This window comes from Stenotrophomonas sp. CS3K5 (assembly GCF_059515225.1).
On record NZ_JCAKRX010000010.1, the window covers coordinates 114,464 to 171,895 of the forward strand.

The following is a 57,432-nucleotide window of genomic DNA, read 5'->3' on the forward strand; positions in this document are numbered from 1 at the left end:
GTTCACCGCATCGTTGGCCTGGGTACCGGCCGCGACGCGGGTGATCTGCCGCTCGGCACCGGCACTGCCCACCGATACGGTGTTGGCACGGTCGGCCACCGAGGACGCGCCCAGCGCGGTGCTGCCGGCGGCGCTGGCAGTGGCGCCGAAACCGACCGCCGTGGCACCGGCCGCCGTCGCCTTGGCGCTGTAACCGACCGCCGTGCCCAGGCGGCCGCTGGCTTCGGTGTAGCCGCCCAGCGCGGCGGCACCATCGGCCGTGGCGCTGGCACGGAAACCGTTTGCCTGCGACTGCGTGCCACTGGCGACGGCCTGCGAACCGCTGGCGGTGCTGTAGGCACCGCTGGCCTGTGCACCGGCGCCGGTGGCACTGGCGCCAAGTTCACTGGCCACCGCGCCACTGCCCAGCGCCAGGCTGTCCACACCACTGGCCTGCGCCGCGTTGCCCAGTGCAGCGCCGTTGGCCCCCGTGGCCAGCGCATTGAAGCCCACCGCCGTGGCGTTGGCCGCGACGGCAGTGGCGCCACTGCCCAGCGCCGTGGCGCCGTTGCCGATGGCGTTGGCCGCTTCACCGGCAGCCAGCGCGCTGTCCCCTTCCACATAGGCGCCGGCATCGCTGTCGGCGCTGCCACTGGCCTGGAAGTAGCGGCTGGTCTTGTCCGCCGTGGCGGCCACCGCGTCGAGCTGGTTCTTGTTCACCGCGTCGGTGCCTTCGGTACCGGCGGCGACATGGGTGACCTGGCGCTCGCTGCCAGCACTGCCAACGGCCACGCTGTTGTCACGCTCGGCCTTGGAGCCGGCGCCGAGTGCGACGCTGTTGAGGCCAGTGGCAGTAGCGCTGGCGCCCAGGGCGGTCGAATCGGCGCCATCGGCCCACGAATTCCAGCCGATTGCCGTGGCGTAATCCTCGGTGGCCCACGCACCGGCACCGAACGCCGCAGCACCGGTGCCACTGGCGCGCGACGGAATCAGGCCGAAGAAGGTGCTGCCGCCGATGGCGACACTCTCCGCACCACTGGCTTCGCTGGACTGGCCGACGGCCACCGCACCGGTCCCCGCAGCGGCGGCACCGAAGCCGACGGCGGTGGTGTTGGCGCCGGTCGCCGCCGAGCCGTAGCCCAGTGCGGTGCCGAGGCGGCCGCTGGCTTCGCTGTAACCGCCCACGGCCGTGGTGCCGTCAGCCGACGCCGCCGCGCGGAAGCCGCTGGCCAGCGACTGCGCACCGCTGGCGATGGACTCTGCACCGTTGGCCGTGCTGTACACGCCACTGGCCTGCGCCGCAGCGCCGGTGGCCGTGGCACTGATGCCGCTGGCCGCGGCACCGCTGCCCAGTGCGGCACTGTCATCGCCGCTGGCCTGCGCGTTGTTGCCTACGGCCGCTGCGTTGGTGCCGGTGGCCAGGCTGTTGAAGCCGATTGCGGTGGCGTTGGCTGCAACAGCGGTGGCACCACCACCCAGCGCCGTGGCGCCGTTGCCGATGGCGTTGGCCGCTTCACCGGCAGCCAGCGCGCTGTCACCTTCCACATAGGCACCGGCATCGCTGTCGGCGCTGCCACTGGCCTGGAAGTACTTGCGGGTGGTTGCGCCCTCGGCGGCGACCGCGTCCAGCTGGTCCTTGTTCACCGCATCGGTGCCCTGGGTGCCCGCGGCCACGTTGGTGACCTGACGGGTGTTGCCGCCGCCGCCCACCGAGACCGTGTTGTCGCGGTCGGCAATCGAGTCGGCGCCCAACGCCACGCTGTTGGCACCGCGCGATTCGGCCGCATTGCCCAGCGCGGTGCTGTTGATGCCGGGCGCATAGGCACCACCACCCACGGCAGTGGAGTAGTCGCCGGATGCTTCAGTGGCCAGCAGCCCAAACAGCGAACCACCCACGGCCACCGCATTGGTGCCCGACGCCAGGCTGCCCTGGCCGGTGGCGGTGCTGTAGGCGCCGGATGCTTCCGAATCGCCGCCAAGCGCCACGCTGTTGGAACCGGACGCGTTGGCGAAGTTGCCGAAGGCGGTTGCGTTGAATGCCGAAGCCTGCGCATAGCCGCCGATGGCAGTGCTGTAACCGCCGGTGGCTTCGGCGCCGATACCGAACGCCGCCGAGGCCGTGCCGCTGGCCACGCTTTCGCTGCCCACGGCGGTCGCCGCTTCGCCACTGGCGTTGCTGAAGTAGCCCACCGCGACGGCTTCCTCGCCACTGGCTTCAGACAGCACGCCGGTCGCGGTGCTGCCGGCACCGCTGGCCACCGCGGCCGCACCAAAGGCTGCGCTCTGTTCACCGCTGGCTTCGCTCTCGGCACCGTGGGCGGTGGCGTACTCGCCCGTGGCCTGTGCGTTGGCGCCGATGGCGCTGGCATTGGCGGCCGTGGCCAGTGCATTGAAGCCGATGGCCTGCGCATTGCTGGCCAGCGCGTTGGCGCCGCTGCCGAGCGCGGTCGCACCATTGCCGATGGCCGTGGCCGCTTCACCCGCGGCCAGCGCGTTGTCACCTTCCACGTGGGCACCGGCGTCGCTGTCGTCGCTGCCGCTGGCCTGGAAGTACTTGCTGGTGTTGGCCGCACTGGCAGCTACCGCATCGAGCTGCGACTTGTTCACCGCATCGGTGGCCTGGGTACCGGCGGCCACGCTGGTGATCTGTCGCTCGTTGCCTGCGCTGCCCACCGCCACGCTGCGGTCACGGCTGGCCACGGAGCCGGCGCCCAGTGCGACCGCGTTGTTGCCGCTGGCGTTGCTGCCGGCACCGACCGCGATGGCACTCTCTCCGCCGGCCACCGTGTTGGTGCCGATGGCAATGCTGTTGATGCTGTTGCCAAGCGCCTGGAAGCCCAGCGCGACACTGTTGTCGCCATAGCCGAACGCACCACGGCCGACAGCGGTGGCACTGCTGCCGTTGGCCCAGCTGTTGTAGCCGATCGAGGTGGCGCCGTTGCCACTGGCCCAGGCCGCGTTGCCGAACGCGGATGCGTTGGTGGCCGTGGCCCACGCACCGGCACCGAACGCGCTGGCGCCACTGGCCGTGGCCCAGCTGTAGCCGCCTACGGCGGTGCTGTCATCGCTGCTGGCGAACGCGCTGTCGCCGAGCGCGACGGCGTAGCTGCCGGTGGCGCGTGATTTGCCGCCGGCCGCCAGGCTGTTGTCGCCGCTGGCCTTGGCGGCGCTGCCGAACGCATTGCTGGTTGCGCCGGTGGCCTGTGCGGCGTTGCCCACCGCCGTAGCATCGGCGGCAGCCGTGGTGCCCACGCGCACCGGGTTGCCCTGGTCATCGAGCAGCGGCTGGTTGAACGCGTCGTAGGCCTGGCCAAGGCCACCAATGGCCACCCCGCCAGCGCCGGTAGCACTGGTATTGCGGCCCAGGGCCACGCTGTCATCGCCCAGCGCCGAGGCGCCGGCGCCCTGTGCCACCGCGCCGGCACCGATGGCGTTGCTGGCCGAACCGGCCGCCACCGCACCCTCGCCTTCGGCAAAGGCCCCGGCATCGCTGCCGGTTTCCGGCTGGGCCTGGAAGAAGCGCGCGGTGCTGTCGGCGGTCGCGGCCACCGCATCCAGCTGCGCCTTGTTCACCGCATCGGTGGCTTCACTGCCAGCGGCCACGCTGGTGATCTGCCGTTCGTTGCCCGCGCTGCCCACGGCCACGCTGTTGGCGCGCACGGCTTCGGAATTGGCACCCAGTGCGACACTGTTGGCGCCGCGTGCCGTGGCGTAGTAGCCCACCGCGGTACTCTGCGCGCCACTGGCCCAGGTCTGTGCACCGAGCGCGCTGGAGTTTTCGCCGGGCGCATAGGCGAAGTAGCCCACGGCCACCGACTCGGCACCGGACGCTTCGGTCAGGCTGCCGTTGGCCACGGCGTAGTTGCCACTGGCGATGGCACCGGCGCCGACCGCCGTGGCGGCTTCGCCACTGGCCTGGGTCTGCACGAAGAAGCCCAGGCCCGGAATCAGATCGGCCGGGCCGCCAATGGCCACACTGCTGGTGCCAGTGGCATTGCTCTGCGTACCCAGCGCGGTGGAGTAATCACCGATGGCATTGGCCACCGCACCGAACGCGGAGGCCTGCGCGCCGGCGGCGTAGGCGCCGACACCGTATGAGGAGGCAGCAAACCCACCGGCCTCGGCACTGGCACCCACTGCGGTGCCGCCGACCCCGGCACTGGTCGCCCCGGTTTCCACCGGCACGCCGCCGCTGGTGATCAGCGGGTTGCCGTTGGCATCCACCGCAGCGCCGCCCACCGCGACGCTGCCCGGACCGTTGGCCTGTGCGTTGTTGCCGAACGCGGCACTGTTCTGGCCCGACGCCAGTGCGTTGGTGCCCACCGCCGTGGCGTTCTGCGCAACCGCCGTTGCACCGGCACCCACGGCGGTAGCGCCGTTGCCGATGGCGTTGGCGGCTTCGCCGGCCGCGAGCGCGTCATCGCCTTCAGCCAGCGCGCCGGCATCACTGTTGCTGCTGCCGGTCGCCTGGAAACGCTTGGCGGTCGCGTCAGCCACTGCAGCGACATCCTTCAACTGACCAACGTTGACCGCGTCGGTGTCTTCGGTACCGGCAGCGACGCTGGTGATCTGCCGGGTCAGGCCGTAATCGACAGCGCCGACCGAGACGGTATCGACGCGATCGGCCAGCGAGCCGGCGCCCAGCGCCACGCTGCCGGTGGCCACCGCCGCCGAATTGGAACCCAGCGCGGTGCTGTATTCGCCCACAGCCGTGCTGAACGCGCCGACCGCAATCGAGGCTTCGTTGGCGGCCGTGGCGCCACGACCCAGTGCCGTGCTGCCCGGGCCCATGGCCACGGCACCGCCACCGACGGCGGTTGCGCCATCGGCGGTCGCCTCGGACAACGCGCCCAGCGCGGTGGCTGCGCCATTCTCGCTGGCGGCGGTGGCACTGGCACCCACCGCGGTGTCACCCAGACCGAACGCGGCCGCGCTCTGCCCCACCACCACGCTGGCATCACCCAGCGCCAATGCGCCCTGGCCGAATGCGCTGGCGCCAATGCCGGCGGCAATGGCCTGGGTGCCGATGGCGGTGGTGGCATTGGCCAGCGACTGCGCGCCGGCGCCCGCGGCCAGGGCGCCCTGCCCTTCGATCTTCGCCGCGTCGCTGTCATCACCGGCGCCATCGGCCTTGAAATAGCGGTTGCCATCGGCGGCGACATCGGCCAGCGCGGCCTGGGTGGCCCGCGCCTGCGCGTCCAGCTGCGCCTTGTTCACGGCGTCGGTGGCCTGCGTGCCTGCCGCGACGTGGGTGACCTGCCGTTCCTTGCCTGCATCGCCGACGGACACGGTGTTGGCACGGGTGGCCTTGGAGCCGGCGCCCAACGCCACGCTGTTGGCCGCGCTGGCGCTGGTACCGGCGCCGATGGCCACCGCGTTGCTGCCCTTGGCGCTGGCGCTGCCCTCGATCAGGCACTTTTCCAGCAGCTTGCCGCTGAACGCCACGCAGGTGGCACTGCCACCGATCTGCACCGACTGCGCCGCCGCAGTGCCGGCCATGCCCACTCCCAGTACGAGGCCCAGGGCAACGGCCAGCAGGGCAGGTGTTGCCTGCGTCGTCGCGGCGCGTTGGTCGACAACACCTCCGCTGCTGTCGGAGGAGGCCAATTCCGAGGCCACCACCAACTGACCCAATGCTTTGTTCCAGACCTTGCGATAAATCCGATTCATCGGTACGGCTCCTGAGTGGACTGGTTTTGGGCAAAGCAACGCCACCGCCGGGCCTTCTGGCCCAACGTCCCCTGGGGGCGTTTATTCGCGTGATTTACTACGGGGTATTGCCGAACGGCGCGCAGCGAAAGAAACCGAGCGCGTGCGCCAGACGGTTACTGCGGAATGAATGGTTCTGAAACGGGGTTCAAGTGTTAACGGCAACTTCGAAAAACGTCAAGACTTTGACATGGCAAATCCTATTGCCGTGAAGTAGTTCACTGTTTCACCTGTTTATAAAAGTATTTTGTTAGGCGTACGTGATGATTATCCGACGCATGAAAACGCATGTAACTGATGGCCGCGTCAGCATTTTCCTGATGGCAAAGAAAAACCCGCCGGAAGTCCGGCGGGTTTCCCATACGCACAGGCATTGTCGGTTGCGCGATCAGCCGCACCAGACCCGTGCGTTGCGGAACATGCGCATCCACGGCGAATCGCCCTGCCACTCGGCCGGTGCCCAGCTCAGGTTGAGCGCGCGCGGGGTGCGTTCCGGGTGCGGCATCATGATGGTGACGCGGCCGTCGGTGCTGGTCAGGCCGGTGATGCCGTCCGGTGAACCGTTCGGGTTCAGCGGGTACTGGCTGGCCACGTTGCCGTGGCCATCGATGTAGCGCAGCGCGACACGCGCCGTGGCCTGGTCGACCGCGTTGTCGAACACGGCCTGGCCTTCGCCATGCGCCACCGCCACCGGCAGGCGCGAACCGGCCATGCCACGCAGCAGGATCGAGGGCGATTCCACCACTTCCAGCAGTGCGGTACGCGCTTCGAACTGCTCGCTGGCGTTGCGACGGAACTGCGGCCAGTGCTCGGCACCGGGGATGATGCCCTTGAGCTGGCTCATCATCTGGCAGCCGTTGCACACGCCCAGCGCGAAGCTGTCCTCACGCGCAAAGAACGCGGCGAAGGCGTCACGCAGCGTGCTGCGTTCCAGGATCGAGGTGGCCCAGCCGCGGCCGGCACCCAGCACATCGCCGTAGCTGAAGCCACCGCAGGCAACCAGGCCGGTGAAGTCCTGCAGGGCCACGCGGCCTTCGATCAGGTCGCTCATGTGCACGTCGAAGGCGCGGAAGCCGGCACGTTCGAAGATGTTGGCCATTTCGATCTGGCCGTTGACGCCCTGCTCGCGCAGCACCGCCACACGCGGGCGCGCACCGGTGCTGATGAACGGCGCGGCGACATCTTCATTGATATCGAAGCTGAGCTTGGGCTTCAGGCCGGGCGCATTGAAGGCGCGCGCGACCTCGCGTTCGGCATCGGCGTTTTCCGGGTTGTCGCGGCGCTTCTGCATGGCGTGGGTGACCGACCACCAGGCATCGAACAGCGCGTCCCAGCGCCACTCGGCCAGGTTCTCGCCGGCCAGCGACACGCGCACCACCGGTGCAGTGGTCGGCCTGGCAATGCGCTGTGCGCATTCGGTCAGTGCATGGCGCTCGACCAGGTCGGCGAAGGCGGCACGGTCTTCGCGTGCGATCTGCACCACTGCACCCAGCTCTTCATTGAACAGGCTGCGGAACGGATCATCGCCCCAGGCATCGAGGGTGATGTCCAGGCCCATGCGCGAGGTGAAGGCCATCTCGCACAGCGCGGCGAAGGCACCGCCATCGCTGCGGTCGTGGTAGGCCAGCAGCAGGCCGGACTGGCGCGCATCGCGGATCAGTTCGAAGAAGGCACGCAGGCGCTGCGGATCGTCCAGGTCCGGCGCGGCACCGGCGAACGCCGGCAGGTCACCGTGATCGGCATGCACCTGGGCCAGGATCGAACCGCCCAGGCGCTGCTTGCCGGCGCCGAGGCCGATCAGCCACAGCTCGCTGTCCACGTCACGGTCGAGCAGCGGGGTCAGCTGCTGGCGCACGTCGAGCACCGGCGCGAACGCCGAGATCACCAGCGACACCGGCGACACGCTCTTGTGCGCCTCGCCCTGGTCGTGCCACTGCGCCTGCATCGACAGCGAGTCCTTGCCCACCGGGATGCTGATGTCCAGCTGCGGGCACAGCTCCATGCCCACCGCCTTCACCGCGTCGTACAGCAGCGCGTCTTCGCCCGGGTGGCCGGCCGCGGCCATCCAGTTCGCCGACAACTTGATCTCATCCAACGCATCCACCGGCGCCGCGCACAGGTTGGTCAGTGCTTCGCCCACCGCCATGCGCGCCGATGCAGCGGCATCGAGCAGGGCCAGCGGGGTGCGCTCGCCGATCGACATGGCTTCGCCGGCCACGCCGTCGAAGTCGGCCACGGTGATTGCCACGTCGGCTACCGGCAGCTGCCACGGGCCGACCATCTGTTCGCGTGCGGTCAAGCCGCCGACGCTGCGGTCACCGATGGTGACCAGGAAGTTCTTCGAGGCCACCGTCGGGTGCGCCAGCACACGCAGGCCCGCTTCGTGCAGATCCAGGCCGCCGGTCTTCAGCGCCGGCCAGCGCGGGGCCGGCGGGTGCGCGGTGTCGCGGTGCATCTTCGGCGGCTTGCCGAACAGCACGTCCATCGGCAGGTCGATCGGCGCGTCGGCCGGGGTGTGGCCGGGCACGGCGCCGTAGGCAACCACCAGGTGTTCCTCGGCGGTGGCCACGCCGACCGCAGCGAACGGGCAGCGCTCGCGCGCGCACAGCGCGGCGAACTCGGCCAGGCGTTCCTGGGCCACGCCCAGCACGTAGCGTTCCTGCGATTCGTTGCACCACAGCTGCATCGGCGACAGCGACGGATCATCGGTGGGAACCTTGCCCAGGTCGATGACACCGCCCACGCTCGAATCGTGCAGCAGTTCGGGGATGGCGTTGGACAGGCCACCGGCGCCGACGTCGTGGAAGAACTTGATCGGGTTGTTGGCCCCCATCGCCACGCAGCGGTCGATGACCTCCTGGCAGCGACGTTCCATCTCCGGGTTGTCGCGCTGCACGCTGGCGAAGTCCAGGTCCTCGGCGCTTTCGCCGGAGGCCACCGAACTGGCGGCACCGCCGCCGAGGCCGATCAGCATGGCCGGGCCACCGAGCACGATGACCGCATCACCGGCCTGCAGCTGGATCTTGTCGACCTGGATGCGATCGATGGCGCCGAGGCCACCGGCCAGCATGATCGGCTTGTCGTAGGCGCGGACCAGATCGGCGCCTTCGGGCAGCTCGAAGCTGCGGAAGTAGCCGAGCAGGTTCGGGCGGCCGAACTCGTTGTTGAACGCGGCGCCGCCGAGCGGGCCGTCGGTCATGATTTCCAGCGCCGGCGCCATGCGCGGGTTCAGCGCACGCGGCGCTTCCCACGGCTGCGGCAGTTCGGGAATGCGCAGGTGCGAGACCGAGAAGCCGGTCAGGCCGGCCTTGGGCTTGCCACCGCGGCCAGTCGCGCCTTCGTCGCGGATCTCGCCACCGGCACCGGTCGAGGCGCCCGGGAACGGCGCGATCGCGGTCGGGTGGTTGTGCGTTTCCACCTTGATCTGGAACGCGCTGGGCACCTGCGGCTCGCGGCGGTATTCGCCACTGGCCGGGTCCGGGCGATAGCGCGAGGCCGGATGGCCTTCGATCACCGCCGCATTGTCGCTGTACGCGCTGAGCGTGTGCTGCGGTGTCTGCTGGTGGGTGTTCTTGATCATCCGGAACAGCGAACGGTCCTGTTCCTGGCCGTCGATGGTCCAGCTGGCGTTGAAGATCTTGTGCCGGCAGTGCTCGGAGTTGGCCTGCGCGAACATCATCAGTTCCACATCCGACGGTGAGCGACCCAGCGCGGTGAAGCGTTCGCGCAGGTAGTCGATCTCGTCCTGGGCCATGGCCAGGCCGAGGCGCTGGTTGGCGGCCTCCAGCTGGTCCACCGGCACGCGTTCCAGCTCACCCCGCGCCGGCGCCGAGAACAGCGCCTGGCCCTGTTCGACCGTTTCCAGCACCGACTGCGTCATCGGATCGTGCAGCGCCTTGACCAGCGCCTGCTGGGCGGCGGCATCGGCTGGCCAGCCCTGCACGTCGATGCGCAGGCCACGCTCGACCCGGCTGACCGGCTGGCCGGCACCGCGGACCAGTTCGGTGGCCTTGCTCGACCACGGCGACAGCGTGCCCAGGCGCGGCACCACGATGCGGCTGACCGCACCGTCGGCCACGGCCTGCGCCTGCGGCGCAGCCTCGAGGATGCGGCACAGGGTGGTCAGGTCGGGGGCGGCGGCACCTTCGGTCTGCACGAAGTAGACGTGCCAGGCACCGCTGATGCGCAGGGAGGGCGCGATGGACTGCAGGCGGGATTCAAGACGTTCGCGGCGGAACGGCGACAGGGCGGGCGCGCCCTCGAGGACCATCATGTCCGGGGAACCGTAGTTGGGAAACGGGCCCGACATTGTACCGGAAGCGAGGGAAGGGCTTTGGCCGGGCGGCGCCCGGCACCCGCCGAAGCCAGGGCAACGACAACAGCAACGGCCCAGGCAAAAGCTGGGTTCCCGTGGGATGGCGGGGTGGTGGGGGCCACACGCCGTAAACCCGTCCATGGGGGCTCGATGGCGCCATCCATGGCGCCAACGGTCCTGCTGGCCCCCACCACCCCGCCCCGACAGATTTCCGCGATCTGCCGCCACGCGTGGATGCTCCCCGGTAGTGCCGGCCGCTGGCCGGCAACCAGGAAATTTCAGAAGTCAGGCATTGAAGAGCGCAGCGACCGGCTTTTGCTTTTGATTTTCTGTTCTGTCCTCCGTGGCCGGCCGCGCAGGAACCTGTCCGTGGTCGGGTGGGTGGGCTGCGAAGGGGCGTAAGCGCCATGGATGGCGCGCCCGAGCCTACAGGGACGTATTCACGGCGTCCCCTGCGCCGCCCACCCACCCGGCCAACCTCCAGAAACCCGCTGTTCGCGGAAAGCCCCAGCCACGAGGGGCTCCGCCGATGGCCGCCGACCGCGCGCAGCGCCGCTTTCCGCCTGAATCCTCGAACCATGCGCTTGCTCACGGATTGACCACACAATTGATGACAACGTTGTCCCCACCTGGCGCCGGACTCTCTCCCCGGCCTCCCAGGTACCCCGTCCGCCCCCTCCGTCGCCTTCCCGGGCGACGCCCGGACCTGCGTCACGCGCGGCGCCATCGGGGCCCGCGCGCCCTTTGATCGGAGACTTACCCATGTACGACCCGATTGTGCGCAGTGCCGAACGTGCGACCCGAAACTGTCGTCCCCGCCGCCTGGCCTGGCTGCTTGCCGTGGCCGCCGGTGCCGCGGCCCTGCCCGGACTGGCGCAGGCCGCCAGCTGTGCCGGCGTGGCCCAGTGGGACCAGGCCAAGATCTACCGGGCCGGCGATACCCTGCAGAAAGGAGGCGTCCTCTATCGGGCGAACCAGGACATCTGGAACGCGCCACCGGACCATCCGGCCGGTGCGCCCTACTACACCAACCTCGGCGCCTGTGATGGCGGCGGCACCAACCAGCCGCCGGTGGTCAGCCTGACCTCGCCGGCCAACGGCGCCACCTTCAGCGCCGGCAGCACGGTCAACGTGACCGCCAACGCCAGCGATCCCGACGGCAGCGTCGCCAAGGTCGAGTTCTTCCGCGACGGCAGCACGCTGGGCGTGGCCACCAGTGCGCCGTACGCGGCCAGCTGGACCAATGCCAGCGCCGGCAGCCACACCCTGCGCGCGGTGGCCACCGACAACGACAACGCCACCAGCAGCACCGCGACCATCACCATCACCGTCAACGCCGCCGGTGGCGATACCACCGCGCCCAGCGTGCCGGGTGGGCTGGCGGTGGGAACGCGGACCGCCAACAGCATCGCGCTCAGCTGGAGCCCGTCCACCGACAACACCGGCGGCAGCGGCGTGGCCGGCTATGACGTGTACCGCAACGGCAGCCTGGTCGGCTCGCCCTCCAGTGCCAGCTACGTCGATGGCGGGCTGACCGCATCGACCACCTACCGCTACCGCGTGCGCGCCCGCGACAACGCCGGCAATGCGTCGGCCCAGGGCACCGAGATCAGCGCCACCACGCTGGCCGGCGACGGTGGCACCACCGGCAAGCGGGTCATCGGCTACTTCACCCAGTGGGGCATCTACGGCCGCAACTACCGGGTCAAGAACATCGACAGCAGCGGTTCGGCCGCACGCCTGACCCACATCAACTACGCCTTCGGCAACGTGCGCAACAACCGCTGCGAAGTGGGCATCACCCAGCCGTCGGATCCGAACAGCGGTGCCGGTGGCGATGCCTTCGCCGACTACACCAAGGCGTTCAGCGCCGCCGAGAGCGTCAGCGGCAGCGCCGATACCTGGGACCAGCCGCTGCGCGGCAACTGGAACCAGCTCAAGCAGCTCAAGGCCAAGTACCCGGGCATGAAGGTGCTGATCTCGCTGGGTGGCTGGACCTGGTCGCGCGGCTTCTCCAGCGCGGCGCGCCCGGAAAACCGCCAGGCCTTCGTTGCCTCGTGCATCGATGCCTACATCAAGGGCAACCTGCCGGTGACCGACGGTGCCGGTGGTGCCGGTGCGGCGCTGGGCGTGTTCGACGGCATCGACATCGACTGGGAATACCCGGTGGCCTGCGGCATCGAATGCGGCAAGCCGGAAGACAACGCCAACTTCACCGCGCTGATGGCCGAGTTCCGCCGCCAGCTCGATGCGGTGCGTCCGGGCCTGTTGCTGACGGTGGCGGTGGGTGCCGGCATCGACAAGATCCGCGTCACCGATCCGGCCGCGTACCACCCGTACCTGGACTACATCAACGTGATGACCTACGACTTCCACGGCGCGTGGGATGCGAAGACCAATCACCAGTCGGCACTGTTCGATTCGCCGAATGATCCGTCCACCGGCGACCAGAAGCTGTACAACAGCAACGACGCCATCGAGGCCTTCATCAGCCGTGGCGTGCCCGCCGCCAAGCTCAACCTGGGCATCGGCTACTACGGGCGTGGCTGGACCGGCGTGGCCAACGCCAACAATGGCCTGTACCAGACCGCCAGCGGCGCCGCGCCGGGCACGTATGAGGCCGGCATCGAAGACTGGAAGGTGCTGAAGAACCTGGCGTGGCCGGGCTACACCGACAACACCGCCGGTGCCACCTGGATCTACAACGGCAGCACGCTGTGGAGCTTCGACACCCCGGCCAACATCACCCGCAAGATGGGCTATGTGAAGACCCAGGGCCTGGGCGGCGCGTTCGTCTGGGAGTTCAGTGGTGACGATGCGCAGGGCACGCTGACCAAGGCGGTCAGTGATGGCCTGAAGTAAGGAAAAAAGCCGGGGATGCGACACGCATCCCCGGCTTCCCGCCTGGAGCGCCGAGCCCATGCTCGGCTGATGTTCCCGCAGCCGAGCATGGGCTCGGCGCTACAGAAAAAGATCGGCGACGGTCAGCGCTTGGCCGACAGCTTTTCCAGCGCAGCGCGCAGCTGTGCCGGCGGCAGGTAGCCACCCAGCTGGGTGCCATCGGGCGCGAAGATCGCCGGCGTGCCGTTCACGCCCAGCTGCTGGCCCAGTGCGTACTGCATCGCCACCGGGTTGGTGCAGTTCCTGGCCGGCACGCTGCCACCGCGCTTGGCGTTGGTCAGCGCCTGGCGGCGGTCGGCGGCGCACCAGACCGAAATCATGTCGGTGTAGTCCTTGCTGCCCAGGCCCATGCGCGGGAACGCCAGGTATTCAACGGTGATGCCGCTGCGGTTGAGTTCGGCGATGTCCTGGTGCAGCTTGCGGCAATAGCCGCATTCGATATCGGTGAACACGCTGATGGTGTACTTGGCGTTCGGCGCGGCGAACACGATGCGATCACCGTGGTTGGCCTTGGCCAGCAGGCTGCGGCGATAGCCCAGCAGGCCCTCGCTGTTGGCCGGGCCCTTGGCACGGGTGTCGTAGGGCTGCGACTGGAACAGGTAGCGGCCATCATCGGATACGTACAGCAGCTGGCCGGAGACCACCACCTCGCGGAAACCGGGGAACGGCGCGGCACCGATGTAGTCCACTTCGAAGCCGGGGTTGAGCGCGGTCAGCGCGGCACGCACGGCCTGGTCGGCCGAACCGTTGGCGGCCGGGCTGGCCTTGGCCGGTGCGGCGGTGGGTGCCTTGGCGGCCGGCGGGGCCGGCTGGGCACAGGCAGTCAGGCTGAGCGCACCGAACACGGCGGCGATGGCAAATCGAAGCATGGAACGGTCCGCGACAGAAGAAGACCCCGGATTCTGACACAGCCACCGCAGTCGGGCCGCGACGCCGGGCACGGCGCAAGGCAGGGTTCAGGCCCTCGCTCAGCCGCGCGGATGATGGCGGGCGTGCAGCTTCTGCAGATGCTCGCGCGCCACCAGGGTGTAGATCTGGGTGGTGGACAGCGAACTGTGGCCCAGCAGCATCTGCAGCGCGCGCAGGTCGGCGCCCCGATTGAGCAGGTGGGTGGCGAAACTGTGGCGCAGGCCATGCGGGCTGATCCGCACCGGGTCGATACCGGCAATCTGCGCGTATCGCTTGACCAGATGCCAGAACGCCTGCCGCGTCAGCGCATGCAACGTCGCTTCGACAAACAGCGGGGTCTGCCCATCCGCCAAGGCCTGTACCTTGCCCTTGCCGACCAGCTGCGGTCGAGACTGCTGCAGGTAACGCTCCAGCCAATGCTGTGATTCCTCGCCCAGCGGCACCAACCGTTCCTTGCTGCCCTTGCCGGTGACCCGCAGCACGCCCTGGCGCAGGTTGACGGCGGTGGCCGGCAGCAGCACCAGTTCGCTCACGCGCAGGCCGGCGGCGTACATCAGTTCCAGCATGGCGCGGTCACGCAGGCCCAGCGGATCGTCGATGTCCGGCGCGGCCAGCAATGCGTCGATCTGGCTTTCGGCCAGCGCCTTGGGCAACAGCCGCGGCAGCTTCGGCGGATCGAGCAGTGCGCTGGGGTCTTCGCTGCGCTCGCCACGACGCACGCCGTCGGCGAAGAACGCGCGCAGTGCCGACAGCAGGCGCGCGTTGCTGCGCGGCGACCAGCCATGACGGGTACGCCAGGCCAGGTAGTCGAACAGGCCGGGACGTTCGATGCCGGCCAGCCCGCCATCGCGCCCATCCATCCAGCGCGCCAGGCCCTCCAGGTCGCGCCGGTAGCTGTCGAGGGTGGCGCGGGCCAGGCCGTTCTCGGCCCAGATCGCATCGAGGAATCGCTGGATGCGCGTGCTGTCGTCGGCGCGCAGTTCCGGCAGCTGCTGCACCAGCTGGCGGCGTTCGGCGGGGGTGGAAACAAGAGCCATGCGTGCAGGATACGAGCGCGACTGCGGATGCGGCCAGCATTGCGTATGCTCGGCGCATGTCCCGCCCTGCCCCCGAGGCCGCCGCTGCGGCCACCACCGAGATGCCCCGCCCACGTGCGTTGCTGCTGTGGCGCATGCTGGCGATGGTCTATGACGCGTTGCCGGTGCTGGCCCTGTGGATGCTGGCCGGCACGCTGTTCACCCTGGGCTACACCTTCAGCGGCCATGCCCAGCGCGAGAACATCGCACCGTTCAGCGCCTGGCAATGGCTGCTGTGGGCAGTGTGCTGGGCCGTGACCGGGTGGTACGCCACGGCCAGCTGGCGCCGTGGCGGGCAGACGCTGGGCATGCGTCCCTGGCGCCTGAAGCTGGAATCAAGCGATGGCACGCCCTTGAAGCGCGCGCAGCTGTGGCTGCGTTTCGCGGTGGGCACGTTGTCGCTGCTGCTGGGCGGGCTGGGATTCTGGTGGGCGTGGCTTGATCGCCAGCACCTGACCTGGCACGACCGCGCCAGCGGTACCCGCCTGGTGCGCACGCCGAAGCGGTGATGCACGATCTGTGGAGTCCGAGCCATGCTCGACTGCGTTTCGCTCACAGCGCATCAGCCGAGCATGGGCTCGGCTCTACAACAACCTGGATCAGCCCGATTTGCGCCGGAACAGCAACCCGGACACCGCCAGCATCACGATCGGCGGCAGCGCATAGGCAATGCGGTAATCGAATTTCAACGCGCCGGCCATGCGGCCGAAGAACAGCTGCAGCAACCAGAAGCCCAGCGCGAACAGGATGCCCAGGAACAGGCGCTTGCCCATGCCGCCACTGCGCAGCGATCCGAACGCGAACGGCACGGCGGCCAGGCACAGCGCCAGCACGTTTACCGGGTAGAACCAGCGGCTCCAGTACACGTCCTCGAAATCGCGCGCGTCCAGCCCGTTGCGCTGCCGGTAGGCGATGCTGGTGCTGAGCTCGGACACGCTGAGGTTGCGCGGCTTGGCGATGCCGGTCGCCAGCGCGGCCGGGTCCAGCTTCGAGTTCCACGGTTCACGTGCCACTTCCTGGCGGGTGGCCGAGCGTTCGCCGAACGTATCGCGGCGCACCCCGGTCAGCACCCAGCCATCCTTGTCGTGCTCAACCGTGGCGGCGTGGGTCAACGAGGCGATCTGGCCGTCCTCGGCGACGCGGTACAGGCGCACGTCGCGCAGGATCAACCGCGTTCCCTTGTCACCGACCAGCTGCTCCTCGCCGCTCTGCGCATTGAGGAAGGTATCGCCTTCGCGTGCCCACAGCCCGGAATAGCGGGTGGTCGAGATATCCAGCCCCCACTTGGCGCTGGTCTTCAGCGCATCGGCGCGGTCCTGGCCCCACGGCCCCAGCGTCTCGGCGCTTAGCACCATCACGGCGGTCAGCAGCGACAGGGCGATCGCCACCGATACGCTCAGGCGCTTGCGCGACAGGCCCAGCGCGCGCAGCGCGGTCAGCTCCGAGGTCGCCGCCAGCTGGCCCAGGCCCATCAGTGAGCCGATCACCGCAGCGGTCGGGAAGAAGGTGTAGGCACGGCGCGGCACGGTGTACAGCACCCAGGCCGCAGCGTGGCCCAGCGTGTAGCCGTTCTTGCCGATGTCCTTGAATTCGCCGGAGAAGGCCATCACCACGTCCAGGCCCACCAGCACCGCCCAGGTCAGCAGCACGGTGGTGAACACCGAACGCCCCAGGTACAGGTCGAAACGCATCGGGCGCAGCCTCATGCGCGGGCTCCCTTCGGGCGGCCCAGGCGGCCATCACGTGCATACATCCAGATTGCCAGCGCCAGCAGCGGCAGGGTCAGCCACCACAGGCCGAGCGCGGCCGGGATCTTGCCGTTGGCGATCCAGCCGCTGCCGATGAACATCAGGTTGGTGCCCACCATGTAGGCCATCAGGGCCAGCATCATGCGTCCATAGCGCTGCTGGCGCGGCGAGCTGCGGCCCAGCGGCACGGTCAGCAGGGCAAACGCCAGCGCGATCAACGGCGGCGCCAGGCGGCGGTGCAGCTGTGCCTGCGCCTGCGGCCGCGCATCTCCGATCAACTGCAGGGTCGGCATCAGTTCGGGATCATCCTCGGTGCGGGCCTGTGCGCCATCGGGCAGGGCCACGTCGTTGCGGGCGAAGGTCGCCAGCCGGTAGTCCAGCCCACCGGCCGCGGGCCCTTCCACCTGGTGGCCGTCATCCAGCTCCAGGAAGCGCTGGCGGGTGCCCTCGAAATACATGCGGCCGCCGTTGGCCGACACCACTTCCAGGCGGTCATCCTTCTGCCGCTGCAGGAACACCTTGCCCAGCTGGGTGCCATCGGGCGAGATCGAGGACAGGTAGACCACCCCGCCATTGGGCAGCGGGGTGAAGCGGCCCGGCTCCAGCCCGGCCATCAGCACGCTGCGGTTGGCCTCGATGATCATCTGCTCGGCCACCCGCCCGGCCCAGGGCCCCAGCCACAGCGAGCAGGCGCCGACCAGCAGCACCACCGGCACCACCAGCATCAGCAGCGGCCGCAGCAGGCGCTTGGGGCCCACGCCAATGGCGGTGATGACCGCCATTTCCGAGTCGCGGTACAGCCGGGCGATGGCCAGCAGCAGGCCCAGCATCAGCGCCAGCGGCAGGATCAGCGGCAGGTAGGCGATGAACTGCAGGCCAAGCTGCGAGAACAGCAGCTTGGCCGGCAGGCGTCCGTCGGCGATGTTGCCGAGGATGTCCACCAGCACGCCGCCCACGCTGACCACCAGCAGGACGATCAGGGTAGCCAGGAAACTCTGGACGAAATCGCCCAGCAGGTATCGGTCGAGCTTCAGCATGGGGCGGTGGTTTAAACTCTGGGGTTCGTTCGCGGTGCCGCCCAGTCTACTGTCTGGGCGTAAACGGCCTGCGATTGTACGGACTCGCCAATGGAATCTGCTCAATGGCCCTCGAATTCACCCTGAACCACGTTGCTCCGGCCGCCGCCACCGTTGATTGCCTGGTGGTTGGCGCCTATGCCGACCATACCCTGACCCCGGCCGCACAGGCCCTGGACGCCGCCAGCGGTGGCCGCCTGGCCGCCCTGGCCCAGCGTGGCGACCTGTCCGGCAAGACCGGCGCCACCACCCTGCTGCACGACCTGCCGGGCGTGAGCGCCGCGCGCGTGCTGGTGGTCGGCCTGGGCGACGCCGCCCGCTTCGGCGTGCCGCAGTACCTGAAGGCCGTGGGCGACGCCGTGCGCGCGCTGAAGGCCGGCGCCACCCGCAGCGCGCTGTTCACCCTGTCCGAGGTGGCGATCAAGGACCGCGACGCGGCCTGGGCCATCCGCCAGGCGGTGATCGCCGCCGATCACGCCGCCTACCGCTACACCGCCACCCTGGGCAAGAAGAAGGCCGACGACGCCGGTCTGACCCAGCTGGCCATCGCCGGTGACGACGCGCAGGCGCTGGCCCAGGGCCAGGCCATCGCCGCCGGTGTCGAGTTCGCCCGCGAGCTGGGCAACCTGCCGCCGAACTACTGCACCCCGGCCTACCTGGCCGAAGTGGGCGTGAAGTTCGCCGGCGAGCACGACGGCGCCGAAGCCGAGATCCTCGACGAGCACCAGATGGAAGCGCTGGGCATGGGCTCGCTGCTGGCCGTGGCCCGTGGTTCGGCCAACCGCCCGCGCCTGGTGGTGCTGAAGTGGACCGGTGCAGGCGACGCCAAGCCCTATGTGCTGGTCGGCAAGGGCATCACCTTCGATACCGGTGGCGTCAACCTGAAGACCCAGGGCGGCATCGAAGAGATGAAATACGACATGTGCGGTGGCGCCAACGTCATCGGCACCTTCGTCGCTGCGGTCAAGGCCAAGCTGCCGCTGAACCTGGTGGTGGTGGTGCCGGCGGTGGAAAACGCCATCGATGGCAACGCCTATCGTCCGTCCGACGTGATCACCTCGATGTCGGGCAAGACCATCGAAGTGGGCAACACCGACGCCGAAGGCCGCCTGATCCTGTGCGACGCGCTGACCTACGCGCAGCGCTTCGAGCCGCAGGCCCTGGTCGACGTGGCCACCCTGACCGGTGCCTGCATGGTCGCCCTCGGCCACCAGACCGCCGGCCTGATGAGCAAGCACGACGACCTGGCCAACGAGCTGCTGGCCGCCGGCGAGCACGTGTTCGACCGCGCCTGGCGCCTGCCGCTGTGGGACGAGTACCAGCCGATGCTGGATTCGAGCTTCGCCGACGTCTACAACATCGGCGGCCGCTGGGCTGGTGCGATCACCGCCGGCTGCTTCCTGTCGCGCTTTGCCGAAGGCCAGCGCTGGGCCCACCTGGACATTGCCGGCGTGGCCAGCGATGAAGGCAAGCGTGGCATGGCCACCGGCCGCCCGGTCGGCCTGCTGAGCCAGTGGCTGCTGGACCAGGCCGCCCGCGCCTGATGCCGTACCCGACCCTGGCCGGCAACCGCCGGCCAGGGCCTCGCCCGGCACGACCGGGCCCCTGCCTGACCCGGACCCTGCCATGCCCCGCGCCGACTTCTACCTGATCGCCAAGCCCCGCTTCCTGACCGAGCCGTTGCGCCTGGTCTGCGAGCTGGCGCGCAAGGCCAACGACGCCGGGTTGTTCACCCTGGTGCTGGCCCGCGACCAGGCCCAGGCTGAGGAACTGGACGAGCTGCTGTGGGCGTTCGACAACGATGCCTACATCCCGCACCAGATCGCCGGCGAAGACATGGACGAGGAAGAGGCGCTGGTGCTGATCGCCGTGCCCGGCACCGATGCGCCGGCGCGCCCGCTGGTGATCAACCTGCGCGATGAGCCCTGGCTGGGCCAGTGCGAGCGCGTGCTGGAAGTGGTCCCGGCCGATCCGGAAGCGCGCGAACCGCTGCGCGAGCGCTGGCGCCAGTACAAGGCCGCCGGCTACGACCTGAACAAGCACGACATGTAAGCCCCGCGAGGACCCCCTTGATGCGCCTGCTGATCGCCCTGATCCTTCCCTGGCTGTCCTTCTTCACCATCGGCCGACCGCTGGCCGGGATCGTCTGCCTGATCCTGCAGATCACCCTGATCGGCTGGCTGCCCGCCGCCATCTGGGCCGCCTATGCGGTCAGCCAGTACCACACCGACCAGAAGATCCGGCGCGCCCTCGGGTCGCGCTGATCTCCCTTCCGCCTTGATTACCGGTTCCCCCGCATGACCCAACTCGCCTCCAGCTACGACCCGAAGTCCTTCGAGACCGACCTCTACGAGGCCTGGGAGAAGGCCGGCCACTTCAAGCCGTCCGGCACGGGCGAGCCGTACACCATCCTGCTGCCGCCGCCGAACGTGACCGGCACCCTGCACATGGGCCATGCCTTCCAGCAGACCCTGATGGATGCGCTGGTGCGCTACCACCGCATGCGTGGCTACGACACGCTGTGGCAGGTCGGTACCGACCACGCCGGCATCGCCACCGAAATGGTGGTCAGCCGCAACCTGGCGCTGGAAGGCAAGGGCGAGACCCGCGATTCGCTGGGCCGCGAAGGCTTCATCGGCAAGGTCTGGGAGTGGAAGCAGCAGTCCGGCGACACCATCGAGCGCCAGATGCGCCGCCTCGGCACCTCCGCCGACTGGTCGCGCAGCACCTTCACCATGGACCCGCAGCCGTCGGCCGCGGTGAACGAAGCCTTCGTGCGCTGGTACGAGCAGGGCCTGATCTACCGTGGCCAGCGCCTGGTCAACTGGGACCCGGTGCTGAAGACCGCCATTTCCGACCTGGAAGTGGAGAGCGCCGAGGAAGACGGCTTCCTGTGGTCGATCGCCTACACGCTCGATGACGGCCTGAGCTACGAGCACGTCGAGCGCGATGCCGACGGCGTGGAAACCCTGCGCGAGACCCGCCACTACCTGGTGGTGGCCACCACCCGCCCGGAAACCCTGCTGGGTGATACGGCGGTGATGGTGCATCCGGAAGACGAGCGCTATGTGCACCTGATCGGCAAGCAGGTGGTGCTGCCGTTGACCGGCCGCCGCGTGCCGGTGATCGCCGACGACTACGTGGACCGTGCCTTCGGCACCGGCGTGGTCAAGGTCACCCCGGCGCACGACTTCAACGACTATGAAGTCGGCGTGCGCCACAGCCTGCCGATGATCAACCTGTTCACCCCGGTGGCGGCGCTGAATGAAAACGCGCCCGAACGCTTCCAGGGACTGGACCGCTACGCCGCGCGCAAGGCGGTGCTGGCCGAGCTGGAAGACCTTGGCATTCTGGTCGAGACCCGCGCGCACAAGCTGCAGGTGCCGCGCGGCGACCGTACCGGCCAGGTGATCGAGCCGTACCTGACCGACCAGTGGTTCGTGAAGATGGACGACCTGGCCAAGCGCGGTCTGGAACTGGTCGAAGACGGAACCATCGCCTTCGTGCCGCCGAACTGGATCAACACCTACCGCCACTGGATGAACAACATCCAGGATTGGTGCATCAGCCGCCAGCTGTGGTGGGGCCACCGCATTCCGGCGTGGTTCGACGCCGCCACCGGCAGCTGCTACGTCGGTCGCAGCGAAGCGGAAGTACGCGCCAAGCACAACCTCGGCAGCGACGTGGTGCTGAACCAGGAAAGCGACGTGCTGGAGACCTGGTTCTCCTCGCAGCTGTGGCCGTTCTCCACCCTGGGCTGGCCGAACGAACAGGCCATGGCCGAGCGCGGCTTCGACCGTTACCTGCCGTCGTCGGTGCTGATCACCGGCTTCGACATCATCTTCTTCTGGGTGGCGCGCATGATCATGGCCACCGACAACCTGGTCGGGAAGATCCCGTTCAAGCACGTCTACTTCACCGGCCTGATCCGCGACGGCCAGGGCCAGAAGATGTCCAAGAGCAAGGGCAACGTGCTCGACCCGCTGGACATCATCGACGGCATCAGCATCGACGACCTGGTCGCCAAGCGTACCGGCGGCCTGATGCAGCCGAAGATGGTGGAGAAGATCGAGAAGGCCACCCGCAAGGAATTCCCGGACGGCATCGCTGCCCACGGTGCCGATGCGTTGCGCTTCACCATCGCCGCGCTGGCCACCCACGGCCGCGACATCAAGTTCGACATGAACCGCGCCGAGGGCTACAAGAACTTCTGCAACAAGCTGTGGAATGCCAGCCGCTTCGCCCTGATGAACACCGAGGGCGCCGCATTCACTGGCGTGCCGACGCCGCGCACCGACGCCGAGCGCTGGATCCTGGCGCGCCTGGCGGCGGTGTCGGCCGAAGCGCAGGGCCACTACGCCAACTACCGCTTCGACCTGCTGGCGCAGTGCCTGTACGAGTTCGCCTGGAACGAGTTCTGCGACTGGTTCCTGGAACTGAGCAAGCCGGCATTGAACGGTGCCGACGCCGCCGACGCCGAAAGCACCCGCCACACCCTGCTCTACGTGCTCGAAGCGCTGCTGCGCCTGCTGCATCCGCTGACCCCGTTCATCACCGAACAGCTGTGGCAGCAGCTGGCGCCGCGTCTGGGCCTGGCCGCGACCACGCTGTCGCTGCGCCCGTACCCGACCGCCGACGAATTCGCCGGCGACTTCGCCCAGGCCGAGGCCGACGTGGAGTGGCTGAAGGCGGCCATCAGTGCCGTGCGCCGCGTGCGCAGTGAACTCAATGTCGCCCCGTCCAAGCTGGTGCCGCTGCGCCTGCAGGCGGGCCTCGAGCTGGACCGCGTGCGCATCGAACGCTTCAGTGCCTCGCTGTCGTTCCTGCTGAAGCTGGACAGCATCCAGTGGCTGGCCGAGGGTGAAAGCGCACCGCCGGCCGCTGCGGCGATCGTCGGCGAGCTGAAGCTGCTGGTGCCGCTGGAAGGTCTGGTCGATCTCGATGCCGAGCGTGCGCGCCTGGACAAGGAAATCGCCCGCGTCGAAGCAGAGAAGGAGAAGAGCGAGACCAAGCTGGCCAGGTTCACCGACAAGGTGCCGCCGGCCGTGGTCGAGCAGGAGCGTGTGCGCCTGGCCGACTGGAACACCCAGCTGGCCGGCCTGCGCGAGCAGCGCGCGAAGCTGTAACGCCACGCTCTGGTGCGCGCCAACCAAGGTTGGCACCTACCACCGCGGAATCGGAAACGCCGGGCGATGCCCGGCGTTTCCATTTCCCCCGCATGGCATCATCGCCCGATGCCTCTTTCGATCTTCCTGCTGGTTCTCGCCGCGGCGGCACTGCATGCCAGCTGGAATGCGATCGTCAAGCGCGGGCCGGACAAGTTCCTCGGCACCGTGCTGGTTACCGGCAGCGCTGCGCTGCTGTCGGCCGCCGCCCTGCCCTTCCTGCCGTTTCCCGCCGCGCACAGCTGGCCCTGGCTGGGCGCATCGGTGCTGCTGCAGGTGACCTACTACGGCCTGGTCGCACGCTGCTATCAGCAGGTCGACATGAGCCTGGCCTATCCGCTGATGCGTGGCAGTGCGCCGATCCTGGTCGCGCTGGCGGGCACCCTGCTCGGCGAACGGCTGCCACCGGCGGCCTGGCTGGGCGTGCTGCTGGTCAGTACCGGCATCCTGTGCATGGCACTGGGTGCACGGGGCGGTCAACTGCGCCTGCCGCTGTTGACCGCCGCGATGATTGCCACCTACACCCTGGTCGATGCGCAGGGCGCACGCCAGTCCGGCAACGCGCTCAGCTACACGTTGTGGCTGTTCCTGCTGTCGGGCATTCCGCTGCCGCTGTGGGCGTTGTACACGCGCGGCGGCGCGGTGCTGGACTATGCGCGGCAGCATTGGCCGCTGGGACTGGCCGGTGGCGTCGGCACCACGGCCTCCTATGCGATGGCCTTGTGGGCCATGACCCAGGCACCGGTGGCCATGGTCTCGGCGCTGCGCGAATCCTCGATCCTGTTCGCGCTGCTGATCTCGGTGTTCCTGCTGCGCGAACGCATTCCGCGCGCGCGCTGGCTGGCAGCGTCGCTCATCGTGAGCGGCGTATTGGCGTTGCGGTTGGCGTAACGGTAGCGCCGGGCCGTGCCCGGCGAGCGCAGTAGTGCCGCCCCCGGGCCGGCACCCCTTCCCCGTTACAGCGGCGGCATCGCCTGCAGGTCGTCGCCGACCAGTTCGATGGCCATCACCACCGCGTCCTCCCGCCCCTGTGCGGCCGGGTAATAGCGCGGCCGGCGGCCGATCTCGTTGAAGCCTTCGCTGTGGTACAGCGCCAATGCCGGCGTGTTCGACGGGCGCACCTCAAGGAACACCCGCTGCGCGCCCCGATCACGGGCCAGCTGGACCAGCGCGCGCAGCAGCTGGCGACCCAGGCCACGCGATTGCGCCAGCGGATCGATGCAGATGTTCAGCACGTGCGCCTCATCGGCGGCGAGGCTGAGCACGCCGTAGCCGATCAGCTGACCGTCGCGCTCCATCGCCAGGCCGGGATAGCCGGCGCGCAGGCAGTCGATGAAGATGCCGCGGGTCCAAGGAAACGGATAACCACGCAGCTCGATCGCCATCACCGCATTGAGATCGCTCTCGCGCAGCGCGCGCAGGCGCACCGGCCCCGGCTGGCTGACCGCACTCATGCTGCCCCCCGCTTGCGCAGGGCACGCAGCTGCGGCCACAGCGCACGCTTGGCGGCCGGATCGTGGCGCAGCTGGTCCAGCGGCCAGCTGTCCATCAGCGCCTGGGTGGCCGGGTCGTTCGGGTTGCAGCCCGACGCACGCAGCAAGGCGATCTGCAGCCGGTCCGGCAGGCGCACCACCGGTTGCCGGGCGTTGCCGCTGGGCAACGGACGTGCCGTGGCCGCTGCGGTATCCGGCGCGGTGACCGGAGGCTCGCGACGCGGCGGTGCCGGGCGTTCCGGGCGCGCCGCAGGTGCGGCGCCGCCATGGCGCTCATGGGCCGCATCGTCCACGTGGGCGGGTCCGGCCGACGGCGCAGCGCGGGCTTCGGCGTTGGCCACGCTCAGCTGCAGCGCGGCATCCAGCTCGGCAGCCAGCTGGCCGTCGTGGTAGACGGTGTAGCCCATGGCCTGCAGCCAGGCCTGCTGGGCCGGCGACCACAGCACGGGCAGATCCTGGCTCACGCGGCCTCGGACTTCTTGCGCAGGCGTTGTACGGCCCACATCACCGGGCCGGACAGGGCGTACAGGATGCCGACCGCGAACAGCACGCGCGGCAGGTCGATCACCGCGATGGCGATGGCCACCGGCACCAGCGCCAGCACCAGGAACGGCACGCGCTCAGCACGACCGTCCTTGGCGGCACCGCCCTTGAAGCTCCAGAAGCGGATACGGCTGACCATCAGCAGCGCGGCGACCAGGGTCACCGCCAGCGCGACGTAGCGCAGCTGATTGCCATCCCAACCCAGATTGCCGTCGGCGAAAGCCCAGACAAAGGACATCATCAGGCCGGCCGCGGCCGGGCTGGCCAGGCCGACGAACCAGCGCTTGTCGACCACCGCCACCTGGGTGTTGAACCGGGCCAGGCGCAGGGCCGCGCACGCGGCATACAGGAATGCCACCGCCCAGCCGACGCGGCCCAGCAACGGGTCATCGAACTTCAGCCACGACAGCGACCAGTGGTACATCACCAGCGCCGGCGCCATGCCGAAGCTGACCAGGTCGGCCAGCGAGTCGTACTGCACGCCGAACTCGCTGCTGGTACCGGTCAGGCGCGCCACACGCCCGTCCAGCCCATCCATCACTGCGGCCACGAACACCGCAATGCTGGCGTTGACGAAATCGCCGTTGGCGGCAGCGATGATCGCGTAGAAGCCCGCGAACAGGCCGGCCGTGGTGAACAGGTTGGGCAGCAGGTAAATCGTGCGCGAGCGCGGCGGCGGTGTGATCGGGTCCATGGAATCCAGTTTAATCGACTTGCCAGCCGTCGGCGCCAATGCTGCAATCGGCGTTCTACGCCCATTCTGCGGAGTTTGCCATGCGTGCCCTGTCCAGCCTTGGATGCCTGCTGCTGTTGGCCAGTGCCAACGCCGTGGCCGGCCCGGTGTACAAGTGGAAGGACGCCAATGGCGTTACGCAGTACTCGGAGACCCCTCCGGCGGGCAGGAAGTATGAGATCCGTGAGCAGGCCCGCAGCCCCCAGGCCGCGGCCAGCGCCGAGGCTCCGGCCGCGCCGGTGCCCGAGCCGTGCAGTACCGCCCGCGCCAACCTGGCCCTGCTGGAAGGCACCGGCCAGGTGATGCACGACACCGATGGCGACGGCAAGCCCGATACCGCGTTGACCCCGGAACAGCGCAGCGCGCAGAAGGGGTTGGCGGAAGCGGCCATCAAGGCGTACTGCCCGGCGGAGTGAGGGTATCGGCAGGGCTTGCAGCCCTGCACCTGCTTCAAGCAACGGCAACGGCAACAGCCGGCTATGGGCTTTCTGTGGGTTTGGCGGGGCGGTGTGGGCTGGCAGGACACGCCGTAAACCCTTCCATGGGGGCTCGATGGCGCCATCCATGGCGCCAACGGTCCTGCCAGCCCACACCACCCCACCTCCGACAGGTTCCTGGTGGCGGTGGTAGATCCACGCCATGCGTGGATGAATCTCCATGGAAATCGAATATTTCGAGAATTGATCGAAAAGCCGAGCATGGCTCGGCTCTACAAAAGGGCGACAGATCGCGGAAAACCGTCGAAGGCGGGGTGGGTCCGGTTGCGGGGGCGTGAGCGCCATGGATGGCGCGACCGAGCCTACAGGGACGTATTTACGGCGTCCCCCGCAACCGGACCCACCCCGGCAGCCACCAGTAAACCCGCCTTTGCCGTTGCTTCGGCAGTTGCAGTTGACGTTGCTTGAGGCGGGTGCAGGGTGCAGCCCTGCCAGTACCCCCCACCCCGGCCGGGCTGGCAGAATAGGCGTCTCTGCCGTTATCCGAAGCCGACGATGCGCCTCTCCCAGTTCCACCTGCACACCACCAAGGAAACCCCCAGCGACGCCGAGCTGACCAGCCACCGGCTGATGCTGCGCGCGGGGATGATCCGCAAGCTCGCCTCCGGCCTGTACACCTGGTCGCCGCTGGGCCTGCGCGTGCTGCGCAAGGTCGAACGCATCGTGCGCGAGGAAATGGACCGTGCCGGCGCGGTGGAATTCCAGATCCCCACCATCCAGCCGAAGGAACTGTGGGAGCAGACCGGGCGCTGGCAGAAGTTCGGCCCGCAGCTGCTGAAGATCAAGGACCGCAAGGACCAGGTGTTCTGCTACAGCCCGACCGCCGAGGAAGCCGCCTGCGACTTCGCGCGCAGCGAGCTGTCCAGCTACAAGCAGCTGCCGGTGAATTTCTACCAGGTGCAGACCAAGTTCCGCGACGAGATCCGCCCGCGCTTCGGCGTGATGCGTTCGCGCGAGTTCCTGATGAAGGACGCCTATTCGTTCCACCTGCACGATGAATGCCTGGTGCGCGAATACGAAAACATGAAGTCGGCCTACAGCCGCATCTTCACCCGCCTGGGCCTGGACTTCCGCATGGTGCAGGCCGATTCCGGTGCGATCGGCGGCGATGCCTCGCAGGAATTCCACGTGATCGCCGATTCCGGCGAAGACGCACTGGTGTTCTCCACCGGCTCGGATTACGCGGCCAACATGGAAGCGGCGATCGCGGCCGATCCGGCGCCGCGTGCGGCCGCCACCGAAGCCATGCGCAAGGTCGACACGCCCACCCAGAAGACCTGCGAGGACGTCGCCGCCCTGCTCGGCATCGACCTGCAGCGCACCGTGAAGTCGGTGGCGCTGGTCGCCGGCGAAGGCCAGGCGCAGCAGTTCGTGCTGGTGCTGGTGCGCGGCGACCATGAGGTCAACGAGATCAAGCTGGCCAAGGTGGCCGGTCTGGACGAACAGCGCTTCGCCAGCGAAGCGGAGATCGCCGAGTACCTGGGCAGCGTGCCCGGCTTCCTCGGCCCGGTCGCCCCGGCCAAGGTCATCCGCGTGGTCGCCGATCGCGAAGTGGCGGCGATGTCCGACTTCGTCGTCGGCGCCAACGAAGCTGGCTTCCACCTGGCCGGCGTCAACTGGGGCCGCGATCTGCCGGAACCGGAAGTGGCCGACATCCGCAACGTGCGTGCCGGTGACCGGGCGCTGGACGGTGGCGAACTGAAGATCGCCCGCGGCATCGAAGTCGGCCACGTGTTCCAGCTCGGCCGCAAGTACGCCGAAGCACTCGATGCCACCGTGCTGGACGAGAACGGCAAGGCCGCGGTGATGGCGATGGGGTGCTATGGCATCGGCATCTCGCGCGTGGTGGCTGCCGCAATTGAACAGAACCATGACGATGCCGGCATCATCTGGCCGGACGCGATGGCGCCGTGGCAGGTGGTGGTGTGCGTGATCAACCCGAAGGGTGACGCTGCGGTGGCCGAAGCGGCGGCCAGCCTGCTGCAGGAACTGCGCGACGCCGGCCTGGATGCGGCGCTCGATGACCGTGGCCTGCGCCCGGGCGCGATGTTCGCCGACATGGAACTGATCGGTATTCCGCACCGCGTGGTGGTCAGCGAACGAGGCCTGGCTGCAGGTACCTACGAGTACCGTTCGCGCCGCGCCAGCGAAGCCGAGAGCCTGGACAAGGCCTCCCTGCTGCAGCGCCTGCAGGGCTGATCGGCACACTGGACCGGGGCATGCCCCGGTCTTTTTTTGCCGGTGACCGGCCCGCCGGAATATGGCAGCAGACATAATCCGGTCAAAATGCCCGCGTTGCAGCCGGCAGGTCGCCAAGACCTGTCCCGGCAGTATTTGTGCTTGGAATAATTCATCTCTATTCTGTCCCGCGACGCCATGGACTGGCTCGTCCCGTCCACACATTAGTTTCTGGAGTAACCGTAAATGAGCATTGACCTGACCGGCCTGTCGGCACGCGAGCTGGGCGCCCTGATCCGCACCGCGAAGAAGCAGCAGACCATCGTTGCCAAGCGCCGGCCGATCACCAAGGTTCGCGCCCAGCTGACCAAGCTGGCCAAGACCGAGGGTTACACGATCGAGGAACTGTTCGGCGACGCCCCGGCACCGCGCGCGCGCAAGGTGGCCAAGGCCGCCAAGGCGCCGTCCAAGACCGCCGGCCGCAAGCTGGGCAAGGTGGCGCCGAAGTACCGCAACCCGGCCAACCCGAAGGAAACCTGGACCGGCCGTGGCAAGCAGCCGCGCTGGATGGCCGAGCTGACCGCCAAGGGCAACAAGAAGCCGGAAGATTTCCTGATCAAGAAGGCCTGAGGCCGGATCGGAAAGCAGTGGGAAAACGCCGGCGAAAGCCGGCGTTTTTCATTCTTCGGCGTGTGGACCAACGGTCCACACCCACCGACATCATCACAGGGTTTTGCGGGCCGGCATCAGCAGGTTGCCGAACAGCAGGCCGGCCACCAGCGCCATCACCACGTTGAGCACGGTGAGGAACACGCTTTGCCCGGCACCCACGTCCTGCTGCTGGACCAGGGTCAGCACGCCGCGCAGGCTGGTGCTGCCGGGCACCATCATGATGATGCCTGGCAGGCGGATGATCGCGCCCGGGCGGCCGACCAGGCGGCCGAACAGGTTGCCGCCGGCGGTCAGCAGCATCGCCGACAGGAAGATGCCCGCCGGTGCACCCCAGGCGTGGCCACCGAACTTGGAGATGGCATAGCCGGCCACCGACGCGGCGATCACCCATGGATAGTCGCGACGGTTGGCCTTGAACAGCATCGCAAAGGCGAATGCCGCGGTCAGCAGCGAGCCCCACTCCACCCACGGCCCCTGCGGCCGCGCGGCGCGGATCACCGGGTCCAGGCCGAGCACATCGGCCAGGGTCACCGCGATCATCGCGCCGACACTGAGCTTCATGATGGTGGTCAGCGCGCCGGCGAAGCGCGCCGTGCCCGATACCCAATGCTGGCTGGCCAGTTCGTTGACCGCGTTGGTCAGCGACATGCCGGGCAGCAGCACCACCAGCGAGGCGATGATCACGGTGTTGAGGTTGAGCGCACCGATGAAGGAGGCCACCAGCGTGGCGACCATGCCGGCCAGCAGCGCGGCCAGCGCCTCGGCCGCCTCGCGGGTGGCCGGGCGACGGTCGGTGACCATGCCGAGCAGGCCGATCATCAGGCCGATGACACCGGCGGTGGCGATGTCCAGCCACGGCAGTTTCCACATGCCGGCCACGCCGGCCGCGCCCAGGCTGAAGGACAGGATGGTGCGCAGCTTGCCGCGCCGTCCCGGATCCTTGTCCAGCTGGCGCAGCGCCGTGTGGCCCTGGGCGATGCTCATCCGGCCGTTGGACACTTCCTCGGCGATGCGGTCGGCCACGCTGAGCTTGTGCAGGTCGTTCTCGCCGGGAGCCAGGCGGATCACCCGGGTGATGTCGCTGGAACCGATCGCCTGTGCCGGGTCACTGAAGCTGAGGATGATACCGGTGGGATTCGACCACGGTTCACAATCCAGATCGAGCTGGCGTGCCAGTGCCACCACCGCCGTTTCCAGGCGCTGGGCCGTGGTGCCATAGCTGTGCAGGCGTCCGGCGATCTCGGAAACGAAGGCCACGCGCTGTGCGTAGGTGGCCTGGGGCGTGGGGATCGTGTGAGCGTCTGCGGACATGCGCCGTAGTATTACCTACGCCGGGCCCTGCCGGATAAATTCAGCCGGGTTCGACCCGACGCCCGCTACAGAACGGTTATGCTGCGATCCGAATGGCCCACGTGACCCCGAACCACGCCCCCCAGCTCGAGCAGGACGCCCATGATCCGGGCCTGATCCACCTGTCCGGCACCTGGACCTTGAAGACCGCGCTGGCCGCGGCCGAGGTCCTGCGTGGCGTTCCCGACAAGCTGACCGGCATCGATGCCACCGGCATCGAACAGCTGGACTCGGCCGGCGTACTGCAGGTACTGCGTGTGGCCCATCGCGCCGACCTGGGCGAAGAGGCCCTGCAGTTCCGTCCGGATCATCAGGCGCTGGTGTGCACCATCGAGGAAGTGGCCGACGACCGGCCCAAACCCAAGCGCGATTTCGGCGTGCTGGCCGCGCTGGAGCGCCTCGGTGTCAGCGTGCATGCCACCGGCCACAACATCAAGGCGCTGTGCAGCTTCCTCGGCGAGAACCTGGTCAAAGCCGCACGCCTGGTCAAGGAACCGCGCCGGTTCCGGCTCACCGCCACCGTGCACCAGATGGAACAGGTGGGCCTGGATGCGGTGCCACTGGTGGCGCTGCTGTCCTACCTGGTCGGCGCGGTCATCGCCTTCCTCGGCTCCACCATCCTGCGTGACTTCGGCGCGGAGATCTATGTGGTGGAGCTGGTGAACATCGCCTTCCTGCGCGAGTTCGCCGTGCTGCTGACCGCGATCGTGCTGGCCGGCCGCACCGCCAGTGCGTTCACCGCGCAGATCGGTGCGATGAAGGCACGCGAGGAGATCGATGCGATGCGTACGCTGGGGCTGGACCCGGTCGATCTGCTGGTGCTGCCGCGCCTGCTGGCACTGCTGGTCACGCTGCCGCTGCTGACCTTCATCGCGATGATCGCCGGCCTGGCCGGCGGCATCACCGTGGGTGCGTTCGACCTGGATATTCCGCCACAGATGTACATCGCGCGCATGCACGAGACGATGGAAGTGCGGCACATGCTGGTCGGCCTGTCCAAGGCACCGGTGTTCGCGCTGGTGATCGGCCTGATCGGCTGCCTGGAAGGGCTGAAGGTGGAAGGCACCGCGCAGTCGGTGGGTGAACGCACCACCTCCAGCGTGGTGCAGACCATCTCGCTGGTGATCATCATCGACGCCTTCGCGGCGTTGTGGTTCATGCACATGGACTGGTGAGATGACCACATCGCCTGCCACCGAAACCCTCGACATGCGCGATGGCGACAGCCACGAGCTGGCCATCCGCGTGCGCGGGCTGGTCAACCGCTTCGGCAGCCAGACCGTGCACGAAGACCTGGACCTGGACGTGCGCCGTGGCGAAATCCTCGGCGTGGTCGGGGGTTCGGGTACCGGCAAGTCGGTGTTGATGCGCTCCATCCTCGGCCTGCGTACGCCCGATGCGGGGCAGATCGAAGTGCTCGGCCGCAACGCGCGTGCCGACGATGCCGAAAGCCGCCTGCACATCGAGCGCAACACCGGCGTGCTGTTCCAGGATGGCGCCCTGTTCTCCTCGCTGACCGTGGGCGAGAACGTGCAGGTGCCGCTGAAGGAGCACCACCGCGAGCTGCCCGAGCGCTGGCACTACGAACTGGCGCTGTTGAAGGTGAAGCTGGCCGGCCTGCCGGCCGATGCGATCAACAAGCTGCCCTCGCAGCTGTCCGGCGGCATGCGCAAGCGCGCCGGGCTGGCCCGTGCGCTGGCACTGGATCCACCGCTGCTGTTCCTGGATGAGCCCACCGCCGGCCTGGATCCGATTGGTGCGGCGGCATTCGACCGCCTGATCAAGACCCTGCAGGAAGCACTGGGGCTGACCGTGTTCCTGATCACCCATGACCTGGACACGCTGTACGCCATCTGCGACCGCGTCGCCGTGCTGGCCGACCGCAAGGTGGTCGCCAACGCACCGCTGCCTGACATCGAGAAACTGGATCATCCGTGGATCCAGGAATACTTCCACGGACCGCGTGCGCGTGCCGCGCGCGGCGAACAGATCGAGAGTGCCTGAGCCATGGAAACCAAAGCCAACTACGTGCTGATCGGCGCGTTCACCCTGATCACCGGCCTGGCCCTGCTGGCCTTCGGCCTGTGGGCGGCCAAGTACTCATCCGACCGCACCTGGCAGGAATACCGCGTGGTGTTCCGCGAGGCGGTGACCGGCCTGTCGGTCGGCAGCCCGGTGCAGTACAACGGCATCGCGGTCGGCTCGATCACCGAGCTGAACCTGGTTCCCGATGACCCGCGCCAGGTGGTCGCGCGCATCCGCCTCAATTCGACCACGCCGGTCAAGACCGATACCCGCGCCAAGCTGGCGATCACCAGCCTGACCGGGCCGTCGATCATCCAGCTCAGTGGCGGCACGCCGCAGTCGCCGGCGCTGACCACGGTCAACAAGGACCCGGCACCGATCATCCCGACCACGCCCTCGGCGCTGCAGAACATCACCGATGTGGCCAACCGCATCGTCGAGCGCATGGATCAGATTCTCAGCGACCGCAACGTGGCCTCGATCAACGCCACCCTGGCCAACCTGGAAACCATCAGTGGGGGCCTGGCCGACCGCGACCAGGGCACCCAGGCGCTGCTGCTCAGCGCGCGTGATGCCGCGCGTAGCCTGGATACCACGCTGAAGACCACCAACGGCACCATCGAGCGCCTGGACAAGAACCTGGTGCAGCAGCTGCCGGGCATCATCGACAAGCTCGACGCGACCCTGGCCAAGCTCGATTCGGCGGCCGGCAACGCCGATTCGATCCTGGGCGAGAACCGCGCGGCCATCAACAGCTTCGCCAACGATGGCCTGGGCCAGCTGGGCCCGACCCTGACCGAACTGCGCGGCCTGATCCGCGACCTGCGCCGGGTCAGCGACCGCCTCGAGAACAACCCCGCGCGCTACCTGCTGGGCCGCGACGCACCGAAGGAGTTCGAACCCAAATGAACCCGATGCCGCTTCCGCGCCTGCTGCTGGCCGCTTCGATGGTCACCCTGCTGGGTGGCTGTTCCATCCTGGGCAGCAGCGAGAAAACGGCGGTGACGCTGTACTCGCCGGCCGTGCAGGTCAAGGCCGATCCATCGTGGCCGCAGGCCAGCTGGCAGCTGGTGCTGGCCAAGCCCAGCGCCGCACGCATGGTCGACAGCCCGCGCATCAATGTGCGGCCGACGCCTTCGCAGCTGGAGATCTACAAGGGTGCCAGCTGGGCGCAGCCGGCCACCGACATGATCGAAGACACCCTTCTGCGCGGCTTCGAGGACTCCGGCCGCATCGGTGGGGTGGCCCGCAGCGCTGCCGGCATCCGTGCCGACTACAAGCTGTCCACCGACGTGCGCCGCTTCGAATCGGACTATCAGGGGCAGGCCACGCCGACGGTGGTGATCGAGCTCAACGCCAAGCTGATCCACGTGGCCGACCAGCGTGTGGTCGCCGACCGCACGTTCCGCCAGGCACAACCGGTCGGCAGCACGGACGTGCCGGCGGTGACCGCCGCCTTCGAACGCGGCCTGCAGCAGCTGGCGCAGGACGTGGTCGGCTGGACCCTCACCAGCGGCCAGGCGGACGCCGGCAGCAAGCGCTGAAGCGTAGCGGGGTCGGATCCCTTCCGCAGCGCGAAAGGGCTCTGACCCCATCTGCGCTGACCCCGCCCTCACCCGCGCGGCGTGATCCAGCGGAACGTCAGGTTGATGCGCTCGCCCTGCACCCGCGCCATCTTCGGCAGCGCATGCTGGTAATAGCGCTGGGTCGGCCCGGCCATCACCAGCAGGTCGCCGTGGCCCAGCACGAATTCGGCCTTGCGCGCCGGATCATCGCGCCGGCGCAGCAGGAAGCGCCGTGCTGCACCGAGGGTCAGCGAGGCGATCACCGGTGCCGGCCCCAGCTCCGGTTCGTCGTCGCTGTGCCAGCCCATGTAATCGCCGCCACTGCGGTAGCGGTTCAGCAGCACGCTGTTGAAGCGACCGACACCTTCGGCCTGCAGCTGCTCACGCAGAGCCTGCAGCGCAGGCGGCCAAGGCTGCGGCACGAAGTCAGCGCCGGAGTAGCGATAGCGGGCCTGTGGGTCGCCGATCCAGCAGCTCAGCCGTGGCGAGTCCACCCAGTGGCCGAACATGCGGATGCGATGCACCTCCCAGGGCACGTTGGCCTGCAGCCCGGCCATCAGGGTATCGGCCCGGGCAGCGGCCAGCCAGCCCGGCAGGTGCTGGACATCGGCATCGGGCAGGTGGTGAGGGAAGAGCATGGCCACACGCTAGCATGCCGGTGTTTGCCGTCACGGCCGCCAGCGCTGAAAATGCCCGCATGACCGTTGCCCCGATGCCGATCCCCGTGTTCCGCCTGCCGTCCTGGTGCCACCCCCGATGAGCCTGCGCCAGACACTGTACCCGCTGCTGCGGGCCGCGTTCCGGGCGCTGCCGCTGCCACAGGCACAGCGCGACCGGTTGCGCGCGCGGCTGCTGGCGCGGCATGCCGATTGGGTGCCGCCGCCGCCGCGGGGCCAGCGCGATGCCGAGCGTGCGCCGGCCAACGCGCAACTGCGCTGGCGCGCCGACGAGGCGGCCATCGGTTACCGCCCGCAGCTGTCGCAGGCGCTGCCTTCCACGCTGCCGGCCACCCTGGTCGCCTTCTACCTGCCGCAGTTCCATACCTTCCCCGAGAATGACGCGTGGTGGGGCAAGGGCTTCACCGAATGGCGCAACGTCACGCGTGCACTGCCGCAGTTTGAAGGGCACGTGCAACCACGCCTGCCGGCGGACCTGGGCTTCTACGATCTGCGCAACCGGCAGGTAATGCGTGACCAGGCGCAACTAGCGGCCGAGCACGGCATCGGCGCGTTCTGCTTCTATTTCTACTGGTTCAGCGGCCGAACCCTGATGGAAGATCCGGTGCGCCAGTGGCTGGCCGATGACAGCATCGAACTGCCGTTCTGCCTGTGCTGGGCCAACGAAAACTGGGCACGCCGCTGGGATGGTCGCGACGAAGACATCCTGATCGGCCAGCAGCACAGCGCCGAAGACGATCTGGCCTTCATCGCCCACGTGGCGCCGTACCTGCGCGACCGCCGCGCCCTGAAGGTCGATGGCCGGCCGATGCTGCTGGTCTACCGCCCCAATCTGCTGCCCGACGCGCGGGCCACCGGCGAGCGCTGGCGCCGCTGGTGCCGCGACAACGGCATCGGCGAGATCCATCTGGCCTACGTGCAGGGGTTCGAACGTCCGGATCCGCGCGACATCGGCTTCGACGCGGCCATCGAGTTCCCGCCGAACATGAGCAATCCCGGCTCGTTGTCGGCACAGCAGTGGCTGCTCAACCCGGAGTTCCATGGCGATGTGCGCGACTGGCGCGAACTGGCGGCCGACATCGCTGCGCGCCCGCTGCCGGACTATCCGCTCTATCCCGGTGTGAACCCCGGCTGGGACAACGAGGCGCGCCGCTCCGGGCGTGGCCGCGTCTACCTGCACGCCTCGCCGCGCGGCTACCGTGACTGGCTGCGCAGTACCGTGCATGAGCGCCTGTCGACGGCAGCGCAGAACCAGCGCCTGGTCTTCATCAACGCCTGGAACGAATGGGCCGAAGGCGCCGTACTGGAACCCGACGCACGGCTCGGCCACGCCTGGTTGCAGGCAACGCGCGAAGCGCTGTCACCGGCACCGGCCGGGAATCGGCAACCGGCGGTACACATCCATGCCTGGTATCTGGAAACGCTGCCGGAGGTGCTGGGCGCGCTGCGCGAGGCGTCGCTGCCATGGCGGATCATCGTGACCACGCCGGCGCATCAGGTCGAGGCGGTCCAGCAGGCGCTGTCGGCACAGGGGCTGCAGGGTGAGGTCAGCGCGGTGGAAAACCGGGGACGCGACATCCTGCCCTTCCTCGAAGTGGCCGAGCGGCTGCTCCAGGATCACCACGATGTGGTGCTGAAGCTGCATACCAAGCGTTCAACCCACCGCGCCGACGGCGATCAATGGCGGCAGGAACTGCTGCAACGGCTGGTACAGGGCGGACGCGCCGCACGCCTCCACGCCGCCTTCCAGGCCGACCCTGCATTGGGCATGGTGGCCGCTGAGGGCCACCTGCTGCCGGTGAGCGGTTTTGTGGGCGGCAACGGCCCCGCGCTGGCGCGCCTGCAGGCCCGGCTGGGCCTGCGGCAACCGCTGCAGGCCAGCCGCTTTGCGGCCGGCAGCATGGGGTGGTGGCGGCTGCGGGCGCTGCGCCCGTTGCTGGACGCACACCTGTATCGCAGTGACTTCGAGGCTGAACACGGCCAGATCGATGGCACCCTCGCCCATGCCATCGAACGTGCACTGGGCGCCTGTTGCGAGCAGGCCGGGCTGCGCATGGTCAGCGCTGCGGCGTGCCTGGGCGAGCCCGACATCGACGACGGCGACTACGCCTACGCACGGCGCAGCTGAAAGCAGGGGCCCGCATGGGCCCCTGCCGGTACGGGTCAGGCGCGCTGGAAAGCGACGCCGGTCTTTTCCTTCAGCTCGTCATCGTCGACACCCGGCGCGGCTTCCACCAGCCGCAATCCGTCATCGGTGACATCGAACACCGCCAGATCGGTGATGATGCGGTCGACCACGCCCACGCCGGTCAGCGGCAGCGTGCATTCGGCCAGGATCTTGTGTTCGCCGTTCTTGGCAGTGTGCTCCATCAGCACCACCACGCGCTGTACGCCGGCCACCAGGTCCATCGCACCGCCCATGCCCTTGACCATCTTGCCGGGCACCATCCAGTTGGCCAGGTCGCCCTTGTCGGTCACCTGCATGGCGCCGAGGATGGCCAGGTTGACGTGGCCACCGCGGATCATCGCGAAGCTGTCGTGGCTGCCGAAATAGCTGGCGCCGGCGCGGGCGGTGACGGTCTGCTTGCCGGCATTGATCAGGTCGGCGTCGACTTCGGCTTCGGTCGGGAACGGGCCGATGCCGAGCAGGCCATTCTCCGACTGCAGCCACACATCCACGCCCTCGGGGATATGGTTGGCGACCAGGGTCGGCAGGCCGATGCCCAGGTTCACGTAGGCACCGTCGGTCAGTTCCTGGGCAGCGCGCGCCGCCATCTCGTCACGGGACCACGCCATGTCAGTTGCCCTCCGCGCGGATGGTGCGCTGTTCGATGCGTTTTTCAGGGTGCGCGTTGTGCACGATGCGGTGCACGTAGATGCCCGGCAGATGCACCTGGTCCGGATCGATGGCGCCCACCGGCACCACCTCCTCCACTTCCACGATGCAGACCTTGCCGGCCATCGCACAGGCCGGGTTGAAGTTGCGCGCGGTCTTGCGGAACACCAGGTTGCCGGCTTCGTCGGCCTTCCACGCCTTGACCAGCGCCACGTCGGCGCGCAGCGCGGTTTCCATCACGTAGTGCTTGCCGTCGAACTCGCGTGTTTCCTTGCCTTCGGCCACCACCGTGCCGTAGCCGGTGGCGGTGAAGAATGCCGGGATGCCCGCGCCGCCGGCACGCAGGCGTTCGGCCAGGGTGCCCTGCGGATTGAACTCCAGCTCCAGCTCACCGGCCAGGAACTGCCGCTCGAATTCCTTGTTCTCGCCCACGTAGGACGAAATCATCTTGCTGATCTGCCGCGTTTCCAGCAGCTGACCCAGGCCGAAGCCATCGACGCCGGCATTGTTGGAGATCACGGTCAGGCCCTTGGCGCCGCTGTCACGCAGTGCAGCGATCAGCGCCTCGGGAATGCCACACAGGCCGAAGCCGCCCACCGCCAGGGTCTGGCCATCGGCGACCACGCCCTCCAGCGCCTGGGCCGCGCTGGCAAAGCGCTTGCTGCGCCTGCCGCCGGTCGTTGCCGGGTTGCTCATCTACGCCCTCACCTCGTTGATGTAATGCGCCCATTCTAGGCCAGCCGCTGCACCGGTCACGTGGCGTTGCGGCATGGAAACGCTTCCCATACAGCGCAGGCACTACAATCGGGGGCTGAGCTCACCAAGGATCCGATCGATGCCCCTGCCCGCCTTCAAGGCCTACGACATCCGCGGCCGCGTGCCGGAAGAACTGAACGAAGATCTGGCACGCCGCATCGGCGTGGCCCTGGCCGCGCAGCTCGCGCCGGGCCCGGTGGTCCTCGGCCACGACGTGCGCCTGACCAGCCCGGCACTGCAGGACGCGCTGGCGGCCGGTCTGCGCGGCACCGGCCGCGAGGTGATCGACATCGGCCTGTGCGGCACCGAAGAGGTCTATTTCCAGACTGATCATCTGGGTGCCGCCGGCGGCGTGATGGTCACCGCCAGCCACAACCCGATGGATTACAACGGCATGAAGCTGGTCAAGGAAAACGCACGGCCGATCAGCTCCGATACCGGCCTGTTCGCGATCTCCGATGCGGTGGCCGCCGATACCTCTGCGGCCGAGCCCGCGCGCGCCGGCCAGGTCGCCCAGCACGACAAGAGCGCCTACATCGACCACCTGCTGAGCTACGTCGATGCCGGCAAGCTCAAGCCGCTGAAGCTGGTGGTCAATGCCGGCAACGGGGGCGCCGGTGCCATCGTCGACCTGCTCGCCCCGCACCTGCCGTTCGAGTTCATCCGCATCTGCCACGAACCCGATGGCAGCTTCCCCAACGGCATCCCCAATCCGCTGCTGCCGGAAAACCGCGCCGCCACCGCCGACGCGGTGCGCGAGCACGGCGCCGATTTCGGCATTGCCTGGGATGGTGACTTCGACCGTTGCTTCTTCTTCGACCACAGCGGCCGCTTCATCGAGGGTTACTACCTGGTCGGCCTGCTGGCCAAGGCGATCCTGGCGCGCCATCCCGGCGGCAAGATCGTGCATGACCCGCGCCTGGTCTGGAACACCGTGGACATGGTCGAGCAGGCCGGCGGCGTGCCGGTGCAGTGCAAGAGCGGGCACGCCTTCATCAAGGAGAAGATGCGCGCCGAGGACGCGGTGTACGGCGGCGAGATGAGCGCCCACCACTACTTCCGCGAGTTTGCCTACGCCGACTCCGGCATGATCCCGTGGCTGCTGATCGCACAGCTGGTTTCCGAAAGTGGCCGCTCGCTGGCCGACTGGGTGGAGGACCGCATGGCCGCCTATCCGTGCAGCGGCGAGATCAATTTCAAGGTGGCCGATGCCAAGGCCGCCGTGGCGCGCGTGATGGAGCATTTCGCCGCGCAGTCGCCGGCGCTGGACCACACCGATGGCATCAGCGCCGACTTTGGCGACTGGCGCTTCAACCTGCGCAGTTCCAACACCGAGCCGCTGCTGCGCCTGAACGTCGAGTCGCGCGGCGATGCCGCGCTGATGCAGGCGCGCACCGATGAGCTCTCCCGCCTCATCCAGCAGTAACCGGGGAAGACCATGAGCAGCCTCCAGCCTGTCATCCTGTCCGGCGGATCCGGCACCCGCCTTTGGCCGCTTTCGCGCGAGGCCTACCCGAAGCAGTTCCTGCCGCTGGCCGGCGAACTGACGATGCTGCAGGCCACCTGGCAGCGCGTGGCGCCGCTCGCCGCGCGTGGGCCGCTGGTCATCGCCAACGAAGAGCACCGCTTCGTCGCCGCCGAGCAGCTGCAGCAGGTGGGCGCCGAACCGGCCGCGATCATCCTCGAACCGGTCGGCCGCAACACCGCGCCGGCGATCGCCGTGGCCGCGCTGGAAGCCACCCGCGACGGCGCCGATGCGCTGCTGCTGGTGCTGCCCTCCGACCACGTGATCACCGACGAGGCGGCGTTCCGCGCGGCGGTCCAGGCCGCCGCCGGTGCCGCCGAAGCCGGCAAGCTGGTCACCTTCGGCATCGTGCCGACCGGCCCGGAAACCGGCTACGGCTACATCAAGGCGGCCGATGGCCAGGGCGTGCGTGCAGTCGAGCGCTTTGTCGAAAAGCCCGACCTGGAGACCGCCAGCGGCTATGTCAGCAGCGGCCAGTACTACTGGAACAGCGGCATGTTCCTGTTCAAGGCCTCGCGCTACCTGCAGGAACTGGAACGCTTCCAGCCGGCGATGCTGGCCGGCAGCCGCAGTGCCTGGCAGCAGGCCCGCCGCGATGCCGACTTCACCCGCCTGGACAAGGATGCCTTCAGCGCGGTGCCGTCCGATTCAATCGACTACGCGGTGATGGAAAAGACCGCCGATGCGGTGGTGATCCCGCTGGATGCAGGCTGGAATGACGTCGGCTCGTGGACGGCGCTGCGCGATGTCTCACAGCAGGACGGCGACGGCAACGCCCACCACGGCGATGTGATCGCCATCGATTGCCGCAACACCTACGCCTACGCGCAGCGCCTTGTGGCGCTGGTGGGGCTGGACGATGTGGTGGTGGTGGAAACCGATGACGCGGTGCTGGTCGGCAAGGCCGACCGCATGCAGGACGTCAAGGCGGTGGTGGCGCAGCTGAAGGACGAAGGCCGCAGCGAGGCCACTTGGCACCGCAAGGTCTATCGTCCGTGGGGTGCCTACGATTCGATCGACAACGGCGAGCGTTTCCAGGTCAAGCGGATCACGGTCAAGCCGGGCGGTACGTTGAGCCTGCAGATGCACCACCACCGCGCCGAACACTGGATCGTGGTCAGCGGCACGGCCGAGGTAACCCGCGGCGACGAGGTGATCCTGCTCAGCGAGAACCAGAGCACCTACATCCCGCTGGGCGTGACCCATCGCCTGCGCAACCCGGGCAAGCTGCCGCTGGAACTGATCGAAGTGCAGTCGGGCAGCTATCTCGGCGAAGACGACATCGTGCGCTTCGAGGACACCTACGGACGCAGTTGATCCGGCGCCCGTTGGTGGGGGTGGTGCCGACCGTTGGTCGGCACACGGTGCAGGCTCAGTCGAGCAAGCTCGACGCTACGCGGCGGCCACCTCGGCCATCACCCGCTTCAGGCCGTCCTGCCAGGCCGGCAGCACGATGCCGAAATCCTGCTGCAGCTTGCGGTTGTCCAGCACCGACCAGGCCGGACGCTGGGCCGGGGTCGGGTACTCGGAACTGGCAATCGCTTCCACCGCCGGCACTTTGGCCAGCACGCCGGTCGCCAATGCCTGCGCGAAGATCGCCTCGGCGAAGCCATGCCAGCTGGTCTGGCCACTGGCAGTCAGATGCCAGGTGCCCGACAGCTGGCCCGGATGCTGCAGTGCCTGCGCGGTGACATCGGCAATCAGCGCGGCCGGCGTCGGCGTACCGATCTGGTCAGCCACCACCCGCAGCTGGTCACGCTCGGCCCCCACGCGCAGCATGGTGCGCATGAAGTTCGCGCCGTGCGAGGCATACACCCACGCCGTGCGGAAGATCAGATGGCGTCCGCCTGCGGCACGCACGGCATCCTCGCCGTCGCGCTTGCTGGTGCCGTACACGCCCAGCGGTGCGGTTGGCTCGTCTTCGCGATACGGCGCAGTGCCCTGGCCGTCGAACACGTAGTCGGTCGAGTAGTGCACGAACGGCACGTTGTGGGCCGCACACCAGCGCGCGATCACGCCCGGCGCCTGCGCGTTGGCCGCGAACGCGGCCTCAGCGTCCTGTTCGGCACGATCCACCGCCGTGTAGGCGGCGGCATTCACCACCACCGACGGCTGCAGGCGATCCAGCAGCGCCGGCAGGCTGTCAGGCTGGCCGAAGTCGGCCGCTTCACAGGCACTGCCATCGGGCAGCTGGCCGCTGCGCGTGGTGGCGACCACTGCACCCAGCGGCGCCAGCGCGCGCAGTAGCTCCTGGCCGACCTGGCCATTGCCGCCGAACACCAGCACCGTCATGGGGTGTAGACCGGCAGGCGGTCCTCAGCGATGTCCTTCAGGAACGGCGCGTTCTCGTCCTTGGCCGACAACGTCGGCGCACTGATCGGCCAATCCACGGCGATATCGGCATCGTTCCAGCGCACGCCGGCATCGAAGTCCTTCAGGTAGACCTCGGTGCACAGATAGCTGAACACCGCACGCTCGGACAGCACGGCAAAGCCGTGGGCGAAGCCTTCCGGAATCCAGAACTGCTTCTTGTTCTCCGCACTCAGCACCACCGCTTCCCACTGGCCGAAGGTCGGCGAACCGCGACGGATGTCGACGGCCACGTCATAGACCTCGCCTTCCAGCACGCTGACCAGCTTGCCCTGCGGGCGCGGCCACTGGTAATGCAGGCCACGCAGCACGCCCTGCGCCGAAGTGGAAACATTGCTCTGCACGAAGCGATCCGGCAGGCCCAGCGCAGCGAAGCGCTCGGCATTCCAGGTCTCGAAGAAATAGCCGCGCGCATCACCGAACACGGCCGGTTCGATCACCACGCAGCCGGGCAACTTGGTTTCAATCACTTTCACGGAACAACTCCACGCAATGCCAGCTTGTGCAGGTACTGGCCGTAGCCATTCTTGATCAGCGGCGCCGCCAGCGCTTCCAGCTGTTCGGCGTTGATCCAGCCCTGGCCGAAGGCGATTTCCTCCGGGCAGCAGACCTGCAGGCCCTGCCGGGTCTGGATGGTTTCGATGAAGTTGGACGCTTCCAGCAGCGACTGGTGGGTGCCGGTATCGAGCCAGGCATAACCGCGGCCCAGCGCTTCCAGGTGCAGGTTGCCCTCGGCCAGGTAGCGCTTGTTGAGATCGGTGATCTCCAGTTCGCCACGCGGCGACGGCTTCAGTTCGGCTGCGTGCGCGCTGGCATTGCCGTCATAGAAGTACAGGCCGGTCACCGCATAGTTGGAACGCGGGTTCTCCGGCTTCTCGACCAGGTCGATGACCTTGCCGGTCTTGTCGAACTCGGCCACGCCGTAGCGTTCCGGGTCGTTCACCCAGTAGCCGAACACGGTGGCACCGTCGGTGCGCTCATCGGCGCGCTTGAGCACCTCGCGCAGGCCGTGGCCGTGGAAGATGTTGTCGCCCAGCACCAGGCAGCTCGGTTTGCCGGCCACGAAGTCGCGGCCGATCAGGTAGGCCTGGGCCAGGCCATCGGGGCTGGGCTGCACGGCGTACTGGATGTCCATGCCCCACTGCGAGCCGTCGCCCAGCAGCTGCTGGAACAGCGCCTGCTCGTGCGGGGTGTTGATGATCAGCACCTCGCGGATGCCCGCCAGCATCAGCACGCTGAGCGGGTAATAGATCATCGGCTTGTCATACACCGGCAGCAGCTGCTTGCTGACGCCCTTGGTGATCGGATACAGCCGGGTGCCGGAACCGCCGGCCAGGATGATGCCTTTGCGTTGGGTCATGTCGTCTCCTGGGTTCAGGCCGCGGTGCCGATGCGCTGCAGGCGGTAGCTGCCGTCCAGCACGCCGTTGACCCATTCCTGGTTGTCCAGGTACCAGTCGACGGTGAAGGTGATGCCCTGCTCGAAGGTGTAGGCCGGTTCCCAGCCCAGGTCGTTCTTCAGCTTGGAGGCATCGATCGCATAGCGGCGGTCATGGCCGGGGCGGTCGGTGACATAGGTGATCTGGCTGCTGCGCGGCTGGCCGTCCGCACGCGGGCGGCGCTGGTCCAGCAGTGCGCAGATGGCCTGCACCACTTCGATGTTCTGCTTTTCCGAATTGCCGCCCACGTTGTAGGTCTCGCCCACCTGGCCCTTGGCCAGCACGGTGCGGATCGCCTCGCAGTGGTCGGACACGAACAGCCAGTCGCGCACCTGCTTGCCATCGCCGTACACCGGCAGCGGCTCGCCGGCCAGCGCCTTGGCGATCACCAGCGGAATGAGCTTTTCCGGGAAGTGGTACGGGCCGTAGTTGTTGGAGCAGTTGGTGGTCAGCACCGGCAACCCGTAGGTGTGGTGGAACGCACGCACCAGGTGGTCCGAAGCGGCCTTGGACGCCGAGTACGGCGAATTGGGCGCATACGGGGTGGTTTCGCTGAACTTGCCGGTCTCACCCAGGGTGCCGTACACCTCGTCGGTGGACACGTGCAGGAAGCGGAACGCTGCGCCCTGCTCGGCCGGCAGCGCCTTCCAATGGTCGCGCACGGCTTCCAGCAGGCCCAGGGTGCCCACCACGTTGGTCTGGATGAAAGCACCCGGGCCGTCGATGGAACGATCGACGTGGCTTTCGGCGGCGAAGTTCAGCACCGCCTCCGGCTGGTGCTCGGCCAGCAGGCGGGCGACCAGCTCACGATCGCCGATGTCGCCCTGCACGAACACGTGGTTGGGGTTGCCCTCCAGGCTGGACAGGGTCTTCAGGTTGCCGGCGTAGGTCAGCACGTCAAGGTTGACGACCTTGATGCCGCGAGCGACGGCTTCGAGAACGAAATTACCGCCAATGAATCCGGCGCCGCCGGTGACAAGCCATGTGGGCACTACCTGTTCTCCTGATCGAAATGTCATCCATGGGGCGCACGTGGGCGCTCCCGCACAGCGGCACAGCATACATGCCCCCCGTCTTCACGACTGCCAGTGTGGCGTGAATGGCGCTCCTGGCAGGCCCGTATCATGCCGCGATGCAGCATCACCATACGCATTCGCATGGTGGCCCCAAGCCAGCTAGAATCGGGATCCCACCCCCGAACCGGTTGCTGTTGCAGGACCGGATGTTCCCCCCAGCAAATGTGAGCCGGCCAGCGGCCGGCACTACAAGGACCCCGTACCAGATGAAAATCCTCGTCGCGTACAAGCGCGTGGTGGACTACAACGTCCGCATTCAGGTCAAGCCGGACGGTTCCGGCGTGGTCACCGACGGCGTCAAGCTGTCTCCCAATCCCTTCGACGAAATCGCCCTGGAAGAAGCCCTGCGCCTGCGCGACAAGGGCATCGCCAGCGAAGTCGTGGTCGCCACCATCGCCCCGGCCGACGCCCAGGCGCACCTGCGCAATGGCCTGGCCATGGGCGCCAACCGCGCCATCCACGTCGTCACCGATCAGGCCATCCAGCCGCTGACCGCCTCGCGCACGCTGCTCAAGCTGATCGAGAAGGAACAGCCGGACCTGGTGATCCTGGGCAAGCAGGCCATCGACGACGACGCCAACCAGACCGGCCAGATGCTGGCCACGCTGTGGGGCCGCCCGCAGGCAACCTTCGCCAGCAAGCTCGAGATCGCCGACGGCAAGGCCACGGTGACCCGCGAAGTCGATGCCGGCCTGGAAACGCTGGAAGTCGATCTGCCGGCCGTGGTCACCACCGACCTGCGCCTGAACGAGCCGCGCTTCATCAAGCTGCCGGACATCATGAAGGCCAAGGCCAAGCCGCTGGAGACGCTGCAGCTGGCCGACCTCGGCGTTGAAGCCGCCGACACCTTCAAGACCACCCAGTACGCCGCGCCGTCCAAGCGCAGCAAGGGCGTGATGGTCAAGGACGCGGCCGAACTGGTTGCCGCACTCAAGCAGAAGGGGCTGCTGTAATGAGCAAGATTCTCGTCATCGCCGAGCACCACGACGGCAAGCTCAACGCCGCCACCGCCAAGACCGTCAGCGCTGCGGCCGCGATCAGCGGCGCCAGCATCGACGTGCTGGTGCTGGCCGCCGATCCGGCCGCCGTCGCCGCCGAAGCGGCGAAGATCGCCGGCGTCGCCAAGGTCCTGACCGTGGCCAACGCCGCCAACGCGCAGGCCATCGCCCAGGTGCTGGCCCCGCAGATCGCGCAGCTGGCCAAGGGCTATACCCATGTGTTCGGTCCGTCGACCACCTTCGGCAAGGACCTGATGCCGTGCGTGGCCGCCCTGCTCGGCGTCAACCAGGTCTCCGACCTGATGAGCGTGGAAGGCAGCCACACCTTCAAGCGCCCGATCTACGCCGGCAACGCCATCATCACCGTGGAAGCCCCGTCCGACCAGATCGTGGTCGCCACCGTGCGCGCCGCGTCCTGGCCGGAAGCCGCCCAGGGTGGCAATGCCACCGTTGAAGCGGCCAGTGTGGACGCGGCCCTGCCGACCCACACCCGCTTCGTCGGCCTGGCCGCCGGTGCCAGCGACCGCCCGGACCTGCAGGCCGCCAAGCGCGTGGTCTCCGGTGGCCGCGGCGTCGGTTCGGAAGAGAACTTCAAGGTCATCTTCCAGCTGGCCGACAAGCTCGGTGCCGCCGTCGGTGCCTCGCGCGCCGCCGTCGATGCCGGCTATGTACCCAGCGATCTGCAGGTCGGCCAGACCGGCAAGATCATCGCGCCGGAGCTGTATGTGGCCGTGGGCATCAGCGGTGCGATCCAGCATCTGACCGGCATCAAGGACGCCGGCACCATCGTGGCAATCAACAAGGACGGCGATGCGCCGATCTTCGAGATTGCCGACATCGGCCTGGTCGGCGACCTGTTCGCGATCCTGCCGGAGCTGGAAAAGGCGCTCTGACTCACGCGACGGTGGCGGCGCCTGCGCCGCCGCCGTCATGCCGGACTCTGCCCGGGCGTCTATACTCTTCCGTTGTCGGATTTATCCCCTCCTGGCGGAAGCGCCGGCGCGATGGATCCGATTTCCCTGAAGATGGCGCCGAGGCCCACCACTCCATGACCGCTGTTCCGCCTTCCCCTCCGCAGCCGCACGTCGAACTGTCCGTCGTCGCACCTGTCTATGGCTGTAAAGGGTGCCTGGAAGATCTCGTCGATCAGGTCCAGGCTGCGGCAGGATCCATGGGCGTGTCGTTCGAGATGATTCTGGTCGACGACGCCAGCCCCGACGGCGCATGGGCGCGCATCCAGGAACTGGCTGCCAGCCGGCCCTGGCTCAAGGGCCTGAAGCTCTCGCGCAATTTCGGGCAGCACTCGGCCATTTCGGCCGGCATCGAGCACGCGCAAGGCCGTTGGACGGTCGTCATGGATTGCGATCTGCAGGATGTACCTGCAGAAATTCCCGGCCTGTACCGCAAGGCCGTGGATGAGCAGTTTGAAGCCGTGTTCGCGCAACGGGTACAGCGGATGGACTCTCCGCTCAAGCGCCTCTCGTCGTGGGGGTTCTTTGCGGTGCTGGGTTGGCTGACCGGCGTACCGCAGGACCCTTCCACCGCCAATTTCGGCATTTTCCACCGCAAGGTCATCGATGCGGTCTGTGCAATGCCGGAGCGTGATCGCTCGTTCCCGCTGATGGTGAAATGGGCCGGCTTCCGCACCGGCAAGCTTCCCGTACGCCACCAGCAACGTGCAGAGGGTGAATCGTCCTACACCCTGCGGCGCCTGCTGCGCCTGGCCATGAACATCGCTCTGGGTTATTCGGAGAAGCCGCTGCGCATGGTGGCCGGCACCGGCATGTTCTGCGCGCTGGTCGCCTTCGTCATGGTTGCCATCAGCCTCTGGCGCTGGTGGGACGGGGACATCCAGGTTGCAGGTTACACCTCGATCATCGCCGCCATCTGGCTGATTGGCGGCTTGATGATGTTCTCCATGGGCGTTGTGGGCCTGTACGTCGGCCAGGTCTTCCGCAACGTGCAGCGGCGCCCCTACTACATCGTCTCTGAAACGACCGTTCCCGGAGCGGCGCCATGACCCACCTGTCTGTGCAGGCGGACGGCGGCGTGGTCGAGGCGCGCCTGACGCCCTGGGACGAGCGCGCGCTGGGTTTCACCACCGCCGAGATCACTCGTCTGGATGCGGCCACCACCGACCAGGCGGCCGCATTGCTGGACCAGACCCAGGCCTGGGCCACGCAGCAGGGCGTCCACTACCTGTTCGGCCGCATCGATGCCAATGCGCATGCGCTGCGTGCCGCAGTGCTCGGCTGTGGCTTCCAGTTCGTTGAAACCTCACTGACGGTGTCACGCAGCGGCATGGGGCAGCTGCCCGCGGTCCCGCGCGGGATGCTGCCTGCGCTGCGACCGGCGGTTGCCGCAGACATTCCGTTGCTGCGGTCCATCGCCGCCGACGATTTCGGGCATGGCCGTTTTCTGGAAGACCCTGCCATCGACCCTGCACACGCACGTCTTCGCACCGCCAACTGGATCGAGGACCTGGTCAACGCGCAGCTGGTGCAGACCGCCGAATCACGCGGCCGCATCATTGGCTTCCATGCAGAGCGTGTCTTCGCGGACGAGCACAGGGCAGAGCTGCTGCTGACCGGCGCAGCCGCCCCGTACGCCATGCTGGCCATGCCGCTGTGGGTCACGGCACTGCAGTCGCTGGCCACCCGCGATATCCAGCGCTGCACGACGCTGGTGTCCGCCGCCAATACCGGCATCATCAATCTGTATGCCCGGCTTGGCTTCCAATTCAATTCATCTCTTAACGGATTCCGGAAATTCCTATGAGCAACTCCAGCAACGAAGATCAGGTTGTGGCCGTGTTCGCCCGCGTGTTGGGCATCGATGCGGCACAGGTGACTGACGAACTGCGTTACAACACGATTCCGCAGTGGGATTCGATCGCGCACATGTCCGTGGTCGCGGCGCTGGAAGAAGCGTTCAACGTCATGATCGACATGGACGAAGTGATCGACATGAGCTCGGTGGGCAAGGCGCGTGAAATCCTGCGCAAGCACGGCGCTGCTGTCTGACGATGACCGGCACCCACGCTCCCGTCGTCCTGGTTACCGGAGCCTCACGCGGCATCGGCCGGGCCATCTGCGAACGGCTGGCAGCACAGCACGTCCAGCTGGTGATCGTCGCCCGCGATGACGAGGCGCTGCGCGCGCTCGCCGCCGAGGTCACCGCGCAGGGGGCACCGGAACCGATGGTCGCGGCCATCGATCTGGCCGACGTCGATGCGGTGGCCGCTGTGTTCAAGCAGATATTCAGCCAGTTCGGCCGCCTGGATGGGCTGGTGAACAACGCCGGGGTCCTGCACGAAGGGCTGCTGGGCATGATCCGTGCCGAAGACATCGACCACGTGCTGGCGGTGAATGTCAAAGCGCCGTTGATGATGATGCAGTATGCAAGCCGGATGATGGCGCGGTCCCGAACGGGCAGCATCGTCAACCTGGTCTCGATCATGGGCGTCAATGGCGCAGCAGGTTTGAGCCTGTACTCGGCCAGCAAGGCGGCACTGGTCGGCGCGACCCGTTCTGCGTCGAAGGAACTGGCTGCCAAGGGCATTCGCGTGAACGCGATCTCGCCGGGCTTCATCGATACCGACATGACCCGCGCCATGCCGCAGGCTGCCCACGCCAAGCGGGTGGAATCGATCGGCATGGGCCGCGCAGGCACGCCGCGCGAAGTGGCCGAGCTGGTCGCGTTCCTGCTCGGCGACAGCTCCGCCTACATCACCGGCCAGATCATCGGCATCGACGGACAGATGGTGGTCTGAATGCAGTTCTGGCAGTTGGCGCACGGCAATCGCACTGCGCTCATCGAGGGAACACGGACGCTCAGCTATGACCAGCTGGGCGTGCTGGCCGATACCCTGGCCATGCACCTGCCCGCCGGGCGGGGGATGGGCGTGCTGGCGATGCCCAGCACGATCGATGCAGTCGCTCTTTATCTGGGTGCCTTGCGCAGTACCCGCCAGGTGCCCCTGCTGATCCAACCCGATGTCGACCCCGGGCTGTTGGACGCGTTGCTGGCGCAGTACGCGCCGGACTGGCTTGCCATGCCGGGCCCGGCGCCTGCAGGGTACCGGACGGTGCATGCCGCGGGCACTCTGGGCATCCACCTGCGCGAACGCCAGGTCACGTTCCCATCACCGCATGGCGACCTTGCGCTGCTGCTGAGCACATCGGGCAGTACCGGTTCGTCCAAGCTGGTGCGGTTGTCCGCGCAGGGCCTGGCCGCGAACACGGCATCGATCGTTGCCTATCTCGGCCTGGGTCCGGATGACCGCGCCATCACCACATTGCCGTTGGCCTATTCGTTCGGCATGTCCATCCTCAACAGCCATCTGGGCTGCGGAGGCTGCGTGGTGCTGAGCGAAGACAGCCTGATGACCCGCGAGTTCTGGGAAGCCGCACGCGGCAACGCGGTCACCTCCCTGTCCGGGGTTCCGGCCACCTACGAAATACTGCGCCGCATGGGCCTTGCGCGCCTGCAGCTGCCCAGCCTGCGCATGCTGACCCAGGCCGGTGGCCGCCTGCGCGACGAACTGGTCCAGCATTTTGCCGAATCCGCCAGAGACCATGGCCTGCAGTTCTTCGTCATGTACGGCCAGACCGAAGCCTCGCCGCGCATCAGCTACGTTCCCTCCGAGCGCCTTCTGGACAAGATCGGCAGCATCGGCATTCCGGTGCCGGGCGGTCGGATGCAGGTCGATGCGGAAAGCAGCGAACTGGTCTACGAGGGGCCCAATGTCATGATGGGCTATGCCACCTCGCGCGAAGAACTTGCGCACCCCGACGAACTGCACGGCCTGCTTCGCACAGGCGATCTGGCCCGTGTCGATGACGAAGGGTTCCATTACATCACCGGACGCGCCAAACGGTTCCTGAAGATCTCCGGCAACCGCGTCAATCTCGATGAAGTCGAAGCGATGCTGTCGGCCGCGCTCGGCCGTCAGATCGCCTGCTCGGGCAATGACGACGATCTGGTTGTGTTCAGCCATGGCGATGCGCCAGCCGCGCAGGACACCGTCCGCCAGCTGGTGCAGGCGCGCTACAAGCTGTTTGGCGGCCTGGTCCGCTGCATCCATCTGGATTCGCTGCCGCTGCTGTCCAGCGGCAAGATCGACTACCTGTCGCTGCGGCAGCTTGCCGCGCAAGGAGCACGTCAATGAACGCAGGCACGGACAGTTCGCTGGCAGCGGCTGCGCTGGAAGCGGAGGTCTATGGGCTGGGCCGGCAGGCCAAGCGCGAATGGCTGCTGGATGGCCTGCAGTCGCTCACCCGGCATCACCACCGGTCCTGCCCGCCCTACCGCGCGATGCTCGATGCGCTGTGGCGCGGCGGCCAGGCGGACTCGCTGGAATCGCTGCCCTGGCTGCCGGTCCGGCTGTTCAAGCAGCTCGATCTGAAGAGCGTCGCCGACGACCAGGTGCTGCGTACGCTGGTTTCCAGCGGCACCACCGGCGCTGCCGTGTCCAGGATCTTCCTCGATGCGGAAACCGCGCGCGCGCAGACCCGCGCGTTGACGCGGATCTTCTCCCACTTTGCCGGCAACCGCCGGATGCGCATGCTGGTGGTCGACGACGACTCGTTCCTGCGCGATCGCAGCCGCTTCAACGCACGTGCGGCCGGCATCCTGGGCTTCTCCAACTTCGGCCGCGACCATCTGTACCTGCTCGATGAGCAGCTGCAGCCCGATTGGGCAGCTCTGGAGAGCTGGCTGGCCAAGGCGCCGGACGAACCGGTGCTGCTGTTCGGCTTCACCTTCATCGTCTGGCAGTCCTTTGTCCAGGCTGCCGCGCGCGACAGCGTAACGCTGCGCTTCCCGCAAGGCAGCATGCTGGTGCATGGCGGCGGCTGGAAGAAGATGGACGAGCAGAAGGTGGACAATGCCGCGTACAAGGCCTCGCTCTCCAGCACCTTCGGTATTGATCGCGTCCACAACTATTACGGCATGGTCGAGCAGGTCGGCTCGATTTTCTTCGAGTGCGAGCACGGTCATCTTCATGCACCGGCTTATGCCGATGTAATCATTCGTGACCTGCAGGATCTCAGCCCAACGGCCAATGGAACCGCAGGTGCCGTGCAGGTACTGAGCCTGTTGCCTGGCAGTTACCCCGGGCACAGCCTGCTCACCGAAGACCTGGGCGTGATCCACGGCGAGGACGATTGCCCCTGCGGTCGACTCGGAAAGCATTTCAGCGTACTGGGCCGCATCAAGAACGTTGAAGTGCGCGGCTGCAGTGACACACGAACGGTACCCCGCGCATGACCCAGATCCTGTTCTCCATGGACGCCGACGCAGCGCTGCCGGATCAGCTGGCGCGCCTGGCCAGCCTGCCGCCGCTGTCACCCTTCAGCGCGGAGGCGCGTGCGTTCGTCGCCGATTTCGCACGACGTGTATTCGCGCTGCCGGTACTGCGCGAGCATCCCGAACTGGCGACGCTGGCACACTGGTTCCGTCCGGCGGCGCAGGAGCAGCTGTCGCGGCGCCTGCTGGCACCGGCCACCGAACATCTGCTGGCGCGTGGCCTGGTGTTCCATCTTGCGCCGGCCAACGTCGATGTGTTGTTCGCCTATGCCTGGCTGATGTCCGTGCTGGCCGGCAATCGCAACGTTGCCCGCCTGTCGCAGAAGCACAGCCCGCAGCGCGAAGCACTGGTCTCGATCCTGCACGCCATGCGCGACGAAGGGCTGCATGCCGACGTCCTGCAGCGCAGCGTGCTGCTGACCTATCCGCATGATGATGCGGTGACCACGTTGATCTCCCGCAGCTGCCATGCGCGGATCATCTGGGGCGGCGACGCGACGGTGGCCAAGATTCGTTCCCTGCCGCTGGCGCCGTTGGCCGTTGAACTGGCCTTCCCGGATCGTTTCGGTGTCGCGGCCATTGATGCCGCGCATGTACTGCAGAGCAGCGACGCGGACCTGCAGCAGCTTGCCCACCGGTTTATCAACGATGTTCTCTGGTTCGGCCAGCAGGCGTGCTCCTCACCCCGCACCCTGTACTGGGTTGGCGCGCAGGACGTCGTGCAGGCCGCGCGTGCGCGGTTCTGGCCTGCAGTACGCTCGCAGTCCGGCGTGGTCGCAGATGAACCTGCGGCGATGATGGCCCGGGTGACCGATGCCCACCTGATGGCTGCACTCTCCTCGGACGACCTGCATTCCGGCTCTTCCCTGGGCAGCTATCCCCTTACCCTGGACGCCACCCGCGCTGATGGCAACCTGCGCGAACTGCAGAGCGGCCACGGCCTGGTGGTGGACGTCCAGTTGGACGCACTGGAAGCCCTTGCGCCACAACTGGACGATCGCGACCAGACGCTGGTCGTGCACGGATTCGCGCGGGAATCGCTGATCAAGCTGCTTGATCGGCTCGGCAATCGCGCCATCGACCGCATCGTGCCCTTCGGCCGCGCACTCGACTTCCATCCGGTCTGGGACGGCACCGATCTGCTGGACGTGCTCACCCGCAAGATCACCCTGCCAGGGAACTGAGACGATGAGCTACCTCTTCATCGCGTTGACGATCATGCTGACGGTCTACGGCCAGCTGATCCTGAAATGGCAGGTGGGCATCCACGGCCACCTGCTTTCCGCGCCGCTGCAGCCGTTGAACGTGCTGCAACTGCTGCTCAAGCCATGGGTCATTTCCGCCTTTGCGGCGGCCTTCGGTGCCTCGCTGTGCTGGATGGCGGCCATCAGCAAGATGCCGATCAGCCGGGCCTACCCGTACATGGCGATCAACTTCTTCCTGGTTGCGCTGTTTGCCAGCGTGATCTTCCGTGAGCAGCTGGATGGATACAAGATCGCCGGAACGCTGATCATCATGCTGGGTGTGGTCGTGCTGTCACGATCGGTCGCCTGACACCATTACAACGCCCACCCTGCGAGGCACACTCTTGATTCCCTTCAACAAGCCCTTCATGACCGGTCGTGAGCTCTGGCACATTGCCCAGGCACACGCCAACGGCCACCTGTCCGGCGACGGCCAGTTCACCAAGCGCAGCCACGCCTGGCTTGAACAGCGCACCGGGGCGCAGCGGGCCCTGCTGACCCACAGCTGCACGGCAGCACTGGAAATGGCGGCGCTGCTGCTCGACCTGCAGCCCGGTGACGAAGTCATCATGCCGTCCTATACCTTCGTGTCCACCGCCAACGCATTCGTACTGCGCGGGGCGGTGCCGGTGTTCGTGGACATCCGCGAGGACACGCTGAACCTGGACGAGCGCCTGGTGGAGGCCGCGATCACGCCGCGCACCCGCGCCATCTGCGTTGTGCACTATGCCGGTGTCGCCTGCGAGATGGACAGCCTGCTGGACATCGCCGCGCGTCACGGCCTGGCCATCGTCGAAGATGCCGCACAGGCCATCATGTCCACCTACAAGGGGCGGCCACTGGGCACGATTGGCGAACTGGGGGCCCTCAGCTTCCACGAAACCAAGAACATCATTTCAGGTGAAGGCGGCGCCCTGCTCTGCCGCGACGCCCGGTTCGGCGAACGCGCGGAGATCCTGCGCGAGAAGGGAACCAACCGCAGCCGCTTCTTCCGCGGCCAGGTCGACAAGTACACCTGGGTGGACGTCGGATCCTCCTTCCTGCCCGGCGAGATCACCGCGGCGTTCCTCTGCGCGCAGATCGAAGAAGCAGATCAGATCACCGCGCGCCGCCTGGCCATCTGGGACCGTTACCAGCAATGGGCCGCGCCGCATGAAGCGGCTGGCCGGCTGCGCCGTCCGATCGTGCCGGCCGACTGCCAGCACAACGCGCACATGTTCTACATGCTGCTGCCCGACCTTGACGCGCGCACCCGCTTCATCTCGGAGATGAAGAACCGCGGCGTGCAGACTGTTTTCCATTACATCCCGCTGCATTCGGCACCTGCCGGCCTGCAGGCCGGCCGTACCCATGGCGAGCTGCACAATACCGACGCGCTCAGTGAGCGGCTGGTGCGCATGCCGCTGTGGGTGGGCGTGGAAGAGCACCTTGAGGCGATCTTCGCAGCTGCCGACGACGTGCTCGCATGAATCAACCGGCCAGTTCAGCAGCACGCGAAGCCCGGGAGCTGCTCAAGGGCTTGCCCGTCTGGTACGCCGGCCTGTCCGTGCACCGTCGCCTGCAAGGGCTGATGCTGCTGGTAGCGGGTCTGTTGCTGCTGATCCTGCTGGTCGTGCCCTACAACCGGCAGGTGCTGGTCATTGACCTGGAGAGCGCCCAGCCCGGGCGGCTGCAGGTCTATTTCGACATGGGACAGGGCCTCTCCGAGGCCCTGTCCACGGTCAAGCGCTATCAGACCGGCCCGACCGAACTGCGCTACGAGCTGCCGCGCGGCACGCTGCATGGCGTCCGGATAGACCCTGATCCCGGCGCAGCACCCATCGTCTTCACGCACATCGGGGCGGTTGGCTTCGGCGGCCGCGAACGGCAGACGCTCGCCGACCCGCTGCAGCTGGATGGCGTGCAGATGGCACGCGATAGCAGTGCCGACCCGGAACAGGCACGGTTCCTGATCGCCGCCGATGCCACCGACCCGCAGCTGGCAATCCCGCTGGCGGTGCCGATGCAGAGCAACTCCGGCGTGGCACCGGCTACCTGGAACCTGCTGTGGTGGGCATTCTGGTTGAGCCTGCTGGTGGCCATCAGTCTGCAGTTCCTGCGCCGGCCCATGCCGCTGCTGGCATTGGCATTGATCGTGCTCGGGCTGTGCACCGCGCTGTCGATGTTCTCGCCGACGTCCGGCCGTTCGGTGCACCCCGATGAGCTGCTGCACGATGCCGATGCGGGGTACTTCCAGCACCATTGGGCGCCGCCGCGCATGGATGCACCAGACCTGGCGACCAGCTTCACCAGCAGTCCGTATGGCGTGACCTATCTTTCCGAATGGAACGTCGTCTACCTGTTCGCCGCCAAGACCTCACGGATCTTTGGCGAGCTGGGCCTGGACGTGATGCTGTCCTACCGCGCGTTCAATCTGGCGTTGTTTGCGCTGATGCTCGTTGGCCTGGTGGTGATCCGCGCGCCGCGGGGCAGCTACATCCCGCTGTTGATCACGCCACAGCTCTGGTACGTGTTCTCCTATTTCAATGGCGATGCACTGCCCTTCGCACTGGGCATGCTGGCCACTGTGATCGCACTGATGCCCGAGGGCCCATTGCAGCGCTTCCTGCAGCGCCGCGGGCCCTTCGATGCAGCCACACTGGGGCATCTGCTGGTGTTCTGCACCTGCCTGGGCCTGTTGCTTCTTTCGAAGAAGAACTACTGGCCGGTCGCAGCGTTCATCGCGTTGTCGATGTCGGTCGTCGCGCTGCGACTGCGCGCCCTGCTGGCGTCGTCGCTGGTGGTGCTGCTGCTGGCCGGCGTTGCCGCCAACGGCGCCGGCGCGGGGCTGGCCGCTGCGGCGGGCTCTTCCCTGCTCACGGTGGTGGGCATCATGGCCGGCCTGTCGCTGCTCTACTGCGTCTATGCAGCCTGGGTCCTGCTGCGCGAGTCCCACAGCCGCGCGGCGATCGGGCGCATCTGTCTGACCCTCGCACTGTCGGCGGCGGTGGCCGTGCCGTGGATCGCCGCCGATGCCTACAAGCATCGCGGCGGCCCGGGCAAGACCGCACTGATCGAACAGCAGCGCGAGCGCTTCGCCGAGCCCGCATTCAAGCCCTCGGTGACCCGCACGCTGTCCGCAGAGGTCTCCGGGTTCAAGCTGCAGGAGAAGGGCGTGCAGATCGGGCAACTGCTCGACGCACCGAAGGAGTGGCACGTGGGAACGTTCCGCAGCTTCTTTGGCGTCTATGGCTACATGGAGTACTTCGACACCGAGGACGCCTATCGGTTCGTCGGCTGGTGCGTGCTCGGGGTGCTGGTGCTCGCGCTTGGCTGGGGACTGGGCACCCGCACGCTCTCCCCTGCCCTGGCCATCACCAGTGTCGGCTGCGGGCTGGCACTGGTACTGGCCTCGTTCCTGCACAGCTGGACCTATGATTTCCAGCCGCAGGGGCGCTATGTGATGGGCCTGGTGGTGATGATGGTGCCGCTGTTCATGCGCACCGGTGAATCGCAGTGGGGTCGGGTCCTGTTCACCGCTGTGGCGCTGCTGCTGTTCGTACTGTCAGCCGCTTCATTCACCCATATCGCGCTGCCGCACCTGGTCTGACACCAGTGGCGGCAGCCGGGTGTGCAGGACATCGCGCGGGCGAAGCGCGATGTCGTAGTTGAGGAAGGCCAGGATCAGCTGGAGTCCACTGAGAATGGCCATGGCAGGCAGCACCACCGTACCCACGGGGGCTGCCAGCCCCGCCGCGGACAGTTCGAACCAGCGGACAGCGCCGTAGGCACCGCCGCCGAGCAACAGCACGACACCGGCCACCAGCTGCAGCGATGCCACCGACAGGTCGCGCAGGAAATAGTTGTAGCTGATGCGCTTGGCGAAGTTGCGTGCGTGCTTCAGGGCGAACTCGCCCAGCACTTTGCCTACACTGAGGTTGCTGACCTCTTCGCCGTAGTGCGCGTCCATCGGCACGTCCACCACCACCGCACGCACAGCGTTGAGCCGGAACAGCAGGTCGGTTTCGAAGAAGTAGCGCTCGCTGAGTTTTTTCAGCGGCAGGCGCGCGGCGACCGCGGCATGGATGGCGGTGTATCCATTGGTGGGATCGAACAGATCCCAGTAGCCGGTGGATGCTTTGGCCAGGAAGGAAAGCCCCAGGTTGCCCAGGCGACGGAGCCAGGGCATGCGGCTGATCTGGCCCAGATCCCAGAAGCGGTTGCCTTTGGCATAGTCGGCCTGCCCGCGCGCGATCGGGGTCACGAACAGCGGCAGCAGTCGCGGGTCCA

General features: G+C 67.7%; 47 protein-coding genes (2 of these 47 only partly in view). 29 read left to right on the top strand and 18 right to left on the bottom strand.

Annotated elements, in window-relative coordinates:
- Positions 1-5,649 carry the 5' portion of an ESPR-type extended signal peptide-containing protein gene (locus AC5YGJ_RS15215; protein ID WP_496187026.1) on the bottom strand. The gene continues 1,545 nt to the left of window position 1, outside the view, so 5,649 of the gene's 7,194 nt are visible here — the first part of the coding sequence; it begins with the start codon at positions 5,647-5,649; its stop codon lies off the left edge, out of view.
- Between the two features lie 427 nt (positions 5,650-6,076).
- Complete coding sequence (gene purL, locus AC5YGJ_RS15220) at positions 6,077-9,961, bottom strand: phosphoribosylformylglycinamidine synthase (protein ID WP_496187027.1); 3,885 nt, start codon at positions 9,959-9,961, stop codon at positions 6,077-6,079.
- An 804-nt stretch (positions 9,962-10,765) separates the two neighbouring features.
- Here purL and AC5YGJ_RS15225 point away from each other — a divergent pair.
- A complete protein-coding gene (locus AC5YGJ_RS15225) occupies positions 10,766-12,865 on the top strand; it encodes a glycosyl hydrolase family 18 protein (protein WP_496187028.1) in 2,100 nt (699 codons plus the stop codon).
- Positions 12,866-12,987: 122 nt separating this feature from the next.
- On the opposite strand, the gene AC5YGJ_RS15230 is transcribed toward AC5YGJ_RS15225, so the two are convergent.
- Positions 12,988-13,773, bottom strand: a complete 786-nt coding sequence (locus tag AC5YGJ_RS15230; RefSeq protein ID WP_496187029.1) for a DsbC family protein — start codon at positions 13,771-13,773, stop codon at positions 12,988-12,990.
- Positions 13,774-13,872: 99 nt separating this feature from the next.
- The gene (gene xerD, locus AC5YGJ_RS15235; protein ID WP_249841977.1) at positions 13,873-14,850 is read right to left on the bottom strand and encodes a site-specific tyrosine recombinase XerD; all 978 of its coding nucleotides are present in this window, start codon (positions 14,848-14,850) and stop codon (positions 13,873-13,875) included.
- A gap of 56 nt (positions 14,851-14,906) precedes the next feature.
- On the opposite strand from xerD, the gene AC5YGJ_RS15240 reads away from it, so the two are divergent.
- The gene (locus tag AC5YGJ_RS15240) at positions 14,907-15,398 is read left to right on the top strand and encodes an RDD family protein (protein ID WP_496187030.1); all 492 of its coding nucleotides are present in this window, start codon (positions 14,907-14,909) and stop codon (positions 15,396-15,398) included.
- A gap of 90 nt (positions 15,399-15,488) precedes the next feature.
- Here the strand turns inward: AC5YGJ_RS15240 and lptG are convergent, their stop codons facing one another.
- Positions 15,489-16,595, bottom strand: coding sequence for an LPS export ABC transporter permease LptG (gene lptG, locus AC5YGJ_RS15245; RefSeq protein ID WP_107232273.1), 1,107 nt, complete (start codon positions 16,593-16,595; stop codon positions 15,489-15,491).
- The gene (gene lptF, locus AC5YGJ_RS15250) at positions 16,592-17,674 is read right to left on the bottom strand and encodes an LPS export ABC transporter permease LptF (RefSeq protein WP_249841979.1); all 1,083 of its coding nucleotides are present in this window, start codon (positions 17,672-17,674) and stop codon (positions 16,592-16,594) included. The genes lptG and lptF overlap by 4 nt, the downstream gene beginning before the upstream one ends.
- A 104-nt stretch (positions 17,675-17,778) precedes the next feature.
- Between lptF and AC5YGJ_RS15255 the strand changes: the two genes are divergently transcribed.
- The 5 genes from AC5YGJ_RS15255 (at position 17,779) to AC5YGJ_RS15275 (ending at position 23,769) form a co-directional block, all read left to right on the top strand.
- The gene (locus AC5YGJ_RS15255) at positions 17,779-19,257 is read left to right on the top strand and encodes a leucyl aminopeptidase (RefSeq protein WP_249841980.1); all 1,479 of its coding nucleotides are present in this window, start codon (positions 17,779-17,781) and stop codon (positions 19,255-19,257) included.
- An 82-nt stretch (positions 19,258-19,339) separates the two neighbouring features.
- On the top strand, positions 19,340-19,765 hold the full coding sequence (locus AC5YGJ_RS15260) for a DNA polymerase III subunit chi (RefSeq protein ID WP_014645876.1): 426 nt from the start codon (positions 19,340-19,342) through the stop codon (positions 19,763-19,765).
- Positions 19,766-19,785: 20 nt separating this feature from the next.
- Complete coding sequence (locus AC5YGJ_RS15265; protein ID WP_014035920.1) at positions 19,786-19,977, top strand: YqaE/Pmp3 family membrane protein; 192 nt, start codon at positions 19,786-19,788, stop codon at positions 19,975-19,977.
- 33 nt (positions 19,978-20,010) lie between these two features.
- Positions 20,011-22,839 (top strand): valine--tRNA ligase, encoded by a 2,829-nt coding sequence (locus AC5YGJ_RS15270; protein ID WP_496187031.1) that lies wholly within the window; start codon positions 20,011-20,013, stop codon positions 22,837-22,839.
- A 108-nt stretch (positions 22,840-22,947) separates the two neighbouring features.
- The gene (locus AC5YGJ_RS15275) at positions 22,948-23,769 is read left to right on the top strand and encodes an EamA family transporter (RefSeq protein ID WP_309336175.1); all 822 of its coding nucleotides are present in this window, start codon (positions 22,948-22,950) and stop codon (positions 23,767-23,769) included.
- A 65-nt stretch (positions 23,770-23,834) separates the two neighbouring features.
- Here the strand turns inward: AC5YGJ_RS15275 and rimI are convergent, their stop codons facing one another.
- From rimI to pssA, 3 genes are read right to left on the bottom strand one after another with little or no spacing between them, the layout of a single operon-like run.
- Positions 23,835-24,332 carry a ribosomal protein S18-alanine N-acetyltransferase gene (rimI, locus tag AC5YGJ_RS15280; RefSeq protein WP_107232268.1) on the bottom strand — a complete coding sequence of 166 codons (498 nt, stop codon included), beginning with the start codon at positions 24,330-24,332 and terminating at the stop codon, positions 23,835-23,837.
- Positions 24,329-24,835 carry a hypothetical protein gene (locus AC5YGJ_RS15285; protein WP_496187032.1) on the bottom strand — a complete coding sequence of 169 codons (507 nt, stop codon included), beginning with the start codon at positions 24,833-24,835 and terminating at the stop codon, positions 24,329-24,331. The genes rimI and AC5YGJ_RS15285 overlap by 4 nt, the downstream gene beginning before the upstream one ends.
- Positions 24,832-25,608, bottom strand: coding sequence for a CDP-diacylglycerol--serine O-phosphatidyltransferase (pssA, locus tag AC5YGJ_RS15290; protein WP_249841984.1), 777 nt, complete (start codon positions 25,606-25,608; stop codon positions 24,832-24,834). Before pssA ends, AC5YGJ_RS15285 begins: the two co-directional genes overlap by 4 nt.
- 80 nt (positions 25,609-25,688) lie before the next feature.
- Between pssA and AC5YGJ_RS15295 the strand changes: the two genes are divergently transcribed.
- The 3 genes from AC5YGJ_RS15295 to AC5YGJ_RS15305 all read left to right on the top strand — a co-directional run bounded on the left by AC5YGJ_RS15295 (position 25,689) and on the right by AC5YGJ_RS15305 (position 28,952).
- Positions 25,689-26,063: a DUF4124 domain-containing protein gene (locus tag AC5YGJ_RS15295; protein ID WP_496187033.1), complete on the top strand. Its 375-nt coding sequence runs from the start codon at positions 25,689-25,691 to the stop codon at positions 26,061-26,063.
- Positions 26,064-26,639: 576 nt separating this feature from the next.
- Positions 26,640-28,343, top strand: a complete 1,704-nt coding sequence (locus tag AC5YGJ_RS15300) for a proline--tRNA ligase (RefSeq protein WP_496187034.1) — start codon at positions 26,640-26,642, stop codon at positions 28,341-28,343.
- Between the two features lie 225 nt (positions 28,344-28,568).
- A complete protein-coding gene (locus AC5YGJ_RS15305; protein ID WP_049398421.1) occupies positions 28,569-28,952 on the top strand; it encodes an H-NS histone family protein in 384 nt (127 codons plus the stop codon).
- 93 nt (positions 28,953-29,045) lie between these two features.
- Here AC5YGJ_RS15305 and AC5YGJ_RS15310 read toward each other — a convergent pair whose 3' ends face one another.
- Positions 29,046-30,305 carry a threonine/serine exporter family protein gene (locus tag AC5YGJ_RS15310; protein ID WP_057496693.1) on the bottom strand — a complete coding sequence of 420 codons (1,260 nt, stop codon included), beginning with the start codon at positions 30,303-30,305 and terminating at the stop codon, positions 29,046-29,048.
- 92 nt (positions 30,306-30,397) lie between these two features.
- On the opposite strand from AC5YGJ_RS15310, the gene AC5YGJ_RS15315 reads away from it, so the two are divergent.
- The 4 genes from AC5YGJ_RS15315 to AC5YGJ_RS15330 are packed head-to-tail and all read left to right on the top strand — an operon-like array spanning position 30,398 to position 33,913.
- Positions 30,398-31,519, top strand: coding sequence for an MlaE family ABC transporter permease (locus AC5YGJ_RS15315; RefSeq protein ID WP_496187035.1), 1,122 nt, complete (start codon positions 30,398-30,400; stop codon positions 31,517-31,519).
- 1 nt (position 31,520) lies between these two features.
- Positions 31,521-32,348 carry an ABC transporter ATP-binding protein gene (locus tag AC5YGJ_RS15320; RefSeq protein WP_496187036.1) on the top strand — a complete coding sequence of 276 codons (828 nt, stop codon included), beginning with the start codon at positions 31,521-31,523 and terminating at the stop codon, positions 32,346-32,348.
- Between the two features lie 3 nt (positions 32,349-32,351).
- Positions 32,352-33,278, top strand: a complete 927-nt coding sequence (locus AC5YGJ_RS15325) for an MlaD family protein (protein WP_057496696.1) — start codon at positions 32,352-32,354, stop codon at positions 33,276-33,278.
- On the top strand, positions 33,275-33,913 hold the full coding sequence (locus tag AC5YGJ_RS15330; protein WP_249841987.1) for an ABC-type transport auxiliary lipoprotein family protein: 639 nt from the start codon (positions 33,275-33,277) through the stop codon (positions 33,911-33,913). Before AC5YGJ_RS15325 ends, AC5YGJ_RS15330 begins: the two co-directional genes overlap by 4 nt.
- A gap of 68 nt (positions 33,914-33,981) precedes the next feature.
- Here AC5YGJ_RS15330 and AC5YGJ_RS15335 read toward each other — a convergent pair whose 3' ends face one another.
- Positions 33,982-34,572, bottom strand: a complete 591-nt coding sequence (locus AC5YGJ_RS15335) for an alpha-ketoglutarate-dependent dioxygenase AlkB family protein (RefSeq protein WP_249841988.1) — start codon at positions 34,570-34,572, stop codon at positions 33,982-33,984.
- A 118-nt stretch (positions 34,573-34,690) separates the two neighbouring features.
- Between AC5YGJ_RS15335 and AC5YGJ_RS15340 the strand changes: the two genes are divergently transcribed.
- The gene (locus AC5YGJ_RS15340; protein WP_496187037.1) at positions 34,691-36,739 is read left to right on the top strand and encodes a glycoside hydrolase family 99-like domain-containing protein; all 2,049 of its coding nucleotides are present in this window, start codon (positions 34,691-34,693) and stop codon (positions 36,737-36,739) included.
- A gap of 35 nt (positions 36,740-36,774) precedes the next feature.
- Here the strand turns inward: AC5YGJ_RS15340 and AC5YGJ_RS15345 are convergent, their stop codons facing one another.
- Positions 36,775-37,407, bottom strand: a complete 633-nt coding sequence (locus tag AC5YGJ_RS15345; protein WP_249841990.1) for a CoA transferase subunit B — start codon at positions 37,405-37,407, stop codon at positions 36,775-36,777.
- Position 37,408: 1 nt separating this feature from the next.
- Entirely contained in the window at positions 37,409-38,143 is a 735-nt protein-coding gene (locus AC5YGJ_RS15350) for a CoA transferase subunit A (RefSeq protein ID WP_249841991.1), read from the bottom strand.
- Positions 38,144-38,282: 139 nt separating this feature from the next.
- Between AC5YGJ_RS15350 and AC5YGJ_RS15355 the strand changes: the two genes are divergently transcribed.
- Complete coding sequence (locus tag AC5YGJ_RS15355; RefSeq protein ID WP_249841992.1) at positions 38,283-39,629, top strand: phosphohexomutase domain-containing protein; 1,347 nt, start codon at positions 38,283-38,285, stop codon at positions 39,627-39,629.
- Between the two features lie 12 nt (positions 39,630-39,641).
- Positions 39,642-41,045 carry a mannose-1-phosphate guanylyltransferase/mannose-6-phosphate isomerase gene (locus AC5YGJ_RS15360; protein ID WP_496187038.1) on the top strand — a complete coding sequence of 468 codons (1,404 nt, stop codon included), beginning with the start codon at positions 39,642-39,644 and terminating at the stop codon, positions 41,043-41,045.
- 75 nt (positions 41,046-41,120) lie between these two features.
- Here the strand turns inward: AC5YGJ_RS15360 and rfbD are convergent, their stop codons facing one another.
- Genes rfbD through rfbB form a run of 4 tightly spaced genes read right to left on the bottom strand, consistent with a single transcriptional unit; the run spans position 41,121 to position 44,528 of the window.
- On the bottom strand, positions 41,121-42,020 hold the full coding sequence (gene rfbD / locus AC5YGJ_RS15365) for a dTDP-4-dehydrorhamnose reductase (RefSeq protein WP_249841994.1): 900 nt from the start codon (positions 42,018-42,020) through the stop codon (positions 41,121-41,123).
- Complete coding sequence (gene rfbC, locus AC5YGJ_RS15370; RefSeq protein ID WP_249841995.1) at positions 42,017-42,574, bottom strand: dTDP-4-dehydrorhamnose 3,5-epimerase; 558 nt, start codon at positions 42,572-42,574, stop codon at positions 42,017-42,019. The genes rfbD and rfbC overlap by 4 nt, the downstream gene beginning before the upstream one ends.
- The gene (gene rfbA, locus AC5YGJ_RS15375; RefSeq protein ID WP_249841996.1) at positions 42,571-43,458 is read right to left on the bottom strand and encodes a glucose-1-phosphate thymidylyltransferase RfbA; all 888 of its coding nucleotides are present in this window, start codon (positions 43,456-43,458) and stop codon (positions 42,571-42,573) included. The genes rfbC and rfbA overlap by 4 nt, the downstream gene beginning before the upstream one ends.
- A gap of 14 nt (positions 43,459-43,472) precedes the next feature.
- On the bottom strand, positions 43,473-44,528 hold the full coding sequence (gene rfbB / locus AC5YGJ_RS15380; RefSeq protein ID WP_249841997.1) for a dTDP-glucose 4,6-dehydratase: 1,056 nt from the start codon (positions 44,526-44,528) through the stop codon (positions 43,473-43,475).
- A 290-nt stretch (positions 44,529-44,818) separates the two neighbouring features.
- Between rfbB and AC5YGJ_RS15385 the strand changes: the two genes are divergently transcribed.
- From AC5YGJ_RS15385 to AC5YGJ_RS15440, 12 genes are all read left to right on the top strand, one after another.
- Entirely contained in the window at positions 44,819-45,565 is a 747-nt protein-coding gene (locus AC5YGJ_RS15385) for an electron transfer flavoprotein subunit beta/FixA family protein (protein ID WP_012509979.1), read from the top strand.
- Positions 45,565-46,503 carry an electron transfer flavoprotein subunit alpha/FixB family protein gene (locus tag AC5YGJ_RS15390; protein ID WP_496187039.1) on the top strand — a complete coding sequence of 313 codons (939 nt, stop codon included), beginning with the start codon at positions 45,565-45,567 and terminating at the stop codon, positions 46,501-46,503. Before AC5YGJ_RS15385 ends, AC5YGJ_RS15390 begins: the two co-directional genes overlap by 1 nt.
- A 155-nt stretch (positions 46,504-46,658) precedes the next feature.
- Positions 46,659-47,630, top strand: coding sequence for a glycosyltransferase family 2 protein (locus tag AC5YGJ_RS15395; protein WP_496187040.1), 972 nt, complete (start codon positions 46,659-46,661; stop codon positions 47,628-47,630).
- Positions 47,627-48,388 carry a GNAT family protein gene (locus tag AC5YGJ_RS15400; protein WP_249841999.1) on the top strand — a complete coding sequence of 254 codons (762 nt, stop codon included), beginning with the start codon at positions 47,627-47,629 and terminating at the stop codon, positions 48,386-48,388. Before AC5YGJ_RS15395 ends, AC5YGJ_RS15400 begins: the two co-directional genes overlap by 4 nt.
- Positions 48,385-48,633: an acyl carrier protein gene (locus tag AC5YGJ_RS15405; RefSeq protein WP_249842000.1), complete on the top strand. Its 249-nt coding sequence runs from the start codon at positions 48,385-48,387 to the stop codon at positions 48,631-48,633. The genes AC5YGJ_RS15400 and AC5YGJ_RS15405 overlap by 4 nt, the downstream gene beginning before the upstream one ends.
- A gap of 2 nt (positions 48,634-48,635) precedes the next feature.
- A complete protein-coding gene (locus AC5YGJ_RS15410) occupies positions 48,636-49,382 on the top strand; it encodes an SDR family NAD(P)-dependent oxidoreductase (RefSeq protein WP_249842001.1) in 747 nt (248 codons plus the stop codon).
- Positions 49,383-50,780: an AMP-binding protein gene (locus AC5YGJ_RS15415; protein ID WP_249842002.1), complete on the top strand. Its 1,398-nt coding sequence runs from the start codon at positions 49,383-49,385 to the stop codon at positions 50,778-50,780.
- On the top strand, positions 50,777-51,880 hold the full coding sequence (locus AC5YGJ_RS15420) for a LuxE/PaaK family acyltransferase (protein WP_496187041.1): 1,104 nt from the start codon (positions 50,777-50,779) through the stop codon (positions 51,878-51,880). The genes AC5YGJ_RS15415 and AC5YGJ_RS15420 overlap by 4 nt, the downstream gene beginning before the upstream one ends.
- Positions 51,877-53,103, top strand: coding sequence for an acyl-CoA reductase (locus AC5YGJ_RS15425; RefSeq protein WP_249842004.1), 1,227 nt, complete (start codon positions 51,877-51,879; stop codon positions 53,101-53,103). Before AC5YGJ_RS15420 ends, AC5YGJ_RS15425 begins: the two co-directional genes overlap by 4 nt.
- Positions 53,104-53,107: 4 nt before the next feature.
- The gene (locus tag AC5YGJ_RS15430) at positions 53,108-53,473 is read left to right on the top strand and encodes an EamA family transporter (RefSeq protein WP_249842005.1); all 366 of its coding nucleotides are present in this window, start codon (positions 53,108-53,110) and stop codon (positions 53,471-53,473) included.
- 34 nt (positions 53,474-53,507) lie between these two features.
- Entirely contained in the window at positions 53,508-54,632 is a 1,125-nt protein-coding gene (gene rffA, locus AC5YGJ_RS15435) for a dTDP-4-amino-4,6-dideoxygalactose transaminase (RefSeq protein WP_279919831.1), read from the top strand.
- Positions 54,629-56,752, top strand: coding sequence for a hypothetical protein (locus AC5YGJ_RS15440; RefSeq protein WP_309336143.1), 2,124 nt, complete (start codon positions 54,629-54,631; stop codon positions 56,750-56,752). The genes rffA and AC5YGJ_RS15440 overlap by 4 nt, the downstream gene beginning before the upstream one ends.
- Here the strand turns inward: AC5YGJ_RS15440 and AC5YGJ_RS15445 are convergent.
- On the bottom strand, positions 56,717-57,432 hold the 3' portion of the coding sequence (locus AC5YGJ_RS15445; RefSeq protein WP_496187042.1) for a glycosyltransferase family 2 protein. The gene runs 325 nt beyond the window's last position; 716 of the gene's 1,041 nt are visible here — the last part of the coding sequence; its start codon lies off the right edge, out of view; the stop codon is at positions 56,717-56,719. The two genes, AC5YGJ_RS15440 and AC5YGJ_RS15445, sit on opposite strands and share 36 nt — an antisense overlap.

Bases quoted from the DNA above. Each gene is read 5' to 3' on its own strand.
- AC5YGJ_RS15315 (WP_496187035.1), top strand. From the start codon at position 30,398: ATGGCCCACGTGACCCCGAACCACGCCCCCCAGCTCGAGCAGGACGCC.
- AC5YGJ_RS15330 (WP_249841987.1), top strand. From the start codon at position 33,275: ATGAACCCGATGCCGCTTCCGCGCCTGCTGCTGGCCGCTTCGATGGTC.
- pssA (WP_249841984.1), bottom strand. From the start codon at position 25,608: ATGGACCCGATCACACCGCCGCCGCGCTCGCGCACGATTTACCTGCTG.
- AC5YGJ_RS15355 (WP_249841992.1), top strand. From the start codon at position 38,283: ATGCCCCTGCCCGCCTTCAAGGCCTACGACATCCGCGGCCGCGTGCCG.
- AC5YGJ_RS15420 (WP_496187041.1), top strand. From the start codon at position 50,777: ATGAACGCAGGCACGGACAGTTCGCTGGCAGCGGCTGCGCTGGAAGCG.
- AC5YGJ_RS15350 (WP_249841991.1), bottom strand. From the start codon at position 38,143: ATGAGCAACCCGGCAACGACCGGCGGCAGGCGCAGCAAGCGCTTTGCC.
- AC5YGJ_RS15300 (WP_496187034.1), top strand. From the start codon at position 26,640: ATGCGCCTCTCCCAGTTCCACCTGCACACCACCAAGGAAACCCCCAGC.
- AC5YGJ_RS15430 (WP_249842005.1), top strand. From the start codon at position 53,108: ATGAGCTACCTCTTCATCGCGTTGACGATCATGCTGACGGTCTACGGC.
- AC5YGJ_RS15295 (WP_496187033.1), top strand. From the start codon at position 25,689: ATGCGTGCCCTGTCCAGCCTTGGATGCCTGCTGCTGTTGGCCAGTGCC.
- rfbD (WP_249841994.1), bottom strand. From the start codon at position 42,020: ATGACGGTGCTGGTGTTCGGCGGCAATGGCCAGGTCGGCCAGGAGCTA.
- AC5YGJ_RS15410 (WP_249842001.1), top strand. From the start codon at position 48,636: ATGACCGGCACCCACGCTCCCGTCGTCCTGGTTACCGGAGCCTCACGC.
- rimI (WP_107232268.1), bottom strand. From the start codon at position 24,332: ATGAGTGCGGTCAGCCAGCCGGGGCCGGTGCGCCTGCGCGCGCTGCGC.
- AC5YGJ_RS15260 (WP_014645876.1), top strand. From the start codon at position 19,340: ATGCCCCGCGCCGACTTCTACCTGATCGCCAAGCCCCGCTTCCTGACC.
- AC5YGJ_RS15390 (WP_496187039.1), top strand. From the start codon at position 45,565: ATGAGCAAGATTCTCGTCATCGCCGAGCACCACGACGGCAAGCTCAAC.
- lptF (WP_249841979.1), bottom strand. From the start codon at position 17,674: ATGCTGAAGCTCGACCGATACCTGCTGGGCGATTTCGTCCAGAGTTTC.
- AC5YGJ_RS15400 (WP_249841999.1), top strand. From the start codon at position 47,627: ATGACCCACCTGTCTGTGCAGGCGGACGGCGGCGTGGTCGAGGCGCGC.
- AC5YGJ_RS15265 (WP_014035920.1), top strand. From the start codon at position 19,786: ATGCGCCTGCTGATCGCCCTGATCCTTCCCTGGCTGTCCTTCTTCACC.
- lptG (WP_107232273.1), bottom strand. From the start codon at position 16,595: ATGAGGCTGCGCCCGATGCGTTTCGACCTGTACCTGGGGCGTTCGGTG.
- AC5YGJ_RS15405 (WP_249842000.1), top strand. From the start codon at position 48,385: ATGAGCAACTCCAGCAACGAAGATCAGGTTGTGGCCGTGTTCGCCCGC.
- AC5YGJ_RS15395 (WP_496187040.1), top strand. From the start codon at position 46,659: ATGACCGCTGTTCCGCCTTCCCCTCCGCAGCCGCACGTCGAACTGTCC.
- AC5YGJ_RS15310 (WP_057496693.1), bottom strand. From the start codon at position 30,305: ATGTCCGCAGACGCTCACACGATCCCCACGCCCCAGGCCACCTACGCA.
- AC5YGJ_RS15385 (WP_012509979.1), top strand. From the start codon at position 44,819: ATGAAAATCCTCGTCGCGTACAAGCGCGTGGTGGACTACAACGTCCGC.
- AC5YGJ_RS15240 (WP_496187030.1), top strand. From the start codon at position 14,907: ATGTCCCGCCCTGCCCCCGAGGCCGCCGCTGCGGCCACCACCGAGATG.
- rfbA (WP_249841996.1), bottom strand. From the start codon at position 43,458: ATGACCCAACGCAAAGGCATCATCCTGGCCGGCGGTTCCGGCACCCGG.
- xerD (WP_249841977.1), bottom strand. From the start codon at position 14,850: ATGGCTCTTGTTTCCACCCCCGCCGAACGCCGCCAGCTGGTGCAGCAG.
- AC5YGJ_RS15230 (WP_496187029.1), bottom strand. From the start codon at position 13,773: ATGCTTCGATTTGCCATCGCCGCCGTGTTCGGTGCGCTCAGCCTGACT.
- AC5YGJ_RS15425 (WP_249842004.1), top strand. From the start codon at position 51,877: ATGACCCAGATCCTGTTCTCCATGGACGCCGACGCAGCGCTGCCGGAT.
- AC5YGJ_RS15335 (WP_249841988.1), bottom strand. From the start codon at position 34,572: ATGCTCTTCCCTCACCACCTGCCCGATGCCGATGTCCAGCACCTGCCG.
- AC5YGJ_RS15275 (WP_309336175.1), top strand. From the start codon at position 22,948: ATGCCTCTTTCGATCTTCCTGCTGGTTCTCGCCGCGGCGGCACTGCAT.
- AC5YGJ_RS15415 (WP_249842002.1), top strand. From the start codon at position 49,383: ATGCAGTTCTGGCAGTTGGCGCACGGCAATCGCACTGCGCTCATCGAG.
- purL (WP_496187027.1), bottom strand. From the start codon at position 9,961: ATGATGGTCCTCGAGGGCGCGCCCGCCCTGTCGCCGTTCCGCCGCGAA.
- AC5YGJ_RS15305 (WP_049398421.1), top strand. From the start codon at position 28,569: ATGAGCATTGACCTGACCGGCCTGTCGGCACGCGAGCTGGGCGCCCTG.
- AC5YGJ_RS15325 (WP_057496696.1), top strand. From the start codon at position 32,352: ATGGAAACCAAAGCCAACTACGTGCTGATCGGCGCGTTCACCCTGATC.
- AC5YGJ_RS15440 (WP_309336143.1), top strand. From the start codon at position 54,629: ATGAATCAACCGGCCAGTTCAGCAGCACGCGAAGCCCGGGAGCTGCTC.
- AC5YGJ_RS15320 (WP_496187036.1), top strand. From the start codon at position 31,521: ATGACCACATCGCCTGCCACCGAAACCCTCGACATGCGCGATGGCGAC.
- AC5YGJ_RS15225 (WP_496187028.1), top strand. From the start codon at position 10,766: ATGTACGACCCGATTGTGCGCAGTGCCGAACGTGCGACCCGAAACTGT.
- AC5YGJ_RS15360 (WP_496187038.1), top strand. From the start codon at position 39,642: ATGAGCAGCCTCCAGCCTGTCATCCTGTCCGGCGGATCCGGCACCCGC.
- AC5YGJ_RS15345 (WP_249841990.1), bottom strand. From the start codon at position 37,407: ATGGCGTGGTCCCGTGACGAGATGGCGGCGCGCGCTGCCCAGGAACTG.
- AC5YGJ_RS15255 (WP_249841980.1), top strand. From the start codon at position 17,779: ATGGCCCTCGAATTCACCCTGAACCACGTTGCTCCGGCCGCCGCCACC.
- AC5YGJ_RS15340 (WP_496187037.1), top strand. From the start codon at position 34,691: ATGAGCCTGCGCCAGACACTGTACCCGCTGCTGCGGGCCGCGTTCCGG.
- AC5YGJ_RS15270 (WP_496187031.1), top strand. From the start codon at position 20,011: ATGACCCAACTCGCCTCCAGCTACGACCCGAAGTCCTTCGAGACCGAC.